This window comes from Anaerolinea thermophila (assembly GCF_020723905.1).
Classification (GTDB): domain Bacteria; phylum Chloroflexota; class Anaerolineae; order Anaerolineales; family Anaerolineaceae; genus Anaerolinea; species Anaerolinea thermophila_A.
Window position 1 is genome coordinate 230,686 of sequence record NZ_DYHZ01000005.1, and the last position, 57,671, is coordinate 288,356.

Sequence of the window (57,671 nt, forward strand, 5' to 3'; positions counted from 1 at the left end):
CTAATAGAAAAAGGTGCACAAGCATGGAAAATCACCGGTTTGTACTGGTTGGGGTTGGCGGCCAGGGGACGATTCTGGCGAGTAATCTACTCGCAGAAATTGGTTTGCTTCTGGGGCTGGATGTGAAAAAAGCAGAGATTCATGGTATGTCCCAACGAGGTGGAAGTGTGGTTTCCAATGTGGTTTGGGGTAATCCTGTTTATTCTCCTGTAATTGGACAGGGTGAAGCGGACACCTTAATTGCCTTTGAAAAACTGGAAGCCCTTCGATATTTGCCTTTGTTGAAACTATCTGGACGAGTGTTTATCAATTGTCATAAAATTGAACCAATAACAGTATCCTCCGGAAAACAGGTTTATCCGGGAGACACTGTCATTGAAAATGCTCTCAGACAGCGTGCGTCAATGATTCTCTGGATTCCAGCCAATGAAATTGCAGAAAAAATTGGCAATATCCGGGTTGCCAACAGTGTTATGATCGGGGCGGTATTAAAGACGTTAGAAATCGATTTTGAGTACGGAATTAAAGCCTTAGAAAAAGTGATTCAGCCCCAGTACCGGGAGCTGAATCTCCAGGCGTTAACAGCAGGTTTTGAGTGGCAACCAGAATAACAGGGATAAGGGTCAAAGTGGTTCAGCCATACATTTGTGTGTAATCTTCAATGGCTGCCTGGACGATTTGCATGGCTTTTTCGTTGTTGTAAACGTCTTCAATGTAAGTTAAGTTTTCTTTGCCGGGAACAAGTTTATACGTACTGAAATAATGTCTCAATCTTTCAACAAGGACCGGTGGTAATTGTGAAATGTCATTAACGTTTTCCCAATAACTGTCATTTGCAAGAATGGCAATGATTTTATCGTCGGCTTCATCATTATCAATCATGCGCAAGCCACCAACCACCCGAGCGTTCAAGACGACCTCTGATTTGGTAATAGGGCGTTCGCTGATGACGCAAATATCCAGAGGGTCACCATCGCCTTTATATTTATTGGGAAAAATAGATCCAACTGTAGTGCCACAGTAGGTTCGTGGAATAAACCCATATAGAGTAGGTGGCTGTGAGGAGGAACGTTGTGGGCGATCCACCCGAAGGTACCCTGTGACCTTATCAACCTCGTATTTAACCAGGTCAAAAGGGGTAATTTCAATATAAGCATGAACAATCTGGGGAGGGTTTGGCCCAATTTCAAGTCCATGCCAGGGATGAGGACGCCAGCGGTAAAATGGTTTTGGAAAAGTCACAATGTTCCTCCTTGCCAGTTTTCTATATTATAACTGTTCCAGGAGTTATGATGAAACCGGTTTTGATATGTGGTCAGTGTAAAACGAAATTTCCTCTTGACTTCCCTATTTGGAAATGTAATTGCGGTGGAATGCTCGATATTTCCATGGAACTGACTGACAAAAATCAATGGAAGACATCGAAATTGCCAGGTTTGTGGAGGTATCTGCCTTTGATACCCCTTCCTGATAACGAGTGCATTGTTACTCTTGGAGAAGGGTTAACACCGATTACCCACTTCTCTGATAAAAATTATGACATATTGATAAAACAAGAACAATTATTCCCTACAGGATCATATAAAGATCGGGGAGCGGCTGTGATGGTTTCTGCCATTAAAGCCCTGGGCATTGATTCTGTCGTAGAAGACTCTTCAGGAAATGCAGGTTGCGCCATTGCAGCGTATTGTGCAAGGGCAAAGGTAGAATGTTCAATTTACGTTCCCTCATCTACTTCTCCCGCAAAACTCATGCAAATTGCTTCTTATGGTGCCAGGATTGTCAAGGTTGATGGGACCAGGGAAGATACTGCTCGAGCGGCCTGGGAAGCGGCTCAAACCGCTTATTATGCCAGTCATTCATGGAATCCGTTCTTTTTCCAGGGGACAAAAACTTTTGCCTATGAAATTTGGGAACAAACGGAAGGAAATGTTCCCGATGTGATTATTTTACCGGTTGGAAATGGGACATTGTTCTTAGGAGCATATTTTGGATTTTGGGAATTATTAAGCATGGGGTTGATTCAAAAAATTCCTCGCCTGGTTGGGGTGCAAGCCAGTCGTTGTGCTCCACTATTTCACTGGGATGAACACATGGTTTCGGAAGAGATTATAAAAGGACCAACAATTGCAGAAGGGATAGCCATTGTAAAGCCAGTTCGAGGAAAGCAAATTCTTGAGGCAGTTCATGAAACCAATGGATTAATCATTACAGTCGAAGAGGAGGAGATCGTTGGGGCATTGCAGATAGCGGTGAATCATGGTTTCTTTGTAGAACCAACGGGCATAGTCGGGTTAGCAGGCGCTTTGAGGTACTTCAGAGAATACGGTCAATCCGAAACAGTCCTTACTGCATTCACCGGCCATGGGTTGAAATCTCCAGAGAAAATTCAGAGCCTGTTAGATCATGGATTGGTCTTGTAATACGTTTTTCTCGAAAATCTGACGGAAATGATACCCGTAAATTGAGAAAGTAATGGCGAGAGGGAATTTTCGGGGATATTTTAGCAATGTCCAGAAAAACAACTTCCAGAATTCTTTCCGCTCTTTTCCCATAATACCCAGTTCCCAAATAGATCGAAAGAATGCAAGGATTTCTTCTAGATGAATTTGAGTGGAACCTGCTTCGGGAAGACTATAGTTTTCCAGAAACGTTCGTACTCGCATATAAAACCCTTCAGGTTTATACAATTCTTCCAGAAGACTCCGGTATCCAGATTGAAGTGCATTCAGTCCCATTTTGGGAATAATATTCGTCGTGCCGTTAGTATTGTCACCGGAGAGATCCTTGACGATTCTGCCTTGCTTTTCCATGCGTTCATAAAGTTTTGTGCCATAAGGGGCCTGTAGTAATCCCACCATCGCTGTGACGATTCCGCTTTTCTGAATGAACTCAATTTGCTTTTGGAAAATATTAGGAGGGTCGTTATCAAATCCTACAATGAATCCTCCCATCACCTGAAGCCCGTTTTTCTGAAGCGTATGAATGGCTGTAAGCAAATCTCTCTTCAGGTTCTGTTTTTTATTACACTCGTTTAGACTATCTTCTACGGGTGTCTCGATACCAACGAAAACAGAAACAAATCCTGCCTCTCGCATTAAATTCATTAATTCCGGGTCGTCGGCAAGGTTTATGGATGCCTCGGTAATGAAATGGCAACCCTTTTTGTCCTTACGCCATTGAATCAATGCTGGAAGGATTTCTTCTTTAAGGTGTTTTCGATTTCCAATAAAATTGTCGTCCACAAAAAAAATGTTCCTTCGCCATCCCAGTTCGTACATTTTGTCCAGTTCTGCAAGTATTTGTGAGGCACTTTTTGTCCTGGGTTTGTGCCCCAGCATGGCTGTTACATTGCAAAATTCGCAATTGAATGGACATCCTCTCGAATACTGGATACTGAGAGAGTCGTACGCTTTGAGTTCAATTAATTCCCATTTGGGTACAGGAGATAATGCCATTTCTGCAAAGTCGGCTGTTTGATAAATTCGCCTGGCATTTCCGGAAAGAAAATCTTCCAAAAAAAGAGGCAGGGTAATTTCTCCTTCGTTTAAAACAAAATGATCTACCAGAGGAAATTGTTGCCATTCTCCGAGGAAGAGAGGTCCACCTGCAACAATGATTTTCCCGAGATTTTTACAACGTTGAATGACCTCGTGGGCAGATTTCTTTTGCACCACCATGGCGCTGACCATGACAATATCTGCCCATTGAATGTCCTGTATGGTTAGGGGGGAAATGTTTAAATCCAGTATTCGGATTTTCCAGTCTGAAGGCAATAAAGCCGCTATTGTGGCCAGACCTAAAGGAGGGGATGAGGCTTTTTTATGAATGAATTTCAATGCGTGTTTGAAACTCCAAAAAGTTTCAGGAAACTCTGGATACACCAGCAAGGCATTCATATAATCTTCTCCTTTTCTCCCTATCAGGTTAACTCTGTAACACCTTTTATACTGGTGAAAGAAGTAGCATTTGAGGTAATATATGCGGGTAGGTATGTCATATTACCTGTTTTCTGGAGGAATAATGCGGAAATTTCAACGATTTGCATGGGGGGTTCTTTTTTACAATGTGTTAGTCATTGTGTTTGGGGCTTTTGTGCGAGCAACAGGCTCAGGTGCTGGTTGTGGTTCGCATTGGCCTCTTTGCAATGGGGAAGTTGTCCCTCGCGCTCCTCAGGTTGAGACGTTAATTGAGTGGACCCACCGCTTGACTAGCGGAATTTCGGTAATTTTCATTTTGATGTTGGTGTTTTGGGTTTGGAGAAATGTCTGGCAAGAGAAAAACTTACGTTATGCTGTCCTTGCTTCTATGTTTTTCATTTTTACTGAGTCACTGATTGGGGCTGGCTTGGTTCTTTTTGGCTTGGTGGGAGATAATGCATCGGTTGGCAGAGCCATTTCTATGATGGCTCATCTGGTGAACACATTCTTATTGCTGGCAAGTCTGACATGTGTTGCCTGGTTTGCAACTTTTCATACCACAATGAGTGAGAAAAATTACAAAAAAAGGGGAGGATGGCTTGTTGGGGCACTGGGCATGCTGGCACTGGGAGCCTCTGGGGCAATTGCTGCACTTGGCGATACATTATTCCCTTCCAGTTCGTTAATGGAAGGAATTATGATGGATTTTGATCCTTTAGCCCATTTTTTGATCAGGTTAAGAGTTTTTCATCCTGCGATTGCCATAATCGTTGGAGGATATGTAATTATTTTGATTCGGTTTCTAATTAAATCTTTCCGAAGCGCTCAATTTACAAAGATCGGTTATGGTGTCATTGCTTTAATTATCGGGCAATGGCTCTTAGGGATTGTCAATGTGATTACCCTTGCTCCTGTAGGGATACAACTGATTCACTTGCTGTTAACCACTCTGATCTGGATTGGATACGTTATCGTGGGAATATTTTGCTGGGTTGGAAGCGACTTTTCTCTCCGCATCACGGAGCGTCCAATCCATAATTGGATAAACGGGACCCCAACCTAAAAAACCTGCCAGGAAGTGCAAAAGCGCAGTGTCTTTCCCTGGGGTGATGACATAGCGTTTCTTTCCAATACCTTGAATAATGGCTTTGGCAACCTCTTCTGGGCTTACCGGGGCTGCTGCCTCGGAAATTGCTTTGACCACCGGCGGCTTGATTTTATTTTCTTCTTCCAGCATGGGGGTCTCAGTATCTGGAGGATAAACAATCGAGATATTAACGCCGGTGTTCTTCAATTCGAGCCTTAGAGCATCCGATAAGCCTTTAATGGCGAATTTGCTGGCTCCATATGCCGTATATCCGGGTGTTCCAATGAAACCGGCAACAGATGAAATGTTTACAATATATCCCGATTTTCGTTTCAACATGTGAGGGAGTACTGCTTTAATAGTGGCTACAGTCCCCAAATAATTAACGCGAGCAATTTTTTCAAATTCCTCCATGCTGATGTCATTAAAAAACGCCGGCTTTGTAATTCCAGCCGAATTGACGACAATATCTGGAACTCCGAAAGACTCTATCGCTTGTTCAAGCAAAGGAATGTAAACCTCATACTGACTGACATCTGCCTGGATGGGGTTAATAGTTTGGCTGGTAGAAATACATTTTTTTGAAATTTCATTGACTGCCTGGTTTAATTTTTCTTGGTTTCTACCAACGATCACGAGGTTAGAACCCTGTTGGGCGAATGCCTTTGCCAACGCAAGCCCAATTCCACTTGATCCGCCTGTTATTAAAACAAAATGACTTTTATTTGTTTTTGTGTCCATACTGGAAACTTAATGGTGACCACAAGAAGAACACGAACCGCCACCGCAGTTACTGCATCCGGAAGACCCTGTAACCTGACGACCGTCCGATTGCGCAAAAAATACTGATAATACTCTGTTTGTGTTTTGACTTTGACAGTACTTACATGAAATGGGATTGTCTGCCTCCTTCAAAGATCGGAGAGCATCAAATCGTTTTCCACAATCTTTACATTGATATTCGTACAAAGGCATGGCTATTCTCTCCTTGAATACAAACAATCATTCCCCATTATAATAACCCGTGATGAAAACGGAAACCCCATTCGTCAGAACCGGGACAGGAGTAGACCTTGCATTTGCTGTGATGGTCCTGGCAGGATATTTTACTACATTCACCCTGGTTCGCGATTTGTCTTTTGAATGGCTTATCCTGATGATTTTATTGGGTATTGCCTATTTGACCATGGGGGTATATGGTTATGCCCGCGCCGCAAAAGACTCCCGACTTTTAGTGAGATTGGTTTACTTTGGTGTTCAGATTGTTCTTGGCTCTGCATCCATCATTTTTTCAAGGCAGGCAGGTTTTAACGCCATCATTTTGTTGCCCTTAGTTGGCCATAGTGTTTTTTTGCTTCCAGATTTGTGGAAATACGGCATTAATTTTCTGATTGCTATATCCTATGGATTAATTGTTCATATCATCACCTCCTCATGGGATGTAGTATGGTCCAGTCTTCCTGTTTTTGGAGCAGGGCAGGTTTTTATCCTCGTTTTTACTCAAATGATGTTGAATGAGGAGAATGCTCGTCGGGAAATTGAAACGCTGGTTGTACAACTCAAGGAAGCCAATGAGCGATTAAGAGAATTTGCTCTCCAGGCGGAAGAGTTAGCGGTTGTAAAAGAACGTAACCGCTTAGCGAGAGAAATCCATGATGGGTTAGGGCATTACCTGACAACGTTAAATATGCAAATTAAAGCCATAAAAGCAGTTATGGATACTGATCTTGAATCTGCCCATCAATTATTGTCAAAAGCAGAAGGTGTAACACACAAAGCCTTGCTGGATATTCGGCAATCTGTGAGGGCACTGAGGGATCCGGGTTTGCCAATAAAAAATATTGAAGAAGTTATCAGAGATTTGCTTCAAGAATGCGAGCATTCGGGGATTCAAACCAGGATGGAGGTTAAGGGGACATCTCGAAAAATTGATCAGGAATTAAAAGCAGCATTGATTCGCCTTGTTCAAGAAAGCATCAGTAACACTCTGAAACATTCCCGGGCGACTATCTATCAATTGGTTTTGGACTTTCAACCAGATTGTATTGTCCTGGAAATTTATGATAATGGAGTCGGAGTAGATGGAGAGTGTTTAAAGGGAGGATTTGGTATTATTGGAATGCAAGAACGTGTTGCTTTGCTAAAAGGTAAAATGGAAATCTCAACGGCCCCTGGGGCTGGCTTTTCCATAAAAATTGTCCTTCCGGGGTAAAAATGGCTATTCGAGTCTTGATTGTTGACGATCAATCCTTGTTTCGTGAAGGGTTGAGAACATTGCTTTCTGCCCAGAAAGATTTTGAGGTGACTGGAGAAGCCTCTAACGGGGAGGAAGCTTTACGGTTCATCGCCAGTCATCGTCCTCACGTTGTCTTGATGGACTTAAGGATGCCTGTACTGGATGGTGTCCAAGCCACCAGGAGAATTCGCGAGTTGTATCCTGATGTAAGGGTGATTATCCTTACTACTTTTGATGATGATGATCTGGTGTTTGACGGGCTGAGAGCAGGAGCCATTGGTTATTTACTGAAAGATGTTTCGTCCGAAAATTTGTTTGAGGCTGTTCGCGCGGCGTATCGGGGAGAGTATTTCCTTCAGCCTTCCATTACGGCAAAGGTGGTAGCAGAATTTGCTCGTTCCCCAAAATCCCCTGGTACAAAAGTGTCCGATCTGGCTGAACCATTATCGCCACGGGAAATTGAGGTGCTCTTTCTGGTGGCAGAAGGCAAAAGCAATCGAGAAATTGCTGAACAACTGGTCATTACTGAAGGCACTGTCAAGAATCATCTATCCAGTATTTTGAGCAAATTAGGGGCTAAAGATCGTCTGCAGGCAGTTATCCGTGCCAGAGAAGTGGGCATCTTACGATAAATGTGTCATAAAGTATTACTTCAGGCACATTTGAAATCGCTGAATATTCAATATGCTCTATTTATGAGTTTATGGTTTATGATGAGTGAATTTAAAGATCAGGTAAGAGCAGAAATTTCCAACCGTCCAGTTTGGGAAAAGATAAATGGCGCAGGATTCCTTGTGCTTGGATTGATGGCTTTGGTTGCGCAAATCTTTCATATCCCCGTTTTTTGGGGAATTGCTATACTGAGTATGGGGGTGATCTTTTTTACTGGAGGCTGGCGATTTGAGATACCTGTATATGTGTATTTAGGTAGTCTGATTGTAGCAACAGGAGTTGCGATCAGTATTTTGCTGGTTTCGGATCCTGCGTTTCTTCAAACATGGGGGATTAGTTCTGGTGTACTTTCGATCGGGTTTTTAATTTCACCGGTAATGGTTTTTGCCCGATTCAGACGTGTTTTCTGGTGGAGTCTTTTCCCTGCAGCGGTGTTAGGTGGTGGGACTATTGTTCTTTTATTTACATCCTTACAATGGACGGATTTCATTTTTTGGCTTGGTCTCTTTTTGGGCATTGCTTTTATTCTATCGGGTGGATATCTTCGGTTATTGGGGTTAATCATTCCAGGGTGTTTGTTGAGTTCGTTGGGAGTGGGCACTTATTTTGCCTTTGATATGGCTATAAAATCTCCTGTTGTGAGCAGAGTGGGGATATTGCTTGTTTGGTTTGCGGTGGGATGGGCGGTTATCTCGTTTCTTTCCCGTCTGTGGTGTAGCCGCCTGATCTGGTGGCCTCTCATCCCTGCAGGGGTCATTGGAATTGTGGGTTTAGGATTATTTATCGGGGGGGATCCTGACAACGCAGCGTTCTTTATTGGGAACACCAGTGCGGTACTATTCGTTGCTATTGGTTTGTATTTATTTTTAATACGAAAGGGAATGCATTCTTAAAATATTTTCCCTCTTGTAATACCGAAAATCTCTGGTAAGATTAGTGCGCCCCGGAAACAGTGCCGGGGTGTCTTGTGTGTACAGGAAGGTTGTATGTTGGTTAGTAGAGATGATATCAGAAATATTGCGATTATTGCTCATGTTGATCATGGGAAAACCACTTTAGTGGATGGATTGCTTCGCCAGGCAAGGGTTTTTCGAGAAAATCAGTTTGTTATGGAAAGGGTTCTCGATTCAAATGCTTTGGAGAGAGAACGAGGAATCACTATCTTAGCAAAGCATACCGCCGTAGAAATTCCAGACAAGAATGGCAAACTGGTAAAAATTAACATTGTAGATACCCCAGGTCATGCTGACTTTGGCGGTGAAGTTGAACGGGTGATGAACATGGTTGATGGGGTGCTGCTTCTGGTAGACGCCGCCGAGGGTCCCATGCCCCAGACAAGATTTGTTTTGAAAAAGGCTTTAGAAATGGGACACCGCGCCATTGTTGTAATCAATAAAATGGATCGGAAGGATGCTGAGCCGGATCGAGCACTTAATCAAACCTTTGATCTGTTTATCGAATTAGGGGCTTCGGAAGAACAGGCTGAATTTCCAGTCATTTATGCCAATGGATTAACGGGACAGGCGGGTTTAACACCGGAAATGAGTCCTGATCTCCGTCCACTTTTTGATGCAATTTTGGAACATATCCCGGGTCCAAAGGTGGATAATGAAGCCCCATTCCAGTTATTGGTGACAAATCTTTTCTATGATGAATATCGTGGGATGAGTGCGATTGGGAGAATAAACGCCGGCAATATCAATGCCGGGCAATCAATTGCTCGTATCAAACGAAATGGGGAAATTGTTCCTGAAAAGGCACGCTATTTATTTGTCTATCAAGGTTTGGAAAAACGTGAAGTTTCACGAGCAGAAGCAGGGGATATTGTTGTGATTTCCGGGTTGGAAAATATTGAAATTGGAGAAACCCTTGCCGATCCCAATAACCCCATTCCTCTTCCCCCGATTGAAGTAGAAGAGCCAACCGTTCGAATGACATTCGGAGTAAACACTTCACCTTTCGCTGGGAAGGAAGGAAAATGGGGGACTTCACGAAAGTTGAGAGAACGGTTGTTTGAAGAAGCCCGCAATAATGTTGCTCTTCGAGTAGAAGAAACAGATACTTCAGATGCTTTCCTGGTTTCGGGAAGAGGAGAGTTGCAACTGGCAATCTTAATCGAAACCATGCGTAGAGAAGGCTATGAATTTCAGGTGTCTCGTCCTGAAGTCATTTTCCGCCAGGGCCCAAATGGGGAAACGCTCGAACCTTATGAGGAATTGCACATTGATACCAGTCCGGAGACGGTAGGTACAGTAGTTGAGATGCTTGGGGCGCGGCGTGGAAAGATGATTGATATGTCGGATAACTCTGACAATTCAGTTCACCTTACCTATCTTATCCCAACAAGAGGACTCCTTGGCTTCAGATATCAATTTCTGACTGCCACAAAGGGAATGGGGGTGATGAACACGCTCTTCCATGGGTATGAAGAACTGGCTGGCCCTATTCCATCCCGCACGACAAATTCGATTGTGGCGTGGGAAACTGGAGTGACCACAAATTACGGACTAAAAAATGCCGAAGAACGAGGCACCTTATTCGTTGGGCCTGGCGTTCCGGTGTATGAAGGTATGGTGGTTGGAGAAACACAAAGAGGGTCTGAGGTTGTGGTGAATGTCTGTAAGAAAAAGCATCTGACCAATATGCGATCCTCAAATAAAGATATAGAAGTACGGCTTACTCCACCACGAGTTATGAGTCTGGATGAGGCGATTGAATTTCTGGCAGATGATGAATTGCTTGAAGTTACCCCGTTAAATTTTCGAATACGTAAGAAGATTTTGGATACTGAAGAACGCGGAAAACAAGCCAAGAGAGATAAAGAACTGTTTGATTGAGATGCAATCGGGAGGTTATTAACCTCCCGATGATTTTTTCTTTCGTTTTAAAATTTTTTGTTGTATTGCTCGCTTAATTTCAGCATAAAGCATAGAAATCAACAGGATTAGAAGGAATCCAGCAAGTGTCCAACCTAGCGGTGGGTGAATGCTGGTTTCTTCGCCGACAAAGGGGTTCTCAAATGTAGGGGTGGGTTTAAGAAATAAAAAATTCCCCAGAAAACTACGTATTGAATTCAGCAGGTGTTCAATAAGCGCCATGAATAAATTTTACCAGAATCTTGAAATCAACTTTTTGATGTCTGATAAAATGAGTGGGGAAAAAGATACCAGTGGAGGGTAAAAAATGCAACAGGACCCTTTGTTTCAAGAATACGAAAACTTAAAGAAACAAATTCATTATCATAACTACCGATATTTTGTCCTGGACGCCCCTGTTATCAGTGATGCTGAATATGATCGTTTGGTTTTGCGGTTGAAACAGATCGAGTTTTCCCATCCTGAATGGGTTACACCGGATTCTCCCAGCCAGAGAGTCGGGGGAATGCCCTTGGAAAAATTTAATAAAGTGCGCCACCCATCTCCCATTCTCAGCCTGGCAAACGGGTTTACAAAAGCCGATGTTCTGGCATGGATTGAACGGATTCGCAAATTGGATCCTCGTGTTGCAGATGCAGATTTTGTCCTTGAGCCGAAAATTGACGGTTTGACGGTGGTTCTTAATTATCAGAATGGAGTGTTTACTCAAGGTGCTACTCGTGGAGATGGTGAAGTTGGGGAAGATATCACCGCAAATTTGAGAACAATCAGAAGCCTTCCACTGGTGATTCCTGTTAATCCGGATAGCCCTGCTGTGCCTGATTGGCTGGTTGTGCGCGGTGAAGCCTTTATATTCCTAAAAGATTTTGAGGAATTGAATAAAAGACTGGCACAGAGTGGAGAGAAGCCATACTTAAATCCCCGGAATACAGCGGCTGGTTCTTTACGGCAACTGGACCCTTCTTTAACGGCATCTCGTCCAATCAATATTTATGTCTATTCTATTGTGGCTTCGAGTGCTCCTCTTCCTCAGACGCAATGGGACCTTTTACAGACCTTGAAATCCTGGGGCTTCCCAGTTGCCAGAGAAATCAAGTATTGCCGTTCCATAGAAGATGTGCTTAATGAACTGGATACCTGGCTGGAAAAGAGAGATGCCCTTCCTTATGAAGCCGATGGGGTGGTAATTAAGGTGAATAATCTTGAACTTGCTTCCTCGTTGGGGTATGTGGGGAAGGATCCCAGAGGTGCATTGGCGTTTAAATTCCCTGCCAGAGAAGTCACTACCAGACTTCTGGATATCGGGGTCAATGTAGGCAGAACAGGTGTGCTTACACCATACGCGATTTTGGAGCCAGTCGAAATTGGTGGGGTGGTGGTAAAACAGGCAACTCTTCACAACTTTGATTTCATACGCGAAAAAGATATACGGATTGGCGACCATGTAATGGTCAAGAGAGCAGGCGATGTTATTCCGTACGTGATCGGGCCAATCGTAGAAATGCGTACCGGAGAGGAAAAGGTATTTACGCCCCCTGAAGTATGTCCGGCCTGTGGTCAACCCGTTTCTCATGTTGAAGGAGAAGTGGCTTGGTATTGCGTCAATGTAACCTGTCCAGCACAAATTATTCGAAATCTGGAACATTTTGTTTCTCGTGGTGCCATGGATATTGTTGGACTGGGAATTAAGATTGTTGAACAACTGGTAGAAAGTGGTTTGGTGCATAGCCCGGCAGATCTGTATTTTTTGCGAAAAGAAGATCTTTTGAAACTGGAGGGTTTTGCAGACAAAAAGGCTGAAAATATTCTGCAATCAATCAGGGATTCGCGGTCTCGACCATTATCCAGATTGATTAATGCGCTGGGGATTCGAGGTGTGGGCGAGGTAATGGCTGAGGAACTTGCCCGTCATTTTGAGGATCTGGAGCATCTTTCTAATGCTACCGTTGAAGAGTTAATGGAAATTGAGGGTGTGGGACCCAACATTGCAAAATCTATTGTGGATTGGTTCCGTCGTCCGGTAAACCAGGAATTCCTGAAGAAGTTGCGGGAAGCGGGGGTTTGGCCCACAGAACAAAAGCCTTCAGAAATCAGAGAAGAACAACCACTTGCCGGATTGACGTTTGTGGTCACTGGTACTCTTAAGGAGTTCACTCGGGATGGAATAAAATCGTACCTGGAAAGCTTAGGTGCAAAAGTGACCGATAGCGTATCGAAAAACACCTCTTATTTATTGGTCGGAGAAAATCCAGGCTCAAAACTGGAAAAAGCCCGTCAACTGGGAGTGAAACTCATCTCTGAAGAGGAATTGAAGCAAATTATTCGAAAGAACAAATAAAGGTGCCATTGTGAAAAAAATCTTTCTTAAGCCAGGTCGAGAAAAGAGTCTCCTCCAGCGTCATCCCTGGGTATTTTCTGGGGCGATTGAGAAGGTTTCAGGTAATCCCGGGATGGGGGAGACGGTGGCGGTATGTGATCAAAATGGGAATTTCCTTGCATGGGGGGCATACAGCCCTGCTTCTCAAATCCGAGTTCGCCTGTGGTCCTTTAACGAAGAAGAAAAAATTAACGCTGAATTTTTTTATCATCGTATTAAGAATGCGATGTTGGTGAGAGAGAGAACGGTCCCCTTAAGTGAGACAAACGCATTTCGTTGTGTGCATGCTGAATCGGATGGTTTGCCGGGGTTAGTGGTGGATCGATATGCAGACTGGATGGTGGTTCAGTTATTATCAGCCGGGGCGAATTATTGGAAGCAGGAAATCATCTCCATACTATCAGAATTCAATGTAAAGGGAATCTATGAACGCTCGGATGTGGATGTTCGTAGATTGGAAGGTTTGATTGAAACAACGGGAGTACTATGGGGTGAAGATCCACCGTCAAAAGTCTTGATAAAAGAGAACAATTATCAATTTTTTGTGGATATTCAAAAAGGGCAAAAAACCGGTTTTTATCTGGATCAACGGGTGAATCGGGAAAAGGTGAAAAAATATTGCTCGGGAAAAGAAATTCTGAATTGTTTTTGTTATACAGGTGGCTTCACGGTCTATGCACTGGCAGGGGGAGCAAAGCATGTTATCTCGATAGACTCTTCTGAAACCGCTCTCTTATCGGTAACCGAAAATCTACAAATAAATGGACTTCCAACGGAAAAGAATCAATGCCTTGAAGCAGATGTCTTTCTTGCTTTACGTAAGTTTCGTGACGAGGGCCGTGCTTTTGATGTAATAATTCTGGATCCACCCAAATTTGCTTCCACGGCTTCTCAGGCACAGCGAGCAGCAAGAGGATACAAGGATATCAACTTATTAGCGATGAAGTTACTTAATCCCGGAGGAATTTTGGCAACTTTTTCCTGTTCGGGTGGAATATCTCCCGAACTTTTCCAAAAAATTGTTGCCGGCGCTGCAATCGATGCTAAAGCCGATATGCAAGTAATCGAAAGGCTTCATCAAAGTCCTGATCATCCGGTTTCTTTGACCTTCCCGGAAGGTGAGTATCTCAAAGGTTTGATTTGTATGAAAAATCCCACAAACTGATAAAGTCTGTGGGATAGTGGAGATGGCGGGAATTGAACCCGCGTCCGAAAGATTCGACCCTCGGACATCTACGAGCGTAGCTGGTCCTCTATTTCGTCGAGGCCTCAGGATCAGCAGGAAAGGCGCTCGACCAGTCACTAAGGCCCGAAAGCCCTCTTTCGTTCAGTCCGTGACCTTCCTGAACGGCACCCTGACTTTCTTACGCCTACTCAATCTCCGGTCAGGGAGCGGGATTGGTAGACGTCACCCCGTAGGGTGATGAGCCATCGCTGACTAAATTAGGCAGCCAGCGGGAGGGCAGAGTATGTGCGATTGGCACTTTTTTGTGTACTGATTTTACGAGTTCGGTACCTCTCGGCTCGCAGTCCGGGACCAGCCTCTTCCGTCGAAGCCGATCATCCCCAAGGCATTACTATTATAATGCATTTTCTTCCTAAACGGATTAAAATGTCCTTGTGTCATAATCTCTGCTCTGGAGGAACTATGCTGGTTATTTATAAAAATACTGAAGCAGGATTAGAAGAAATTTCTGAGGCTGTAACTGGCTGCTGGATCAATGTGGTTGATCCAGAGCAAGAGGAAATTGAACAATTGATTGAATTGGGTGTCCCACAGGATTTTATTACCTATGCTTTAGACCTGGACGAACAATCCAGAGCAGAAAAGGAAGATGATGGCACTTTACTGGTTTTATTGCGTATTCCTTATTTTCAAGGCTCAAAAATGGATGTACCATACCGTACAATCCCTTTAGGGATCGTTTTGACCTCTCGCTTTATAGTCACTATTTGCAAACTACAAAACGACATCCTGCAAGAATTTTCCTCAGGTCGAATTAAGGGGCTTTCCACAGCAAAGAGAAATAGATTTACATTGCGGGTTTTGCTTTCGACAGCAAGCAAGTTTTTACTCTACCTCAAGGAAATTAACCGGGTGGTGGATACACTGGAAGATTTAATCACCCTGTCTTCCAGAAATCGAGATATTTTGGAGTTGCTAAAATATCAGAAGAGTCTGGTGTATTTTACTACTGCCTTAAGAGCAAATGAATTAATGATGGAACGCCTTCAACGCTGGCAAATTTTCAAGGCCTATCCGGACGACGAGGATTTATTGGAAGACGTCATTACCGAAAATCGTCAGGCTCTTGAAATGGTCGAAATATCAAGCAACATCTTGAGTTCCATGATGGATGCTTTTGCATCTATGATCTCCAATAATTTGAATGAGGTGATGAAATTTTTAGCATCTATTACTATTGTTTTGAGCATTCCCACCATTGTAACCAGTTATTTTGGAATGAATGTTGCGCTGCCCTTTCAAGATCATCCGTTAGCAGCCTTGTTTATTATTCTGATTTTTATTACCATCTCTTTCATCGTTATTAATATCTTTAGAAAACGAGATTGGTTTTAAACGTTTGGTAGTGGAATGTAAATCATCTTAAGAACAAGTTTTAAGGAGAAAATTTACAGTTATGCCGAACGCATTGATTTCTGTGACAGATAAATCTGGATTGGTGAATTTTTCCCGTGCTCTTCTTGATCTCGGGTGGACGATTTGGGCTTCGGGGGGAACGGCAAGAGAGTTAAGCAGGAATGGTATTGAGGTAAAGGACCTATCAGCATATACAGGAATGCCGGAAATGCTCGGAGGAAGGGTGAAAACGCTTCACCCTGCTATTTTTGCAGGTATTCTTGCAAGGGATAACCCGGAAGACTGTGCTGTTCTTGCACAGAATCATTGGGTTCAATTTGATCTGGTTGTTGTAAATTTATATCCGTTTGAGAAAGTATCTCATGAAAAGGATGTGGATTTATCTATAGCGGTAGAAAACATTGATATTGGAGGAGTTTCTTTACTTCGAGCAGCAGCCAAAAATTTCAGCCGGGTACTTGTTGTAAGTGACCCAAAAGATTATCCACTGGTAATTGATGCTTTAAGAAACCATCAAAACACGGAAGAATTTCGCCGGACTATGGCGTGGAAGGCATTCTGGCGGACCAGTCAATATGATGCGGCTATCACAGGTTTTTTAAGTTCCAGTGAGATGCATATACTCACTCTGTATGTGTCTCAAGAACTTCGATATGGAGAGAATCCTCATCAAAAGGCATTACTTTATACATTTACCCCAGCAAGCAAGCCTTTTGGAGGAAACGTTCTTCAGGGAAAAGAGTTATCTTACAATAACTTGCTTGATATTGATGCAGCGTGGCGGACGGTTTCTTCTTTTGATGAACCTACAGTAGCCATTATCAAACATCTTTCTCCCTGTGGAATTGCCAGTGCAGATGCAATTTCTGAAGCGTATCAAATGGCTTTAGAATGTGATCCGGTTTCTGCGTTTGGGGGCATTGTTGCCAGCAACCGGGAAATTGATGAAGAAACAGCGTCTAGAATGAAGGACTTGTTTATTGAGTGTATTGCATGTCCGAAATTTACCGAAGAAGCAATAAAGATTCTATCCAGGAAAAAGAATTGCCGTCTGGTGGAAATCCCTGCTTTTCCAAAAGCAGCAGATCAGCATGGGGAGTATCGCTCCATTTTTCAGGGAATGCTATACCAGGATGTGGATTATGGTGACCCCGCAGGGACACAATGGAGTGTAGTGACTTCGATACACCCCACGCTTGAACAAATGGAATCACTTCGGTTTGCCTGGAAAGCCTGCCAGCACGTAAAATCAAATGCGATTGTATTGGTGAAGGGAAAATCAACGATTGGAATTGGAGGCGGTCAACCTAATCGAGTGCAAAGTGTTCGCGTAGCCATAGAAAATGCGGGTAAAAAGGCCGAAGGTTCCGTAATGGCTTCAGATGCCTTCTTTCCTTTTCCTGATTCAATTGAGATTGCCGCAAGAGCAGGGGTTAAAGCAATCATTCAACCGGGAGGTTCAGTAAGAGATCAAGAGGTGATTCGTGCTGCAGAAAGCGCGGGAATAGCCATGGTTTTTACTGGAATTAGACATTTCAGGCATTAAGTACTCCTCAAAAAGGAATTTTGCAATTTCCATCAACATATAATTTCGCGTAGCCATTAAGGAACAAAAAATGGAAAACTTTGACAGGCAAGCAGAGTCAATCGATGTGGGGCAAAGATTAAGGACCCTCCGCGAGGAAAGAGATATATCTATTCGAGCACTCGCCCGTATGAGTGGGTTATCAGCAAATGCTTTAAGTATGATTGAGAGGGGATTGACCTCACCATCGGTGAGCACTTTGAACAAACTGGCTGCAGCCCTCAAAGTTCCGGTTACTGCCTTTTTCCGTACACTCCCAGTGAAAGAAGAGATTGTTTTTCGGAAAGCAGGGGAAAGAACCAGGGTTCCTTTCTTGAGGGGAATCATGGAGGGTTTGGGCGGAGAGCATTTCATTGGAAAAGTAGAAGCCTTTTTATTAACCTTAGAAAACGGTGGGAATAGTGGTCCAAACTATATCGTTCACAGCGGACATGAACTGGTATTTTGCTTAAGAGGGAAACTTGAATACGATGTAGAAGGTAAATCATATTTACTTGAATCTGGAGATAGTCTGATCTTTTCTGCAAACTTGAAACACCGCTGGCGCAATTCTGGTACCTCTGTGGTAAACGCCTTAATTGTTATCAGTGGTTTTCATGAAGAAGAATCCCCAGCAGAGTATCATCTCTCAATCTTACCTGAAGAAAATCAACCCTGATAAAAATGAAAAATATATATTCTCTTTTACCTGATAGTGCATCCGTTTCTGAGAACGGAGATTTCATCATCTCCCGCTTTACAATAAAGGAACTTGCAGAAAAGTATGGCACACCTTTGTATATATATGATGCCGTGACTGTTCAAAGAAACATCCAGATTTTAAGGAATTGTTTGAGTAGATATTATCCTGGAGATAGTACTATAACCTACGCAGCAAAAGCCTATTTCTCTTACCCGTTTGCTCAGCATATTGCAAAAATGGGAATAGGAGTTGATATTGTCTCGGAAAATGAACTTCTATTCGCTTTAAAAGCGGGAATCTCACCCCATAAAATTCATCTCCACGGGAATAACAAAACCGATTCAGAACTTGATGGTGCGATTCAATCCAATATTCATGCAATTGTGCTGGATAATTTTGATGATTTAAACAGACTTACCCATTTGTCGACCAGGAATTATTCCGTACCAGTCTGGATCAGAATTAATCCGGAAATTGACGTTAATACACACCCGTATCGCCAGACCGGTCATGCCTTAAGCAAATTTGGATTTACTATCAGCGATGGGCAGGCAGAAAATGCTATTCGTGAACTTCTTTCCAATCCGAAATTTCAATTAAGAGGCATTCATACCCATATCGGGTCTCAGATATTTGATCCGCACACCTATTCAGAAGCAATTCACAAGATGCTTGCGGTAGCTAAGAAAAGCCAGTGGCTGCCAGTTGAAGTTTGTCCCGGGGGTGGGTGGGGTGTTCCATATCATCTTGAAGAAATTGATCTCGACACCGGGATTGAGCACTGGATAAAGGAAATTTCTAAGACTATTCAGGAAGAATATCAAGACACCTCTTTTATCCCACACTTATTTTTAGAACCAGGCAGATGGATTGTTGCGCGCGCAGGAATTGCTGTATACCGGGTGGGAGGTATAAAGTCACTTCCCAATGGAGAGAAATTGCTTGCCATTGATGGGGGGATGGGAGATAATATTCGTCCTTCCCTATATCAGGCAAAATATGAAGCCCTGTTAGCAGAAAATCCTTTAGGAAAACCCGTAACCCGGTATAAGGTAGTGGGAAGGTACTGTGAATCTGGGGATACTCTTTTAGAAGAAATTGATTTGCCGGAAGTTCAAGCGGGCAATCATTTGATTATTCCTGTTGCCGGCGCGTATCATCTCAGTATGGCATCCAACTATAATCTGGTTCCCCGTCCTGCCGTTCTATGGATTGAAAACGGAGAGGTAACTGTACTTCAAAAACGAGAAAATTTATGGGACAGTTGGTGGTGTTAGAGGTTCAACCATCGTTTAGCAATGGACGGCAGATCTTCAGCACTTCCTATTTTCAAAGTGCAGGTGGGTAAACTTTCAATAAATGCCCTTCCATATCTTTTAGTCAGAATCCTTTTATCCAAAACAGCCACAATTCCCCGATCCGATTGCGTACGTATCAATCTGCCAAATCCCTGACGAAATCGGAGAATGGCTTCAGGTAAATGGTATTCGTTAAAAGGGTCTTCGAAGGTTTCCGCACGTGCCGCGACGATTGGATCTGAAGGCACATCAAAAGGTAACTTGGCAATGACAAGAACAGACAAGGCTTCACCGGGAATATCGACGCCCTCCCAGAATGCCCGCGTTCCCAACAATACTGCTTTTTCTGCTTCTCGGAATGTGGCTAATAGAGTGTGAGTTGACGCTCCTTCTCCTTGCTCATAAACCAGGATTCCATGGTCTGCTAATAATGGCGTAATCGCTTGAGAGGTCCGTTTCAACTGGAGATAGGAAGTAAAGAGCACCAGCATTCGTCCCTCGGTTGCTTTAGCCAGACGCACAAGGACGCGTTCAAGTTCACGCTGGTACCCATTGGCATCCGAAGGTTCGGGAATATCATTGACAATATACAATAATGCAGAACTCTCATAGTCGAACGGGGAACCCAGTTGCAATTCATTGGCTTCGTCTGCATATAAACGATTTCGTATGTAATCAAAACCTTCATTGGCAGTAAGAGTAGCCGAGGTCAAAATCACACTGGACTTTTCATGCCAGATATATTGCTCCATCAAGGGTCCAATATGTAAAGGCGCTCCATTGATAGAAATAAAATTCCCATTAGGCTGGATTTCAATCCAATAAATCATATTCTGTTGAGGTTGGGAAATGCAGGCATGAATGTTCAAATCTGTTTCTGCTAATCGGCGATAAATAGATGCCAGCGCGTCTACAGTATCCTGGAGCCCTTCGTTCATCGATTCCCAAAATTCCGAACAGTTCTTATAAATTTCGCTTAAGAGGTTTAACAGGAGTGTAAATGTTTCGTGTGTATTGTCCCATTCAACTTCTACGCTTGTCCAGGATGGTAAAGTGCGTACACTTTCAATAATTCGGATTTCCTGTCCATATCCTCCAAGGGGATGTCCATCCCGTTGATCTTCTAAAAAATCATTTACAGCGTGGAAGAAGTTTTTAACAAAATTTTCCAGCCGAAAAGAGATATCTGTTGCCCGTTCAAACAATTGAGTAAATGCAGCCAAATCCGAAGGTCGAAGGCTTTGCCTGACTTCTGAGAATAACCTGCCCAGTAATCCTGTCGAGGTGCTTCCTAATTCTTTGAGAAGCCGTAAAATATCCGACTGGGAGACCCGGAAACTTAATGCGTTTGTGGTGGCACCTTCTAAATGATGCGCTTCATCTACAATCAGATATTGATAATCTGGTAAAAGCCGATTCCCGGTAGCAATATCGGATAATAAAAGTGCATGGTTGACAATGATCAGGTGAGCACTTTGTGCTGATTGTCTGGCGCGATAGAAAGGACAATTTCCTCCCGTCCTGGCAATACAAACCTCCGCTTTACAGCCTTCATCTTCTGCTGAAATGCGGTTCCAAATCTCTCGTTCAACGGGCCCGTTCAAATTGATTTCGTTTCGGTCTCCGGATTGACTGCTTAATAGCCAAACTAACACTTTGGCTAAAACTCTCATCTCATCAGCGTTGGATGGACCACGCTGACGCAGTGCCTCCAGTCTTCGAGGACATAAATAATTAGATCTGCCTTTTAGCACAACAGCCCGGAGATCAAGATTGAGTGCATTACGCAAATCGGGAATGTCTTTTTTTATTAATTGATCTTGTAGGGTTATCGTATTTGTTGAAATAACTACCCGGGTATTGTTTTGATAGGCAAATATTGCGGCTGGGATTAAATAGGCAAAAGATTTCCCGGTGCCAGTCCCTGCTTCGACCATCAAGTGATACGGAGTAGAAAGAGCCTGACATACTTCTCGAAGCATTTCAACTTGCTGTTGCCGATACTCATATTGCTCAAAGTAATGAGCAAAAGGACCGTGATGTTCGAGCAAACCAGCAATTTCATCAGGGTTAAGGGGGATGGGGCGGTCTACGGTTTCCGTTAGTGGATATACGGGTTCAGAAGCCATTTCAAAAGGCTGATAGCGCTGTCGCTTACTTTTACTTTTCAGTGCATTTGATGAAATTTTATGACTTAGAACATCTCGAAATACAATATGGGCATCCCAGTCCAGCGGTTCGCTCAATTGAACAATTTCAGAGAGAAGTTCTACCGGCAGGTCAGCCGCCATTTCCAGCAGTGAGATAAACAATGCATGAGTTACGCGTGCATCATCCAAAGCGCGATGGGTGGCGGGCAAGAGAATTCCTAAAGACTGAGCCAGAACACCTAAATTGTATCGGCTGGCAGTTGGAAGCAATACAGATGCCAGCTCATACGTATCAATAACGTGATTGTTCCATAAAATACGTTGTTTTTGAAGAAAGGAGAGATCAAAGCGAATGTTATGCCCTACTACCGGGCTGTTGCCAACAAATTGAGCCAAATCCCCAATAACTTCCTGGATAGTTGGGGCTTTGCGCACCATATCATTTGTAATTCCAGTCAATTGGGTGATAAAAGCAGGTATGGTTTTGGTTGGTTTAACCAGAGTAGACCACTCTTCTTCCACGCGCCGGTTCGAAAAACGTACAGCGCCAATCTCAATAATACAATCCTTTTCAGGGTCCAATCCGGTAGTCTCAATGTCAATGGCTACATACATACTCATGTCTGGCATTATACCTTATGAAGCATATCCTTTCTCTCATTTTTAATTTGCTCTATAATCAGAGGCAATGGCAAGTCACCACTGGGAGGAATTATGTACCAGCAAGGCTATGAAGATATTTTTGAAGGGCACCAAATGGGAATTGGCGCCTGGGCATGGGGAGATCGTCTGGTTTGGGGGTATGGAAAGGGATATTCCCTTGCCGATTTGAGAGAAGTATTTGAAATTTCCATTCGATCGGGGATTACTTTTTTTGATACTGCAGAAGTTTATGGTCAGGGAGAGTCTGAAAATATTTTGGGACAATTCCTGGAAACTACACAGCAAAAGATTTTCATTGCTACAAAATTTATGCCTTTTCCCTGGCGTCTCAACCGTCAAGCCCTGATCAATGCGCTTAAGGGTTCTCTCAAGCGTTTGCGAGTAGAGCAGGTTGACCTGTATCAAATTCATCAGCCTTTACCGCCCATAAATATTGAAACGTGGATGGAAGGTATGATTGAGGCAGTTCAGCGAGGGATGACCAGAGCAGTGGGTGTCTCGAACTATGACCTTGATCAAATGCAAAGAGCGTTTGATCGTTTGATTAGGGATGGAATCAGGCTGGCTTCGAATCAGGTTGAATATCACTTGCTGAACCGTAAAATTGAAAAAAGTGGCTTATTACAAAGAGCCAATGAATTAGGAATAAAAATAATTGCCTACAGCCCTCTGGCTATGGGGGTGTTAACAGGAAAATATACTCCTGATTCACCTCCATCCGGAATTCGGGGTGCGCGGTATAACAAAAGGGTATTGCTCAAAATACAGCCTCTACTCAATCTTTTGAAAGAAATTGGTGAGCAACACTACAAAACCCCTGCCAGGTTGCCTTGAATTGGGTAATTTGCAAAGGCGCTTTGCCAATTCCTGGTGCCAAAACACGATCGCAGGCAGAACAAAATGCGGGGGCCATTCATTGGAGGCTTTCTGAAAATGAAGTTGCTTTGTTGGATGAAATCAGCGATCAGGTTACACAAGAATAACCTTTTTATGATATGATTTTGCCTCTATATTTGAAAGAAAGGTGGCAGACTGCATGTCAGAACAAGAACACGTCCGTTACTTACCCTTTCACGCTATTAATGAGTTCATGGTAGATGAGTATCGAGAAAAAGTTATTCGATTTGTGTTCGAAAACCTTGGGGGGGTGAACGCCGCAAGAAAAAATGCGATTCTCTCAATTTTTAAGAAACAGGTAAAAATTCCAGGATTTCGGGACAGTTCACTGGCCCCTCTTCCTCTGAAAATCCGTCATGGAGAAACCTTGTTTGAACGAAATCCTGAATTTGTCGCCCAGGTTCTTCAGGCATGGGCAGAACTTCATGGCGATTTACGGGAAAAAGTTTTTCAAATGTTGACATCTCGTGGATGGAAGAACCTGCTCCCTCCAGAAACAGATCGCTCGAAATTGCCCGGATTTCAGGTGGAATGGCCCAAATCAGAAACTTACGAGGTTCTAGATCAAAGTTTCGCTGAACAAAATCCTGATCTGGAAATCCCCAATGACGATGTTCGGCTCATGGCAGTATGGTTGGTTAATGCCCTGCCTTACGAATTGTTTGAAGAAGATAAGCCTTAAAGAAAAGCCGGGGGTCTTAAAAAACCCTCGGCTTTCCCTTTTATTATTGTTCAGTAAAAACAAATTCTAAAGTAAGAGAAACACCATCTTTGACAATTAAAACTCCAGCAATATTTGGGGGTTCAATTCCCCAATCTGCCATGTAAATGAAGGTGGTGGCTTTGCCCGTTAATTCTTTTCCTCTTAACATGGCTGAGACATCCCATGTTACTGATCGAGTTACTTCCCGAATGGTTAAGTCGCCAACCAGTTGAAAATTTACCAGTTCATTTTCCTTCGGATTCTGGGGAAGTCCCTTAACATCCTTCACCATAAAACGAGCCAGGGGGAATTTTTCCGATTCCAGCCAGCGATTTTGAATTGCAGCGTCTCTTCTGCTGCTGTCGCTTTTTAATGTGCTGATATCCACAATAAATTCGCCAAAAGTGACATTAGATAAATTCTGCGTATCGATTTGGATCTCTCCACTGATTGCACTGGTTTTTCCCACGGCAGTTGCCAAACGATTATTCTGGTTTAAGAAAGTCTCATCCACCGAATAGGAAATAACCGATCTTTGTTTGTCCAGGATAAAATTCCTGGCGGTAACAATTTCCTCGGTATTTTTTATACCTTCAGTCATTTCTACAACAGGCGTTGATGTTGGTGTGGGCAAAGGGGTTTTCGTCGGAGACGCACTTACGCCACCAGCACACCCTGATAAAAAGCCGATAGAAAAGATCAGAAAGACTAAAATAAACTGAATTCTAAATTTGCTTTTCATAAATACTCCAAAAGTATACTAATAAGGTTCTTTATAAAGAGATATTTTACTGGATTTGTGTTTTTTATTGTGTGAGAGAATATTAATCAAGGATTTTGATGAGGACGAAATGATAAATTCACTCAGAAACACGTTTAATCTTCCCGAAAGCCCGATCCTGGCGATTGTAGGGAGCGGAGGTAAAACCTCATTGTTGTTCCGTTTAGCAAAGGAATATTCTCCTTTGGTCATTTTATCCAATACCGCTCATCTAGGAATGTCCCAGGGAGAAAATGCCGATAAAGTGTTTCAGGTCAGCACTTCACAGGAAATTGACAGAATAATCACTTCAGAATTCAAGGGAATTCTGCTAATTACGGGAATGCCGGATAAAAAGGATAGATATACAGGGCTAGACGAAATGATGATTTCTCATCTCATCAAAATCTGTAAAGAAAAAGGCATTCCGTTACTGATCGAAGCCGATGGCTGTCGGGGAAAACCACTTAAAGCACCTGCTCCGTGGGAGCCTCCCATTCCACAGGAAGTAGAACAGGTCATTGTATGCATTGGTGCAAATGGATTTGGGAAGGAGTTGAGTGAAGAATGGGTTTATCGTGTGGATGATTTTGCAAACCTTTCCCACACAGCCTTGGGAGACCCCATCTCTCCAGAAACCATTTTTCAAGTGATAGTTCATCCCTTTGGAGGACAAAAAAATATTCCTCAAAATGCCAGACGGTACCTGCTTATCAATCAGGCGGATCAACCCGATCAGCAGGAATTTGGTGGTGAGATAGCCATTCGGTCCTTAACTGCATATGAGAAATGTGTCATTGCAAGTTTAAATGGCATCGATTTTACAAAGCCAGTGCAAATTCACCGGGTGTATTCACCCGTTGCTGGTGTGATCCTTGCTGCAGGTGAAAGTCGCCGATTTGGTTCTCCAAAACTATTGTTGCAATTGGATGGCGAGCCGTTAATTCGCAGAATTACAAAAGTAGCCCTTCAGGGTTGCTTAAAACCCGTCTCGATAATTCTAGGAGCGTACCCGGAAGTTTCGAAAGTCGTTTCAGATTTAAATGTCAATGTAATTGAAAATCGGTTTTGGCGGCTTGGACAATCCAGTTCGGTTAAAATTGCGATGGAAACACTCTCCAATTCCGTTGATGCAGTAATTTTCTTACTGGGTGATCAACCCTTTATTACCCCGAACATTCTCCAGAAACTGGTGCATGCTTTTTCCATATCTCGGGCGCCAATCATTGCCCCTGTTGTAAATGGGCAGCGGACAAATCCTGTTCTTTTTAGCCGAGAAACATTTTCTTCCCTAAAAGGAATCACTGGAGATACAGGAGGAAGACAATTATTTCAGAAATTCCCTGTCGAATTAATTCCCTGGGATGATGAGAAATTGTTAATTGATATTGACACCATAGAAGACTTATCAAAGTTGGATAACTAACCGTTGAGGTGAATCTCTACATTGAATGATGAGGAGTCGTATCACATTGCTGGATAATGGCTTGTACTTTTTCGAAAAAAGTTTGTGGATGAATATGATGATACAAAGCTGCGTCTTTTATTGTGTCAAAAATACCCATAGGGCAGCCAATGCAAGCCATTCGATACTGAATAAAAAGGCTGGTAGTTTGGGGATATTGGCGGAGTAAATCGTAAATTCTTGTATCTAAACCAATCACAATTCAATTATATTGAAAAATATTCCGAGAGCGCTTTGTTGTAGATCAATCAACTTCCATGTTCTGGTAAATCCTCGGCGATGCACATGAGGAGGTGGCTATTTTTTATAATGATTTTTTCCCTGCTACTAAAAATTATCCCACGGCTTTCCCACTGGGAAAGGAATCGACTGACTGTGTAAAGGGTTGTCCCAACCATTTCTGCCAGATCTTGACGAGTTAATGGCAGATTGATCACAATACCTTCGCTGGTTTTTACACCACTCTGAGCGGCTAGTCGAATCAACATTCTTGCAAGCCGGCGTTCTACCCTTTGAGTAGCGATCTCTTTAAATCTTTGCTGATATTCCTGTAACCGTTCAGCCATGAGGCGCATGGCTTGGAGGGAAATAGCGGGCACAATTTTTAGAATTTCTTCTATAGCATCTCTGTTCCATTTCAATAAGATACTTTCCTGAGTGACTTCGGCGCTTACAGGATATGCAGAAGAAGGAACAAGTGCAACAATGGCAAAGAAATTACCGGGTGTGACCACATGCATTAATACCTGTTGGCCTTCAGGTGTAAGAGAAAATAACCGAATGTGTCCCTTAACAAGAAAGAACAGATTTTCCGCCGGATCTCCTTGAAAAAACAAGAAACTCCCGGCTTCTGCTTTAATAGAAAATGCTTTCTTGTATATAAAAGTGAGATCTTTCTCATTCATGTCCACAAGGAGTGGATTGCTTTTAAGCGTGAGAAATGCATCCATAGTCCGTATAGTTTAACATAAAGGTATCGTTTAGATCTAATCTTGCAGAAATCATTTCCGAAGATTACAATGCCAATGGGAGTGAATTGAACAAATGAGCGAGTATGAAATTTTATACCAAGAAGCCCTGGATTATTTATACAGTTTTGTCGATTACAGCCTCACCAGAAATTTTCGGTACACGCCGGAAAAATTCAATCTTGACCGTATTTTTAAGTTTTTAGAACTGCTTGGAAATCCGCAAGAAAAATACGCCATCTATCATGTGGCTGGCACGAAAGGGAAAGGATCCACATCTGCGTTAATCGCCAGTGCTCTTCAAGCGGAAGGATATCGGGTCGGTTTTTACACCAGCCCACATCTACAAGATTACACCGAAAGGATACAGGTAGATGGTGAACAGATTTCCCATAAGGATTTTGTAGAACTTGTGGGAGAAATTAAGTCCTATGTTGATCAGGTACCACAATTAACCACCTTCGAGATTACCACTGCAATGGCATTCTTATACTTCGCCCGTCAGGAATGTCAGGTAGCCGTTATTGAAGTGGGGTTAGGTGGCAGATTGGATGCAACCAACGTGGTAACCCCTACTGTTTCGGTCATCACCTCACTTTCTATGGATCATATGAATGTACTGGGGGATACTCTTGCAAAGATTGCATTTGAGAAAGCCGGCATCATCAAACCAGGAAAACCTGTTGTGACATCACCGCAACTCCCTGAAGCGATGGCGGTGCTTGAGGAGGTTGCCCGCGAAAGGGGGTCCGAATTGTTTAAAGTGGGGCAGGATTTTCATTTTGCGCCGTGGTCTCACGATCTTGAAGGTCAGACTTTATTTGTATGGAAGGATGATGAACAAGAATCGGTAAATTCCTTTATTGAATCAGGCGGGCATACGGATTGGGAACCTTTACGATTGCGTATTCCGTTGCTTGGTTATCACCAGGTACAAAATGCGGCTACAGCGTATGGCGCTCTGCAAATTGGAAAGCAAAGAGGAGTTTATATTTCAGATTCTTCTATTCAAAAAGGGTTCAGCAACGTTAAATGGCCTGCACGATTTGAAATCTTGAATAAAAACCCCATGCTGATTGTAGACTCAGCGCATAACCGGGATTCTGCATTAAAACTCAGATTAACCCTCGACGATTATTTACCGGGGAAACCTGTAATTCTGATTTTTGGCGTTTCAGAAGATAAAGATATTTCAGGCATGCTTGAAGAACTGCTTCCCAGAGTGAAGCGGGTGATTGCCACACAGTCTGTTCACCCCCGAGCCATGGATGCAACTGCTCTGGTAAAATTGATCCGTCAACATGGCATGCGTGCAGATGCTATTGTTCCGGTTGAAAAAGCCCTATTGACGGCATTGGAAATTGCAGAAACCTCAGAAGCCGTCGTTCTTGCGGCCGGTAGTTTGTTCATTGCTGCGGCTGTAAGGTATGCCTGGCAGCAATACGTGCAACCCCAATTACAAACTTCACATCCATAATGGAATGAGGCTCTTTTATGAAAGAAAATTGGTCTGATTCAGACGCAGAAGAATTTGCAAACCATTTACATCAGCGGACCGAGGAATTGTATAACATCCCTGACGCAGAGCCTGACGATGAGGGACTGATTGAGTGCTCTGCTTTTATCATGCAGGACATGGTAATTTTTCCTCGCATGATTTCGCCTGTATTCATTCTACCTGGTCCCAATCTGGTTGCCGTTTTGGATGCTCAGGCGAATGACGAGACGATGATTGCCATGTTCCTGCAAGACCCTGATGCAGAAGAACCAGCACTAGAGGATTTTCTCCCTATCGGAGTAGAAATTGCTGTCGGACGGTTGCTTTCCCTCTCAGATGGCAAAAGTTCTGCCCTGATTCAGGGACGGCGGCGGGTTGAAATAGTCGAAATTGTTCAGGAAGACCCATACTTAAGGGTTCGGGCTCGTCCAATTCACGAGTCAGTTGAAGTCAATCGGGAAATTGACGCGTTGATGCGCACTTCGCGAGACTTGTTTGAAAAATGCGTACAACTTGATCGCAGTATCCCGGATGAAGCCCATATTTACTCCCTCAATATTCCAGAGCCGGGATGGCTGGCAGATATGATTGCCACCGCAATATCTTTCCCTCTCAAGGAAAGGCAAACTTTGCTCTTGCTGGCAGATCCAAAAGAGCGACTGAAACGGCTTAACTGGTTGCTGGCACAAGAGTTGGATGTTCTGCAACTGGAAGATGAAATTCAAAGCAGGGTACAAAATGAGGTTGATAAAAGCCAGCGAGAGTTTTATCTTCGCGAGCAAATGAAAGCCATCCAGACTGAACTTGGAGAAGGGGATATCTGGATGCGGGATATCGCAGAGCTTCGCGAGCGGATCGAAAAAGCCGGTTTACCCGATGAAGCCCGTAAGGTTGCTGAAAAAGAAGTGGAACGTCTTGCTCAAATGCCTGCAATGGCTCCTGAAGTGGGGATCATCCGAACGTATCTTGAATGGATTCTGGAATTACCCTGGTACCAGGAAACAGAAGATAACCTTGATGTGGAACACGCCGCAAAGGTTCTGGATCAATATCATTTCGGCTTGAAAGATGCCAAAGATCGCATTCTGGAATATATTGCCGTTCGAAGTCTGAAACCCAAACGATCTCGTCAGCCCATTTTGTGTTTTTCAGGTCCTCCAGGCACCGGTAAAACTTCCCTGGGACGTTCCATTGCCGAAGCACTTGGTAGAAATTTTGTCAGAGTTTCACTCGGAGGAGTCAGAGACGAGGCTGAAATTCGTGGACACCGCAGAACATATATTGGTGCTCTTCCTGGAAGAATTTTACAAACCATGCGCCGGGCAGGGACCATTAATCCACTCTTCATGCTGGATGAAATTGACAAACTGGGCGCTGACTTCCGTGGTGATCCTGCAGCCGCCCTTTTAGAAGTACTGGATCCTGAGCAAAACCACGCCTTTTCGGATCATTATCTCGAGATCCCGTATGATTTATCTAAAGTAATGTTCATTACAACTGCTAACTCTTTGGCTTCCATACCGCCAGCACTTCTGGATCGCATGGAAGTGATTGAGTTCCCGGGTTACATTGAAGAGGAAAAACTGGAGATTGCCAGAAGATTCCTGATTCCTCGCCAGATTGAAGAAAGCGGTTTGCAAGATAAAGAGGTTGTCTTCAGAGATAGCGCTATCCGAAGAATTATTCGTGAGTACACTTATGAAGCGGGGGTGCGGAATTTAGAGCGGGAAATCGGGAGAATGTGCCGAAAGATAGCCCGGTTGAAGTCTCAAAAGAAACGCTATCCAACACAATTGACCCCTCAACTGGTTGAAAAATTTTTGGGTCCTCCGCAGTTCTTTGTTACTGAGGCAGAAAGACAGGACGAAGTAGGTGTTGCTACAGCCATGGCGTGGACAGAGACGGGTGGTGAAATTATGCCCGTTGAAGTTCTTATCATGGAAGGTAAAGGAAATCTTCAGATAACAGGGCAAGTTGGCGACATCATGCAAGAGTCTGCCCAGGCAGCTTTGTCTTATCTCAAAGCCCATTGTGCTGACTTTGATTTAGAGCCCTCCATTTTTGAGGGGTTGGATATTCACATCCACGTTCCTGAAGGTGCGGTTCCTAAAGATGGTCCCAGTGCGGGGATTACCATTGCAACTGCGCTGGCATCGGCTTTGACAGAACGAAAGGTTTACCGTGATGTGGGAATGACCGGAGAAATTACATTACGGGGAAGAGTTCTGCCAATTGGGGGAGTACGCGAAAAAATCCTCGCAGCTCATCGGGCAGGATTAAAAACAGTCATTCTCCCTGAGAAAAACAAGAAAGACCTTGTGGATGTCCCTAAAAAAGTGTTATCAGACTTAAAAATTGTGTTTGTCACCCATATTGACGAGGTCTTTCGGGTGGCTCTTCATCCTGCCAGTGAGAATGCCTCACCACCTCGATGGAAGATAAAAAAAGAGGAGAAAAACGAGGAAGAAGAGGAATAAAAAACACGGGACTGTCCTATTTTTCTAAGACAGTCCCGTGTTGCACACAAACATTTTTTTTATCCTTCTGGGGATCTTCTTTCACTTTGTAAAGTTCGGACCCCATTCCGTACCTGGGTCAAAATTCTTTCCAGTTCGGCTTCCAGACGGGTCAGAGACTCTAAAACGTAATCATCGGCTTCTTTCCGTATGGCTGCAGCATCGATATGGGCTTGTTCAATAATCTGTTCCGCTCTGGCTTGTGCTTCTGCTACAATTGAATCTCTCGCAACTAACTGCTCACTTTTCTCTCGTGCCAATGCAATGGTTCGATTTGCTTCTTCCTGCGCCTGTGCCAGAATACGATCTCTTTGAGCCAGAATTTGCTGTGCTTTCTTGATTTCCTCTGGAATAGAGACACGCATCTGATCAATAATGTCCAGCATCCGATCCTCGTTCACCAGTACGCTATGCGTTAAAGGGAACGGTCGGCTTTCATTAAAGAGTTCTTCGAGTCGATCTACCAGGTGCAGGATATCCATTTATTTCCTCCGTGACCTTTTACGATCTTTCCGTTGCAATTTTTATACCGATATTATATGGCAAATTCTTAACTAGTCTCGTATGGGAACCGGTAATAACATGGAAGGGGTCTGTTTGAGTTTGGTTTTCAGAGCAATTTCCACATGTGGGGGAACCATACTGGAAATATCTCCGCCTAACGCTGCAATTTCCCTCACTGTTGTCGAGGAAAGAAATGTATGCTCCTCGTTGGTAATAAGCGCGATCACTTCAATGTCGGGTGCAAGGCGATGGTTTGCAAGAGCCATGCGAAACTCATATTCAAAATCAGAAAAAACCCGCAAGCCTCTGACAATCACTTGAGCCCCATTTTCACGACAGGCATCCACAGTTAATCCGCGATACCCGATCACACGGATTTTTTCCTGTCCGGCGAAGGATTGTTGTACCAGTTCCATTCGCTCTTCAGGGCTAAACAGTAAGTTCTTCAGGGGGCGATCATACACTGCCACAATTAATTCATCGAAGATGCAGGAGGCGCGCAGTGCAATATTGATATGCCCATAATGAATGGGGTCAAAGGTTCCTGGAAAGAAGGCTCGTACCATGATTAACTGATATCTCCTTTGCCATTCTGCCAGAATTCCTCTAACCGTTTTGCTAGTAGAGCATGCTCTGGCAACTGAAGTTCCGGGTCTTTTTGAAAGATGAATTGAGCTTGTTGACGCGCTTTTTCAATAATATGCACATCTGTTAAATTCGCCATTTTCAACTCGGTGAAACCAGCCTGGCGTGTTCCCAAAAACTCTCCGGGTCCCCGTTGCTGCAGGTCACGCTCTGCCAGCACAAAGCCATCATTTGTTTCTACCATGACAGAAAGGCGTTCATTTTCCAGAGCATCATCAGATTCAGGAATCAGCAAACAATACGATTTGGCTGCGCCGCGTCCGACTCTTCCTCTGAACTGATGTAATTGTGCTAATCCGAAACGGTTTGCTCCCTCGATAACCATCACGGTAGCGTTCGGGACATCTACACCAACCTCAATGACGGAGGTGGAAACCAGGATGTGATATTGACCATCTCTAAATCGAGCCATCACTTCATCTTTTTCTTCCGGTTTTAATCTTCCGTGCATCATCCCAATGTTTAGATCGGGGAAGACCTCTTTTTGTAACCGGGAAAATTCCTGTACTACGGACAAACCATCTCCGTTTTCGTTTTGTTCCACCATTGGATAAATAATATATGCCTGATGTCCATTGCTGATCTCATGGCGAATCAGTTGATAGGCTCGTTCTCTTTCCAGTGGATGAAGAACATGTGTTTCCACGGGTTGACGTCCGGGTGGCATTTCATCCATGACCGTCAAATCAAGGTCACCATAAATCGTCAATGCCAGTGAACGTGGGATTGGCGTGGCTGTCATTACCAGGAGGTGAGGATTATTCCCTTTCTTCCTGAGCGCCGCACGTTGTGACACACCAAATCTGTGTTGTTCATCAATAACAACTAACTGTAAATCTTGAAATTGTACTGGATCTTCAATGAGTGCGTGGGTTCCAATTAATAATTTTACTGATCCGTTTTGCAATCCATTCAAAATATCTTCTCTCTCTGCGCCTCGGACATCGCTGGTGAGGAGCCGGATTTGCTCGGGCTGGAGAATAGCAGGCAAATCATCTCCAGATTGGGTCAACACGCGGCTTAAATTTCGATAATGTTGTTCTGCAAGGATACTGGTGGGAGCCATCACAGCAGCCTGGGCTCCATGGTAGGTTACCATGCCAATTGCCATTGCGGCTACAATCGTTTTTCCCGATCCAACATCTCCCTGTAAAAGGCGATCCATGGGTTTTCCAGATGCAAGATCTATTCGGATTTCCTGAATGGCTCTTTTTTGGGCATTGGTTAATTCGTAGGGCAACAGGGCAAGTCTCTGCTCAATCCAGGAGTCTGGTACTTCAAATACCCTTGCTGGGAGAGATTTCCACGAGAGTTTTTGACGTAAAACACCCAGTTGAAGCAGAAAGATTTCGTCAAAAGCCAGGCGCCAACGGGCCTGGTCTAAAGAGTCCTGACTATCCGGAAAATGAGTTTGTGAAATGGCAATTCCCAGCTCAAGCAACTTGAGCGAGGTGCGCACTGAAGTTGGGAGAAAATCCTGAACCTTCGGTGCCCATTGCATGATGGTTTTATACATCAGCCGGCGCAATGTTTTTTGGTTCAACTCGCTGGTCAGGGGATAAACGGGGACAATTCGACTGGTATGCAATTGCTCCCGATCAATTTCCTCGATTTCCGGATCTTTCATCACCAGTTTTCCCAAATACATATCCAGTTTCCCGGAAACCGCTACTTGGGTTCCTTTTGGAAAACGATTGACATACCATAACTTATTGAACCAGGAAAGACGGAGAGTACCGGTTCCATCTGTAATGATGGCTTCAATCAATTGCATTTTTCCATCACGAACCGGTCGCGATGCAATTGCCTGAATCACTCCTAATACAGTTACTTCATCGCCATATTTCAATTTATTGATGGGTTTCAGCCGGCTGTAATCATCATACCGTCTTGGGAAAAAATACAACAAATCTTGAAGCGTCCTGACACCAAATTTTTCGAGAGCATCGGCTGTTTTCTTGCCAACACCGCTCACGCGTTCAAGCGGCGTCTGAAGAATTTTAGAGATTTGAGTATTATCTTCTTCACGGGTTTCTTTCTTCACCGAAGGTTGTTGTGAGCCTTTGGATGAATGTCTGGAAGGATGTTCTACTAGTTGAGCAGGTGCTTTATTAGACGCGCCACAGGTTTCAATTTGAGCGAAAATCTGTTGAATAATTTCTTTACGTTGTTCTGGTTGCAAACGGGGATATTCCTGAAGTTTTTCCACGATGAAAGAAATTAATTCTTCAGGTAACTGATACGCACGGGCTTCTCTTTCCCAATATGGGACAGCCTTATCTAAACCACCCACAACAGCGCGATTCTCATAGTTTTGTTCGCGCTCAAGTTCTAAAAATTTGTTTAATTTTTCCAGTGGAGACTGCATAACTGTATTTTACCGCACTTTAATCCCCCTCAAGAATGACCATTCCTATCGTGCGGGGACCAAATAAAATTGCTGTTGGCAGATTCAAACTGTGTTCGCTAAATGGAACATCCGGAAACATTTCGTGTACATAGTTCCGTAAGATTTGAGTTTCGTGATTGAACGGAGAAATGCCCTGAAGAACCGCAATATGTCTTAATTCCTCAAATTCTTCCAGAAATTCCTGAAAGAAATCCAACGCGCCTCGGACATTTCTCGCTTTTTCAATTGGACTGATTTTCCCCTCTTCAAAGGACAACACCGGCAGCATGTTGAGCATTTCCCCGGCTATCGCTTGAGGTTTCTCCAAAAAACCGGCTTCGTGAAGATAGGAAAGCCCTGCGGTACAAATAAGGGTATAAAGTTTCGGGATGGTTCTCCGTATCTTCTGCTCAATAGTCAATGGATCTTTCCCATGAGCAGCTTCCTGTGCTGCCATTTGTACGAGCAATCCCACTCCTACCGAAATGGTTTGTGAATCGATCAGCGTTATAGGCACCAGGTTTTTTGCGGCTTGCGCGGCTTCTTCTGCCGCTTTGTAAATTGGGGTTAATTCCGACGAGGAAAAAATAGCAATGACATGGGAATATTCAGCGGCATGTTTTTGAAATAATGCATAAAAGGTTTCGGGATCTGGTGCTTTGAGGCGGGGTTTAATTCCGTTCAATGTAGATGAGGGAAGATAATTCCATCGAATTCCTTCCCCTTCCGGATACACTAATCCCCGTAAAGAAACATCATATGGGACAATCCAAACATGTTGATACCCCGGAAATCCAGGGTGGGTGAATTGAGTGGCAGCATCAGTGAGAATGCAAAGGTTGCCCATTCTTCTGTTTTATTCAATTCCGATGATAAACTGGTAGTGGGGTTGCCCCCCTTCCTTCAGTTCCAGCTCCTGTTGAGGATATTTCTCCCGTACCAGGTCTGCAATTCGATTGGCTTCGGTGTGACTGATGTTTTCACCATAAAACATGGTAATCAAATCGTATTCACCAGCCTGAGCCTTCTCAAGAAGTTGTAAGCAGGCATCTTCAATGGTATTGCTGGAGACTACAAGGGTTCCATCCAGCAAACCAATCACAGCCCCTTCCTGCACGTCAACGCCATTCAGATTGACAGAACGGGTAGCCGTAGTAATTTCACCTGTTCGCACTTCTGTGATGGCTTCTTTCATTTCCTCGACCAGTTCACTTAAGTCTCCCTCAGGGTTATATCGGAACATTGCTGCCAATCCCTGGGGGACACTTCGGCTGGGGATGACTTCTACTTTTTTCACGGTTACACTGGCAGCGTTTTGGGCAGCCAGAATGATGTTTTTGTTGTTGGGTAAAATGATGATCTTATCTGTGGGCAAATTTTCAAACGCATTAAGGATTTGTTCTGTACTTGGATTCATAGTTTGCCCGCCCTCAACAATGGCAGAAACGCCAAGGCTGGCAAACACTCGGGAAATTCCTGGGCCGGGGGATACAGCAACCACGGCAACTTGATCCGGTTGAACGGTAGCCAGTTCTAAGCGGGGCGCTTCCACTGTAGCGGGGGTTCTACCTCCCATTTGCTCCAGAAGGTTTTCCATGGCGATTTTACTCCATACGCCAATCTTTGAAATATATTGAATGGGATCATACTGGCGTTCCTGGCTTACATGAATATGCATGCGGTACATTCCATCGCCCTCACCAACCTGTATGGAAGTTCCCATTTCACTGAGGTCGGCGTAAAATCGTTCCAGGTTTAATGGTTGATGAGGTCTGAAGTCAATGACCACCTCAACTTCTTGCCCGGGCTCAATTTCCTCCACTGTCTGTTCAATCTGCATCATGGATAGGGGTTGTACTATATTTAAATTGGTGTCCAAAGGTTGCCCGTTGATGTAACGCAACATTCCCTCCAGAATATAAAACAGACCTTTCCCCCCTGAGTCGACAACGCCGGCCTGTTTGAGAATTGGGAGCAATTCTGGAGTCTTTTTAACTGATTCGTTGGCGGCTTCGACAACTGCTTCAAGGATTTCTTTCAAGTCGCTGGTCCGTTCCCTGGCTTTTCGAGCCGCTTCTGCAGCATCTTTCGCCACGGTTAAAATTGTGCCTTCGACTGGGCGCACCACCCCTTTATAAGCGGTATTCTGCCCCTCAAGCATCGCGGCAACAAACAGATCCGCGTTCATCGTCTCATAGTTATCCAGAGCACGGGCAAAGCCGCGCCAGATTTGAGAAAGGATCACGCCGGAATTCCCTCTTGCTCCCATCAGAGCGCCTTGAGCAATGGCTTTAGCCATTTTTCCAATATTGGTTTCGCCCGACGTTGCTACCTCACTGTAAGCGGCTTGCATTGTCAACAACATATTGGTACCAGTATCACCATCAGGCACAGGAAACACATTTAAGGCATTTACTACCTGCTGGTTAGTTTTCAACCAGGTCATCCCTGCGATCAGTAATTCCTTCAACTTTTGCCCATCAATCCGGCTATCTGAGGACTTTTCCTGAAGATTCGAATCGCTATGATGAGGATGAGTCGTATTTAATTCATCTATGGACATAAAACACTCAATATCTTCCCTTCGCCTGAAACTCAATCCGGATTGCTTACTCGTAAACCACGGACGTGTACATTCACTTGACTCACCGGAATACCAATTGCTTTTTCAACTTGATAGCGAACATTATCCGCTACACTCGAAGCCACCATTTTAATACGAGTTCCGTATTCTACAATGATATAAAGGTCAATCTGAATAGAATTGTTAACATAACGAACGTCAACGCCAAGGGTAGGGTCTTTTACCAAGACTTGAGCCAGACCTTCTGCAAGGTTTTTTGCGGCAAATCCAACCACTCCGTAAGAGGACAAAGCAGCCTGGTATGCGACCGTGGCAATTGCCCGATAACTGACATAAATATTTCCTAATGGATTACTGTCCTTCATATGTGACCCTTTTGAGTTAATAACCCGATTCTTGTATTTCGATACGAGGTGTGGTAAAATTTTCGCTCGTTGAGTTTTGAAACACTCCAGGCAACCTGGCGCAAGGAAGAAAGGAATTGACTATGGCTAAATGTGAAAATTGCGGCAAGAAAACTGTATTTGGACATCGTCGGAGCTTCTCGATGCGTGCGACTAACCGGGCTTTTCGTCCCAATTTGCAGAAAGTTCTGGTGATTGAAAATGGTCGAAAGGTCCATAAAGTCCTGTGCACAAAATGCATCCGTACAATGGTCAAAGCAGCCTGATTTTACCTTCTTTTTCTTTGTTTGTGCAAAAATCGCGGCAATGGCGCCGTGATTTTTGTTTAACTTACACTTTCCCGTAATGCCTTTACTCCAGCGGAAATGCCGTTCGGGTGCTTAAAAATGGCTGTAGCCGAAACAATGACCCTCGCTCCCGCCGAATACACCAGCGGCAGAGTGTTCTGGTCAATTCCACCATCTACCTGAATAGCGGCTTTGCTACGGGCATGTTCTACCATCGAATGCACTTTGCTGATTTTGGGAAGTACCTCTGGCAAAAAAGTCTGTCCAGAAAAGCCTGGATTTACTGTCATCACCAGAATCAAATCGACATGACTGACTACTTCTTCCAGCCAGGATGCAGGCGTTCCCGGGTTCAACACGACACCTGCTTCACAACCTGAAGCATGAATGGTTTGAATCGTGCGGTGAATGTGAGGACAGGTTTCAATCTGGACGGAAAGACGATGCGCTCCAGCCTCTGCATACCAGGGGATCATTCGGTCCGGATTCTCAACCATAAGATGAACATCAAGGGGCAGGTGGGTAATCTTCTTCAACGTAGATACAATAAATGGCCCCATGGTCAGATTGGGGACAAAATGACCATCCATGACATCTACATGAATCTCATCGACGCCCGCGTCTTCAAGTTGTTTTATCTGATCCGCCAGATAGCGGAAATCTGCCGAAAGTACTGAAGCGCACAACCGGAAAACGTTCACTTGACCCACCCAAGCACATTAAGGATATATGAATAAAATGGTAACAACCCAACTCCAAGAACGAGAGCAATAATGGCGAGCACAATAATATCTGGTGTGAATAAGGTGGATGAAGAGGAGCGTAAAGCCTCAGATGGGGAAGGTTTTGATTTTGGTGGGGTATATTCTGCAGGGATGCTGGCTGATGATGGAGAAGCCTGTGGAGGGGTAGTATTGCTCCGTGGGGTTGTGCTTACAACCCGGTTTTGGGGGGCAGCAAATTCAAGCCCTTCAAGCATGCGTGCAAGAATATCTGCATTCCTAAACCTTTGCCGGGGGTCTTTAGACAGGAGTACGAGCAGAATTTCTTCCAATTTTTCAGGAATATCCCTATTCAGGTGCCTTGGTGGAATTGGACGAATATTTGGATCACGGTGCTGTCGGGCTAAATCGGCTGGGGTTTTTCCGGTGTATGGTAATTGCCCTGTAAGCATTTCATAAAAAACAACCCCTAACGAATACACATCACTGTATGGCATGGGGGGCTGCCCTGATGCCTGCTCTGGAGAGAAATATTGAGGAGAACCCCAAATTTCATCCGCCGTTTCATCTGGATGAATACTGGCGATGGCACGCGCAATACCAAAGTCTGTCACTTTCAGATGACCATCTTTAGTAACAAGCATGTTGTGGGGTTTTACATCACAGTGAACTACTCTTGCACGGTGAGCATACCCCACACCTTTGGCAGCCTGGATCATTAATGGCAATGCTTCATGGAGTTCAAAGACACCTTTTTGTCGAATCAGATCTTTAAGGTTCTGCCCTTCAATGTATTCCATTACAATAAACAGGCGCCCGGAATCGTAACCAATATCATAAATGGTGACGATGTTTGGGTGTGAAAGGTTTGCCGCAGCGCGGGCTTCTCTGCGGAATTGCTCTTGAAAGGCTTGATTTCCTGAATATTTTGGGCGTAATAGTTTGATGGCAACCGTTCGTTCCAGCATGCGATCCCTGGCACGATAGACGACAGCCATACCGCCAGAGCCAATTGTCTCTTCAAGCACATAACGGTTTTGGAGCATTGGCGTGGTTGTTGAGTTTGCAGTTCCCATTTAGAGGTGATTATATCACAATCAAGATTCCCACTTTTTAGTTAAGGCATTCCAAAAATATTGGTGCGCAATCAGATATAATAACCAAAATGACTGCATGGGATGGCTCGATGGTATGAGAAAAATCCTTGTTCTTTTTCAAAAACCAATTAACTGGCTCATCGTTGCTTTACCTTTTGCGTTGTTTGCAGAAATATTTCATTGGGGAGATTTCTGGATTTTTATTCTCTCCTGTATTGGGATAGTGCCTCTGGCAGGTTTGATTGGCGAAGCAACTGAGTCTCTGGCAGTCTATACCGGTCCTAAAATTGGTGGGTTGTTGAACGCCACACTCGGCAACGCAGCGGAATTGATTATTACCCTGGTAGCCATCCAGGCGGGTCTTATTGAACTGGTCAAAGCCTCCATTACAGGATCAATTCTGGGAAACCTGCTCCTTGTACTGGGCGCTTCAATTTTTCTGGGTGGACTCAGACACGGAGTACAATCCTTTGACCGTCGCCAAGCCTCAAACCATGCCATTCTTCTCATCATCGTTGTGATTGGGTTGGCAATCCCTTCTTTGTTCAGCCATTCGATTGGTCCTGATGACAGCATTCAGGTAGAGGCATTGAGTATAGGCGTTGCCATTGTTTTGATGATTCTGTATGCTCTGGGACTGGTTTATACTCTGAAAACCGCAAAAAGCCCAATTTCATATCCGCCAACCGAAACTCATACTCAAAACCATGGTTTCACAAAAGTCGAAGCACTGGTATTGCTGACAATTTCTACACTCGGGGTTGTTTGGCTCTCCGAGATGCTGGTAGGAGCCGTTGAACATGTCGTGAGCAATATAGGAGTCTCAGAATTTTTCCTGGGAATTATTCTTATCCCGTTAGTTGGAAATGTGGCGGAGCACCTTGTCGCCGTTCAGGTCGCCCTTAAAAATCAGATGGAGTTGAGTGTGGAAATTGCAGTCTCCTCCAGTTTGCAAATCGCTCTTTTTGTGGCACCTGTACTGGTTTTTGTCAGTCTCTTAATGGGAAATCCACTCACATTGATATTCAATCAGTTTGAGTTGATTGCTCTTATTGCAGCGGTTGTTGTTGCCGCTCTCGTGTCTTCTGATGGAGAATCGAACTGGCTGGAAGGCGTGGCATTGATTGGCGTTTATCTCATTTTGGGTGTTGGATTCTTCTTGTTGCCTTCATAACACCATGAAACGGTTTTCAGGTTTTTCTGTTACTCCCTGGATGCTCATTGGCGCAATTGGTGTTGCCGGAATCCTGTCACTTTTCCTGGTTGCAGGGTTAAGTTTTCTTGCTCAACGATGGGCATCACATCAAAATACTTCACAGAAAGCCATATTGACGGTCATTCCTGCTCCAACAGTGACTCCAACTCCACTATTTATAATTACAGAGACGCCAGAAATTGCCAGCGTAGAGATCAATGGAATCAGTATTGGGGTATATGTTCAAATCTCCGGTACCGGGGGAGACGGGTTAAGATTGCGCTCAGGACCAGGCAAGGAGTTTCCTCCCCTTTTCCTGGGTTATGAATCTGAAGTATTTGAGGTGAAAGACGGTCCGAAATTTTCGGACGGTATTACATGGTGGTATCTGGTTGCCCCATACGATCAAACTCGAAGTGGTTGGGCGGCATCAGATTATCTAAAACTGGTGACGGTAGAATTGGAGAAACCTTCCCAATGAATCAAACAGAATTTCCCCAAAGAATTACTCTTAACAAGAAAGAAAATTTCCTTGAAATTCTCTGGCAAGACGGGCATCTCAGTCAATACCCTCTTCCACTCTTGCGCGCGGCATGTCCCTGTGCTACCTGTCGGGGAGGTCACGAGAACATGCGTTCCGAACCAGACCCTATGGTTTTTGCAGTAAAACTTTCTGATTCCCCTGCTACCAGGATTGATCAGATTGAAGCAACCGGACAATATGCAATAACCATCCACTGGCAGGATGGTCATCATTACGGGATTTACACCTGGCATTATTTGCGTGCCTTATGTCCATGTTCTGAATGCCGGGGAATTATTCACGGGGAAGACACGCCTTCTTCTTGAAGGTATTTTTCAATCGTTTCCGCCAGTTGTCTGGCTCGCACTGGAGCAATGCCAGTGTAACTCTCAATATTTTGACACGCCAGAATTTCTTCCGGGCTAAGGAATTTTATCAGTCTTTCATCGGAAATAAAAAGATTGAAAAGAGGGTTAGGGGCTCCCGAAAGCACTGCAGACCACGCCTTCATGGAGTGTTCCCGGATAATTTCATGCATTTCCTGGCGGTTTGCCCCTTTCTGGACCAGTTTCATCAGCAGTTGCTCGCTTGCAGAAAAGGGAGCAAATGTCTGAAGGTTTCGCTGGATAACATTGAAATTAACTTTCAGCCCTTTGAGAATCCTTATAGAAGTCAATAAAATCTCATCGGTGATGAGAAAGGCTTCTGGAAGGATGGAGCGACGATTGGCACTATCATCCAAGGTCCGTTCCAGTAGTGAATGAGAGGCATTCTCCCACGCAACTTGTGGCAGCGATGCCAGTAAACGAGCCAATGAATCAATTTTTTCAGCCTGGATGGGGTTGCGTTTGAAGGGCATGGCAGAAGACCCAACCTGTTTTTCACTGAATGGTTCGCTCCATTCCCCAAACAATGGAGATTGAAGAATTCGGAGATCAAAAGCAAATTTGTACAACGTAGATCCCAATCCAGCCAGAGAAGAGAGAACCTGATAGTCCTGGATTCGAGGGTAGGTCTGGGTGGTTACTGAAAAGAAAGGTACCCCTAATTCGGTACTCATGCGCTGTTCAAAACGATCAAATTTGTCTATCCCGAAAAGTTCAACGTATGAAGAAGCAGAACCAACGGCACCTTTAAATCCTTTTCCGCGAATCTCATTTTTGAGTTTGTTCAGAATCTGGCTGTGAAACAACAGGTCTTGGGCAAAACCTGCCAGACGATATCCCAGTGTAGTGGGTTCTGCTGGTTGTAAATGGGTGAAGGCAAGGGTTGGGGTATCTGCATAAAGACGTATATTCTGTGCACTTAGGGCGAGTAATTCATTAACCTTCCTGATAAGAATATCGAAAGATTCTTTAAGTCGAATGGCTTCGGCATTATCCTCAATATCCATTGAGGTTGCACCAACATGGAGATATCCTCCTGCGTTAGGACATTGCTCGGCAAAACACTGAAGTTCTGCCATCAGATCGTGGTGGATTTGTCTCTCGATTTCCAGGGAACGTTCGATATTGATTTGATTTTGCTTTTCTTCCAATTCCGCAAGAATTTCCGGGGAAAATAATCCACACTCTGCTTGAACTCTGGCAAGGCATACCCAAATTTTTCGCCAGAGCATTCTTTTGTGTTCTTCACTCCAAATAGCGCGCATTTCGGGGCTGGCGTATCGCCAGCTGAAGGGGGATTGGTAAAGTGTATAATTAGTTAACATCGTAAACCCATCCAATGGTTAGGAAATTGAAAGGTCAAAAGGTAGCATTCTGACAATCTAAAATATATAATTGCTTAACAACACAGAGCATCAGGGTGGCGATTTCTCGGATTTATTGTAACGTTAAATTGGGTAAAGAATGGGAGAGGGATTCTGTGGAAACCCATCGAATAACACAAAGTTTTACACCAGGTTCAGAAGGACAGGATAAACAGCTTCAACCAGGAAGCATGTTAGCCAACCGATACCTCATTCAGGAAGTCGTAGGTATTGGTGGTATGGGGTCAGTTTATCGCGCTCGGGACCTTCACTTTCCAAATGTAGTGAAATTGGTCGCGGTCAAAGAGATGATTAACCAGGCAAGGGATAGCCAGATCCGCCAGACCATTGTACAAAACTTTGAACGAGAAGCAAATATTCTGGCTACCCTGAATCACCCTTCCATCCCAAGGATTTTTGATTACTTTACCCATGATGAACGTTCGTACCTTGTTCTGGAATATATTAATGGGAAAGACCTGGAAGAAATCCTTTCTGAGTCCCCAGGACCTTTGCCGGAAGATCAGGTAGTTGCCTGGGCGATTGAATTGTGTGACGTACTGGCTTACCTGCACAACCACAAACCAGAGCCGATCATCTTCCGGGATATGAAACCCTCCAATGTGATGGTCAACCAGGATGGGCATATTGTACTGATCGACTTTGGTATTGCGAAGATGTTCCGTGCAGGTCAGAAAGGCACCATGATCGGTACAGAGGGTTATTCGCCACCTGAACAGTATCGTGGGGAAGCCACACCCCTGGCAGATATTTATGCTTTGGGAGCAACGCTTCATCACCTGCTCACCAAACGAGATCCGCGCATTGAAACACCATTCACATTCAACGAACGTCCTGTGCGGAAATTCAATCCTTCTGTCTCTCCGGAACTGGAAGCCATTATCAACACAGCCGTTCAATATAACCCTCAGGATCGTTTCCAGAGCGCTGAAGAGATGAAAGAAGCCCTGCTCAATGCTGCCCGAAAGACGGGTGTGCTTTCGCGTATTGCTACAAAGTCATTACTGATCTCAAGCGAGGAAAACACCAAACCTCTGTGGACATTTGAATGCGAGGATGAAATCCGGGGCGGTCCGGCATTTGAAAACGGTCTTATCTATGTGGGCTCGTATGATAATAACCTGTATGCGGTAAATGCTACCGATGGAAAATTCGTGTGGAAATTTCCAACTGAGGGTGGAATTGTTACTCGCCCGGCTTTTGGGGAAGGGTTGGTTATTTTTGGTTCAGAAGATCATCGGATTTATGCATTGAACTCCAGAAGCGGTAAAATCGCCTGGACATATCCTACAGAAGGACCGGTCCGAGGATCTCCGAAGGTTGCAGAAGGACATGCGTTTGTGGGTTCTGATGATGGTTTTCTTTATGCCATCAATCTTACTTCCAGCAGGTTGGTCTGGAAATATGATACCGGTGGACCAGTACGCTCTACCCCGTTTATTGCGAATGATTTGATTTTCTTCGGGTCTGAAACCGGAGATTTATTCTGCATGGATTTCCGTGGCGCTGTGAAGTGGCGCTTTAAAGCCAAGCGGGCCATTTATTCTTCTCCGCTTGTGGTTAAAGGCTCGCTCTTCTTCACATCTCTGGATTCGATTTTGTACTCGATTGATGCTCGCACGGGGTGGGCAATCTGGCGTTTCCGCATGGGAAAAGGGTCGGTATCTTCCCCGTGCAATGTGGAAAGTTACATCATTGTAGGTTCCGCAGATGGATTTATTTACTGCGTAGATGGTGGCACGTCAAAAGAGATCTGGCGATTTAAGACCGATCATCAGGTCAGCGGTTCTCCATTAGTTTATCGAGACTCTATTTATTGCGGTGCCGCAGATGGAAATCTTTATTGTCTGGAGTATCGCACAGGAAGGTTGCGTTGGAAATTCAGCACAGGAGGGGCAATCACCAGTGCGCCAATTGTGTATAATGATATCTTGTACGTGGGTTCTGCCGATCATATTCTATATGCGCTCATTCCATAAAGCGACCAACGGGGAGGAATTGTGCTGGAATTTTTGAAGAAATTTATTGGCAAGAAACCCCAACCAGCGACATCAACGCCTGTGATTGGGATCGAAACGGCTCCATTATCCGAAGAGCAATTGCAATCTGTATTACCTGAAACGGTACACGTTTCGCCTCCACAATATCAGATTGGAATGGGCTTATCGGTAGGCAGACAACGTGAGGTCAACGAAGATACCATATTTGCTCTGTCTGCAACCATTGCTGATGGTGTAAGGGATCTTCCTTTTGGTATTTTTGTATTGGCTGATGGAATGGGGGGGCATGCCAGCGGAGAGGTTGCCAGTGCCGCCGCTGCAAAAACGATGGCGCAGTTTGTTTTGGATAAAATTTCGTCCTGGATGCTATCGGTTGAGCAGGAAGGTGCGGGGGAAAGCATTCAGGAAATTATGGAAAGCGGCGTCCGTGAGGCACATCGCGCGGTATTAAAAGCCGCGCCCGGGGGAGGGACTACCTTGACCGCCGTACTTGCTCTGGGAGAACAAATTACGATTGCCCATGTGGGTGATAGCCGGGTGTACTTTATTTACCCTGATGGGCGCGTACAGATAAAAACTCAAGATCATTCTCTGGTACACAGATTGAAAGAATTGGGGCAAATCACTGACAAAGAAGCCTCCACCCATCCACAAAGAAATATCCTTTATCGGGCATTAGGTCAAACCGAACCCTTCCGCCCTGATATTATTACCTGTGAATTTCCTCATCCGGGGACACTTTTACTTTGCAGTGATGGTCTCTGGGGTGTTTTGCCAGAAGAAAGCATTGCTCATATTGTCAATACTGCTAAAAGTCCTTCTCAAGCCTGTCAAACCCTGGTTGAATCGGCGAATCTTGCAGGAGGACCAGACAACATAAGCGTGATTCTTGCACAGTATCTCTCTTAGCGGAGTAAAGCCTTGAGAGATTATTATTCTATTTTGGGGGTCTCAATTGATGCAACGCCGGAAGAAATCCGGGCGGCTTATTTTGATTTAGCCAAAAGGAATCATCCAGATGTTACGGATGATCCCAAGGCACATGATCGGTTTGTAGAAATTCAGGAAGCCTACGAAGTGCTTTCGAATCCCTCTCGGAAAGCAAAGTACGATGCTTCGTTGCCAGAGGAGATAAAAAAAGGTCCGGCTGTAACCTTAAACGTCCGCACCAGTCGTATGGTCATTCCGAAAATCCAGGAACCTCAATTGTTTTACGCGCTGGTGGATTTAATCTGCACTGCTGAATATGATGTAAAAGAAGCGCCTCCCTTCCATATTTGCCTTGTTCTGGATCGTTCTACTTCAATGCAAGGCGCAAGAATGGACATGGTAAAGTCCAGTGCCATTAATTTGCTTAAACAATTCCGTAAGCAGGATCTGATTTCTGTTGTAGCGTTTAGCGACAGGGCTGAAGTCATCATTCCACCCACTCGTGTGACCGACCTTGCAAAAGATGACCACCGAATCAGCATGTTACAGGTGGGGGGAGGAACGGAAATTTATCAGGGTTTGCAACTGGGTATTGAACAGCTCCGCTCTATTGATCCTCGTTTTATGCGCCAGTTGATTTTGCTGACGGATGGGCACACTTATGGTGATGATGAAGCCTGCATTCAACTGGCTGAAGAAGCCGCACAGGACGGCATTCAAATTAACACCATGGGAATAGGCCATGAGTGGAATGACGATTTGCTGGATAAAATAGCCACCATCAGTGGAGCCAATTCGATTTATGTGACTTCTCCCAAGGATCTCAATAAATTCTTTGAGCAAAAATTGCAGTTGTTGAGCGATACCTATGCCCGGGGATTGTCTCTGGAGTTCACGCTAGGAGAAGGGGTGGAACTGAAATACGCTTTTCGTCTCCATCCAGAGACAACTCCTTTACCGGCCGCCAATCCCCTTCCGTTAGGCTCGCTGATGTATCATAAGAGTATGAGTTTACTCTTTGAATTTGTCATTCACCCAATTACTGCGGAAACTTCCTCCCTCTCAGTTATGACCGGAAAAATTAAAATGGAACTTCCATCCGTCCAATCACTACGCGCTCGTTTGCCCATTCAGATCAAGCGTGTGGTGAGCGAAAATCCGGACCCGGAATCACCTCCTCCTGCTTTAATCGAAGCCCTGGGAAAATTAACCCTTTATCGCATGCAGGAAAAAATTCAAAAAGAGGTAGAGGAAGGACAAATTGATAAAGCCACAAGGAGACTTCATTACCTGGCAACTCAATTGCTTTCTCAAGGAGACCGCGAACTGGCACATGCTGTCCTTTTAGAAGCGGAACACTTACAACAAAGTCGAACTTTTAGCCGCGAGGGGGATAAAAGAATCAAATATGGAACGCGAGCACTCCTTTTACCTTCAGGGATGGAGCATTAGTCTATGATCAAGTGTCCAAATTGCCACCACGAAGAACTTCCAGGCTCTCTCTATTGCAGTGAGTGTGGTACTCAACTGGTTGTTTCTCAAACGACCACAACCCAGCATATTCAACGAAATCCCTCCGATGTTCTGGTGGTTACTCCTCCTTCACAAATGCCACCCAAACCGGGCATTCATCCAGATACTGAAGCGGAATTCAAGGTTTTTCTCAGTTTTGTTGACAGTGGGAAGGTGATTGAGTTGTCTGGACAAACAGAATATACCCTCGGGAGAACATCAGAAGGTCAACCTATTCTTCCTGATATTGATCTTTCCCCTTTTGACGCTTATTCGAAAGGAGTATCGCGTCTTCATGCTGCTTTGAAAATACAAAGCCATCGTGTGGTGATTACCGATCTGGGATCTTCAAATGGTACCAGAGTAAATGGTCAAAAGATCGTTCCTCATGTGGATTATCCGCTAAACCATGGGGATATGATATCTCTGGGGAAATTCGCTTTGCAAATTTTGATCAAAAAATAGAGGTGTGCTATGCCAACGGTATTAATCCACATTATGAACGAAGATCCTGTAGCGGGTGAGGTGGAGCATCTCCCTTCTCCTACTGATAATCTGATTATTCTTAAAAACCCCCGTAAACGAGATGGTAAAGACCTTCATTACCTGGAACCGAATGTTTCTACGGTGATATGGCCCATTTCTCGCATCAATTTCATTGAAGTCCTACCCACAGGCGAAGAAGAAGAAATCATTACTTTCATTCGTGAATAGGTGGTGCATCTGTGCCAGACCAATTTAAAAATCGAAGCATTCTTGTCGTAGATGATGAAGAAAGAATGGTGCGGTTTATCCGCCTGAATCTGGAGCATGATGGCTTTCAGGTCATTTCTGCATACCGTGGATATGAGGCATTAGAAAAAGTTCGAACCGAAATGCCCGATCTGGTATTACTGGATGTCATGCTCCCTGATTTAGATGGTTTTGAGGTTCTCCGGCTGATTCGGGAAAGCAGTAATACCCCTGTGATCATGCTGACCGCAAAAGGAGAAGAAGATGATCGTGTCCGCGGACTTGAACTGGGAGCGGATGATTATGTTACCAAACCTTTTAGTCCACGCGAACTGGTCAGCAGGGTCAGAGCAGTATTACGTAGAGTAGAAGCGGCCAGCCTGACAGCAAAAAATGAAATCATAGAGGTGGATGATCGTTTGAAAATAGACTTCGGCCGTCGTGAAGTATGGGTTGAAGGAAAAACGGTGAAACTCAGACCAACAGAATATCGCCTTCTTTACCATCTGGTGCAAAATGCCGGCTGGGTGATGACCTATGAACAGTTATTGACCAAGGTTTGGGGGTATGAATACCGCGATGAAGAACATTATGTGCGGCTATATATCAACTACCTGAGACAAAAAATTGAGAAAGACCCCTCTAATCCAAAATACATTCTGACCGAAAGAGGGGTAGGGTATCGCTTTGTGGATTTCCGTAAAAATACCGAAGCCGCACAAGGTTAAGTCAGCACTGGACGTCCCATTCTTTTTCTGATATATTGCAGTAAGAAATTGAACCTGTGGAGTGTTTTTTATGATCAATGAACCTATTCATGTAACCGATGCCGCCTTTGAAAAAACGGTACTGCAGTCTTCCTTACCTGTAATTGTAGATTTCTGGGCGCCCTGGTGTGGTCCCTGTAAAATGATCGCCCCTGTGCTGGAAAAAATTGCCAAAGAGTACGCGGGAAAGGTAATCGTGGCAAAAGTGAATACGGATGAAAATCCAGAATGGGCAATGAAATACGGGATTCAGGGTATTCCAACTTTGTTGTTTTTCTCAAATGGGAAGATTGTCCATCGCCAGGTGGGAGCGTTGCCTGAACGAGCCCTCAGGGATATTGTGACTCAGTTCTTAGAGGTGGTTAATTCCACTCAAACCCACTAACTTGAGGTTTTATAAGAAGGCTCCGCCGACAAGGCGGAGTTTTTTTATTGCTGTTGGAGTATAGAAGATATGAGAAAACCAGCAATTTGATCAGCCCCATTGGTTTTCTGTTTTCTACGGGGTAATTGGAGTAACTGGTTTACACTTTCCAGGAGGGATTCTTCCCAGAATAAGTCTTCAGGAATTTCTATACCTCCCATTTCTTCTCTAACAAAACGAGCCAGGGGGGGAGATTCCCGAAATTTAAGGCGAGGAATGTAGCCGTAAGGAACGCCTGTCCAGCAGGCTTCAGCCAGTGTGCTGTAACCAAGTTTTCCGATTACCGCATCGCAAGCATTCATTAGATCGGTATGGTAATAACCGGAACGGTGAGGCAACAAAATTAAGTTTTTTTGTTTTGAAGCAAAACTTGCTCCCCCAGGAACGATGAAATAGGTATCTGGCATTTTCTGAAGCATTTCAACGGGAAACCGGTTACTTTCAATACCCCCCATAGTAATGAGTACAACCGGGGCATTTTGAGGAATCTCAAGGGAAGTACGTATCGCCTCTCTTGAGGTGTAAATAGGCCTGCTTATCGGATCAACAATCAGATGACATGGTTCAGGTTTACAAAAGGGTATTGCCTGGACGTGAAAGGAACACTGGGCGTACAATTCTTTCAAATATTCGATAAAGGGTATAAAACCCGGTTCTTCCGAAAGATATCCTTCGTAAATCCAATCCCAGGTAAAATTTTCAATTAGCACAGAAGGTACATGAATGCGTTTAGCAACCGAAATACCTAAAGGGGAGATGTCACAAAGTATTGCTTTGATTTCTTTTTCCTTTGCCTCTTCAGATAGCTTTACTACCACAGGCTCAGAAATCGGGTAAAAACTTTCCAACGCTCTGAGGGTGGCAGGGAGATCTTCCTGCAAAGAATTGATTTGCACCAACCCAATGTCGCAAGCCAGCGGATGAATTGTATAATTAGTTAGTCGAGAGTCATCGAAAAACCATTGAGGAACAGTTGTGTATACCTCAAACCATAGATCACGTCGTTTTTGTAAGCAAGCCAGCATTACAGCCGTAGCCCTTGCGGCATGTCCAAAGCCATGAGGTGTGATAAAGTAAGCAAGATGGATCATAATAATTAAGCCAGAAGTATAACACTGCATTTCCGTAAGCCAAGGTATTGGATGTGTCTTCAAACCGGGAGGATTGACGATGAAACACAAAACCCACAAATTACTTCCTTTGATTTTTATCTTTTTACTTTCGGGTTGTAATTTACTGGCAACTCCGCAAGTAGATGAAAATCAAATTGCCACTCAAAGTGCTCTAATCATCCAGCAAGCCGCACAAGCCACTGCAACGGCCTATGCAATGGAAACGGAAATGGCAAATATAGCCACCAAAGCGGCGCTATTGGGTGCAACGTTTACACCGACATTTACAGCGGTTCCACCCAGTAGCACTCCATTGCCCACGTCAACATTACCACCAACCCAAACACCCTTGCCTTCTTTTACGCCATTTCCTACATTCACTCCAATTCCTACGGCAACTCCTGTTCCATGCAACCGTGCTGGCTTTGTTGCTGATGTGACCATTCCAGATGGTACAATCATTCCACCCGGAGCAACTTTTACAAAAGTTTGGCGGCTGAAAAATAATGGCACTTGCACCTGGAATACGAATTACTCTGTGGTGTTTTCTGGTGGAGATCGAATGGGTGGGGCTTCTCCAACTCCGCTTACAGCAAACGTCGTGCCAGGAGAAACCATTGACATTTCAATTACCTTTACGGCTCCTACTACTGAAGGGAAATACCGCAGTAACTGGAAACTCCGCGCTGCCGATGGAACAGAATTTGGTTTAGGTTCCAGGAATTCAGCATTCTATGTTGATATTGAGGTAAAAAGCGGTACCTCCGCTTATCCCTTTGACTTTGTCTTAATGGTTTGTTCTGCAGAGTGGAGTAGTGGCGCCGGCACGTTACCTTGTCCCGGAACAGATGGTGATGCAAAAGGTTTTGTGTTAGTTCAGCAAAAACCTCAACTGGAAAGTGGTGTTGTGGATGATGAACCGGCTCTCATTACACAACCTCAGGCAATCACCGATGGCACCCTGAGAGGAAAATTCCCGGGATATAAGGTACAAACCGGGGACAAATTCAAAGCCATCATTGGCTGCAGTTACAACTACAAATCCTGTGATATGCGTTTTCAACTTGATTACCAGATTGGCTCTGACCCTATTCAAACTCTTGCCTACTGGAATGAGGTTTACGATGAAACTTTTCACAGTGTTGAGGTGGATCTCAGTCCGCTCAATGGAAAGACTGTGCGTTTCATCCTCACTGTGTTAGCCAATGGAGAAATGAAGCAAGATCGAGGGATTTGGTTAGCCCCTCGAATCGTTCGATAATGCTCTTGACCAAATTGAAAGTGGAGGATTGAACCGTGAAACCTCAGCCCCAGGTCAGCATCATATTCCTGTATTCAGATCATCTGAATAAGCCCGCTTTTGAAAGCATTCGTCAAGAATTAGAGACTGACCGGCGTGCAATTCTTGAAAAACTTTCAGAGAAGTATTCCATCTGTTCTTATTGGGTTGTGTCTACCAATCAAGATCTTGCCCGTTTTGTGAGTTCATTCCAGTCTGAAGAAAGTGACATTGTCATCTTGCTATACCAGACACAGGTTGAAGAACTGCATGTGCAAGAACTCGTAGATGCTGTAGGTAATAAACCGCTTGTGGCATGGTGTTATCTTCCGTGGAAACGGGCGCCTAAACCGCTCTCTTACGAGGAATACCTCCGTGCTTCTGGAGCGGCTTCGATGTTTGTGGCATTTCATGAATTTCGTAAGCGATTTGTTCCTTATCTTCCCGTCTTTGGTGCAATTCAGGATACAGATTTATTACGAAAATTAGACTCTTTTGTACAGTCGGCAAGAGTCAGAAGCCAGTTACGCCATGCAAAAATCGCTGTCTTAGAACACGCTGGCATCCATACTGAAGAAATTTTCCAAACCATTCAATCTCTTGGAGTCAACCTGCAACGGATCCCTCTTTCTGAATACCAGGATGAAGTGGTAAAGGTTTCGAGTAAGGACATTGCTGAGTATATTCAGCAATTGAAAGAATATGTCCCAGATTTCATGGTGACAATTCCTACGTTACAACATGGAGCCAAATTATCCGTTGCATTAAACCGTCTGGCTTTGCAAAAGAACCTGGATGTTTTTGCCTTACCAGCGCATTCACCGGAAATTCGCCGGGTATTGAAAATTTGCCCGGGGCTTCCACCAGAATGGGGAGATAATCCTCACACCATTTACTTAACCACACTGGATCCTGGTGCAATCCTGGCGAGTTTATTGCTTCGTCTTGTGACCGGGCAAGTTGGTTTTTTGTTCAAAGCATGGTTTTGGGATAAAGCCAGAAACATCCTTGTGGGTGGACATACCGGACTTCAATACCCCAACATCAGCGCTCCTAAACTTTCTCTGGTCTGTGGAGATTATTACTGTAACCGCGCTGATCCTGATGGGGGAGTTCAGTTAGAATTTATTGCAAGATCAGGAAGAGTAACCTTACTTCAGATGGAGCACCGTCCTGAGGGGTGGAAAGCCTTAATCACGTCTGGAATGTGTTTGGAAAGTGAGTTATGGGTAGAGGGACTACCACAGGCAGTAATCCGTCCTGACTGCACTATTGACCATTATCTGGAAGTGGTTTCTGCGAAGGGGAGTGGAAGGAACTGGGTTATGGTTTATGGAAGCATCATGGAGGATTTGATTGCCCTCTTTGAACTGATGCAAATGCCGTTTGATATTATCCAGCAATAAATCGTGGGGTGATTCTGATTAAGTAATATACTAAACCTCTCTTACAGATACAAAAGAGAGGTTTTTTCTTTTTTGGGTGATTGGGTTATAATCAGTCAGCGTATTCTGAAGCGACTAAAGGGATACCGTTTTGTCCTATGCAAATTTTAAACATTGGTCCATTAGAACTGATCATTATCTTCTTGATCATGTTTATATTACTTGGTCCTGAAGGGATGATCAAAACAGCAAGGCAAATTGGCACATGGATTCGCAAAGTCATCCAATCGCCCATTTGGCGAGACATCATGGGGTATTCTCAAGAAATTCGAGAGTTGCCTACCAAAATTGTTCGGGAAACTGGACTGGAAGAAGATCTGGAAGAGATACGGAAATCAACTGAATTAACCGCCAAAGAACTGGAAAAAACAGTTAACGAAACTAACCGCGAGATAAATGAAACCATCAGAGAAACCGGAAAAGTAGAAGTAAACCTTGACTTAAATCCCCCGGCAAAATCAGTGCCACTGGAACCATCGAGTACTCCGCAAAATATTCGTAAAGATGGCTCTGCTACTTCCTCTATTCCTGCAGTCCAGACCTATGATAAGTACAATCAAACGGACGATGATGAGGAAGAAGAGTAATCAAGCAAACTTGGCAAAGAGCACACTCAATAAATATAAAGCAAAAAGGGGAGCCATCAACAACCCCATATTAACCGGGTCAACGGTTGGGGTAATCATTGCAGCAATGACGGCAATGATTACCACTGCATAACGCCACTGCGCTAATAACATTTTTGAATTTACGATTTTGAATTTTGCCAGTACAAATACGATCAGAGGCGTTTCAAAACTCACCCCAATCCAGAACATTAAATTCGTTACAAAGTTAATGTAGTTTGATAGCCGAATAAATGACTGTACCCCTAAAAAAGAAACTAAAAATGGAATTGCAGCAGGAAGCATTACGAAGTAAGCAAATGCTACTCCGGAGAGAAACAAAAACGAAGCAACCGGAATAACAGTGAACAGGATGCGTTTCTCACGGGGCAATAAACCCGGAACAATAAAAGCAAAAATCTGGTATAAGATATAAGGAAGTGCCAGAATGAAACCGCTGAGCAAAGAAACCCGCATGAAGACACCGACATTCTCGGTCACTTCGATAGATACAACGTTTTTAATGCCACCAATTGGACGTGCGAGAATCTCAATGGCGTATTGGGAAAACATGAAACTCAGAAACGTAGTGACGATCAGGGAAAAAAGGGCTTTGAGCAATCGACTACGGAGTTCGTTTACATGTTCCCAGATATCCATTTCTTTGCCAACGGTCATATACGCCCATCCTCTCTACTCAAAGTGGTTGTATTTTATCCCAAGATGAGGGCTTTGGTGAAGGAAATACCGGGAAGGTGGACATGGAAATTACAAGAGATGTTCTCACAAAACTTGCAGAAATAAATGCCGAATTTGTGATTGCCACAATCGTAGCCCATCAGGGATCAACTCCACGTTCCACTGGAACGAAAATGTTGGTCTTCCCAGATGGCAAGATTATGGGAACCATTGGTGGGGGAATGCTGGAAGCCAATGTGATTAAACAAAGTCTCATCGCGTTGAAAGAAAGAAGAGGTGCTCTCCATGCCTACCAATTTACCGGAAAAGATGCCGCGTCAATGGATATGATCTGTGGGGGAGAAGTCACTGTAATGGTGACGTTTATCCCTTCACAGGCGAAAGATTTTATGGAAATCCAGCAAAAACTCAAAAATTGGGAAGAGAAAGGGGAAACTTTTCTGGAAATAACTGGATTCCAGGAAAATGGAAATTGTCTGTTTGGGGGGATCAATCTTACGACAGGGGAGGAAATTGGATGGATTCCGGAAAAAGATGTCTGGAGAGCAGAAGCCAGGACAACATTCATGCAGTTGGAGTGGGGCTACGTTTTTTCAGAATATCACCAGCCGGGGTTCACGGTTTATATTTTTGGTGCCGGGCATGTCGGTCAGTCTGTGGCTTTATTTGCCAAACCCGTCGGATTCCGTGTTGTAGTTGTTGACGATCGGGAAGAGTTTGCCAATCCTGACCGCTTCCCCCAGGCGGATGAAATTCTTGTTCTGCCTTCAATAACCGATGTTTTTCAAAACAGGACATTTAAAGCATCTGATTATATTGTGATTGTTACACGGGGACATTTGCAAGATTATCAGGTGCTGGAGCAGGCTTTACAAACTCACGCTGGTTATATTGGAATGATTGGTAGTCGCAGGAAAAATCAATTGATTTTTCAGACGCTTCGTGAAAAAGGTTTCCCGGAAGAAAAAATCCAGCGGGTACACGCTCCAATTGGATTGGCTATTGGGGCAGAGACCCCCGAAGAAATTGGAATCTCAATTCTTGCAGAGTTGATCCAATTTCGAGCAAACCAGCGGAACCGCTAAGAAACACGCCCGTTTGACTGAATGAGGTCATAATAACGATACAATTGCTGCAATTGAGGGGGCGTGATAAAAATAAATGGACGTACTGCCCTAATTGTAGCAATGGCTTCTTCTACATGCATGCCCTGGTGAATTAAGTACGCCGCTGCCATGGTTGGGGCTCTGCCAACACCAGCACCGCAGTGGATATATACTTTGCCGCCTTTTTGAATTATTCTCTGGATAAATTCAACACCCTGCCTTAATTGCTCTATAGAAGGGGCTTCATCATCAGGTGTGGGTAAATAGCAGTATTCTTCTGGAGCCAATCCAAGGGCTTGATCGTCCTTTTCTTCCCGCATATTGACAACTGCATGAATTCCCTCGGTTTGAAGAAGACGCAAGCCCTGTTTTCGATATTGAGGTCCTACGTAAAGATTAGGGGTAATTTTTGAAAATTGTAAAAGGGGTACTCCCGTCAGGGCAGGTAATCCACGCCCGTAGAGCCATAAAAAAGTTACCCTTACCCCTTGCTCAGTTATTCTGCGGTAAATGATTTGTAGCGCTTTTCCAATCATTTCTTTATTAATTGTCTGACAATTCATAAAAGGTGTTTCATATCAAGTAGGGTGGGGGATACCCCTGGAAATCTTTTGAGCATATGCCCGAACGGAATAAATGCATGAATTAATTATATCTTATGAGAATGGTTTGGCTAACCAAAAACAAGTAATGTCACTAAAATTTCGTGTAGATGATATTCTGTAGTCAGACGAATTATCGGCTATAAGAAAGTTTTGGCTTTTACACAACTTCCAGAGAATGCTCACAAACAAATCGGTGGTTAAGACATTTTTCCCAGGACACACAATAATAAAGAGAATCCAGTTTTTATTTGAATGCGAAGATAGTTACTCTGTCCACTCTATAGAATATCATCCACGGATACGCAAATGATAAATATAAATGACCTTTAATAAACGGAAAGATTTCGCATATGATCGACTTTCTCGCTTCTTCATTCTGTTTATGGTTTTTATGAGATTGTTAGAGACCTGTTTATAGTTTGTGATAATAATACTTATCGAAAACATTATTTTGACAAATGAAAAACCTACCCCCTCTCTTATCCTGACGGTCAGTCAAATAACGATAACTTATAAAATAATGATCCAAAGTCTTTTTTAGATTTACCGCTGAAAAAGAGCAAGGTCGTATTAAACAGATTATTTCCAGTTCTCCCCTACCCTCTTGTAACCATGTTATTTTCTTCAAAATTTTAGGAAGAATATTCACTGGACAGATTACTTAATCCCCCTAAAATTATTTTCAGTTCTTTTTGTGAGGAGACTTTATGGGAAAACACAAACATTCTGGACGAACCCTGTTTGCCCTGGGTTTAGGCTACCTGGTTGATCAAGGCGAAGGGCAATCTATGGGAGTTCTTTCCCCGATCATTCAAAGTATCTGGGGTATTTCTTTCCAGCAAATTGGCATTATGGAAACGCTGCGCAGTATAGCGCAAACGGTGAGCGCGCCTTTCTGGGGGTATGTATCTGATAAATTCTCTCGCAAGAAGGTTCTCATATTTGGAACAGGCGTCTGGGGAATCTGGACAGTTCTTGTTGGGCTGGTGCCCAATTTTTACAGCATGTTGATCATCAGAGCCATTTCAGGCCTGGGGTTGGGTTGTCTGATGCCTGCAACCTTCTCCTTGTTAGGTGATCACTACCCTCAGAATCAACGGGGACGCGCTTTAGGTGTGATCGGCCTGGTGGGTTTGATGGGTACCGTGCTGGGAGTGCTGGCATTGGGGTTTGTTGCTTCTCCTGAACTCTGGAGGTGGGGTTTCATTGGTTTAGGACTGGCAAGTATTCTTTCAGGGATCCTGATCTGGTTGCTGGTGGAAGAGCCACCTCGCGGTTCTGCAGAACCTGAACTGGCAGGTCTGATCACACATGAAGACGAAAAACAATATTCGATTAACTGGAAAGATATGTTCAACACCCTGCGTATTCCTACCATC

Annotated in this window: 54 protein-coding genes, 1 other RNA gene and 2 pseudogenes (2 of these 57 only partly in view); 35 read left to right on the plus strand and 22 right to left on the minus strand. The window is 44.1% G+C overall.

What is annotated here, in order from left to right; genetic code table 11:
• On the plus strand, positions 1 to 4 hold the 3' portion of the coding sequence (gene iorA, locus LHF31_RS09520) for an indolepyruvate ferredoxin oxidoreductase subunit alpha (RefSeq protein WP_298003433.1). 1,823 nt of this gene lie to the left of the window's left edge; 4 of the gene's 1,827 nt are visible here — the last part of the coding sequence; its start codon lies beyond the left edge, outside the window; the stop codon is at positions 2 to 4.
• A gap of 19 nt (positions 5 to 23) precedes the next feature.
• Complete coding sequence (locus tag LHF31_RS09525; RefSeq protein ID WP_298003431.1) at positions 24 to 611, plus strand: indolepyruvate oxidoreductase subunit beta; 588 nt, start codon at positions 24 to 26, stop codon at positions 609 to 611.
• A 22-nt stretch (positions 612 to 633) separates the two neighbouring features.
• Here the strand turns inward: LHF31_RS09525 and LHF31_RS09530 are convergent, their stop codons facing one another.
• Positions 634 to 1,242, minus strand: coding sequence for an inorganic pyrophosphatase (locus LHF31_RS09530; RefSeq protein ID WP_298003428.1), 609 nt, complete (start codon positions 1,240 to 1,242; stop codon positions 634 to 636).
• A 47-nt stretch (positions 1,243 to 1,289) separates the two neighbouring features.
• Between LHF31_RS09530 and LHF31_RS09535 the strand changes: the two genes are divergently transcribed.
• A complete protein-coding gene (locus LHF31_RS09535; protein WP_298003425.1) occupies positions 1,290 to 2,423 on the plus strand; it encodes a threonine synthase in 1,134 nt (377 codons plus the stop codon).
• Here LHF31_RS09535 and LHF31_RS09540 read toward each other — a convergent pair.
• Positions 2,400 to 3,899, minus strand: coding sequence for a B12-binding domain-containing radical SAM protein (locus LHF31_RS09540; RefSeq protein ID WP_298003422.1), 1,500 nt, complete (start codon positions 3,897 to 3,899; stop codon positions 2,400 to 2,402). The two genes, LHF31_RS09535 and LHF31_RS09540, sit on opposite strands and share 24 nt — an antisense overlap.
• A gap of 124 nt (positions 3,900 to 4,023) precedes the next feature.
• Here LHF31_RS09540 and LHF31_RS09545 point away from each other — a divergent pair, with 124 nt between their 5' ends.
• Positions 4,024 to 4,983, plus strand: a complete 960-nt coding sequence (locus LHF31_RS09545; RefSeq protein ID WP_303774163.1) for a COX15/CtaA family protein — start codon at positions 4,024 to 4,026, stop codon at positions 4,981 to 4,983.
• A 90-nt stretch (positions 4,984 to 5,073) separates the two neighbouring features.
• Here LHF31_RS09545 and LHF31_RS09550 read toward each other — a convergent pair.
• Together LHF31_RS09550 and LHF31_RS14665 are read right to left on the minus strand one after the other, a co-directional pair.
• Positions 5,074 to 5,748 (minus strand): annotated as a pseudogene (locus tag LHF31_RS09550) (SDR family oxidoreductase); the annotation flags it as partial.
• A 9-nt stretch (positions 5,749 to 5,757) separates the two neighbouring features.
• On the minus strand, positions 5,758 to 5,982 hold the full coding sequence (locus tag LHF31_RS14665; protein WP_363324748.1) for a zinc ribbon domain-containing protein: 225 nt from the start codon (positions 5,980 to 5,982) through the stop codon (positions 5,758 to 5,760).
• Positions 5,983 to 6,034: 52 nt separating this feature from the next.
• On the opposite strand from LHF31_RS14665, the gene LHF31_RS09555 reads away from it, so the two are divergent.
• From LHF31_RS09555 to typA, 4 genes are all read left to right on the plus strand, one after another.
• Positions 6,035 to 7,219 (plus strand): sensor histidine kinase, encoded by a 1,185-nt coding sequence (locus LHF31_RS09555; RefSeq protein WP_298003417.1) that lies wholly within the window; start codon positions 6,035 to 6,037, stop codon positions 7,217 to 7,219.
• A gap of 2 nt (positions 7,220 to 7,221) precedes the next feature.
• Positions 7,222 to 7,875, plus strand: a complete 654-nt coding sequence (locus tag LHF31_RS09560) for a response regulator transcription factor (protein WP_298003414.1) — start codon at positions 7,222 to 7,224, stop codon at positions 7,873 to 7,875.
• Positions 7,876 to 8,808: a hypothetical protein gene (locus LHF31_RS09565; protein ID WP_303774164.1), complete on the plus strand. Its 933-nt coding sequence runs from the start codon at positions 7,876 to 7,878 to the stop codon at positions 8,806 to 8,808.
• Positions 8,809 to 8,901: 93 nt separating this feature from the next.
• Positions 8,902 to 10,752, plus strand: a complete 1,851-nt coding sequence (gene typA, locus LHF31_RS09570) for a translational GTPase TypA (RefSeq protein ID WP_298006338.1) — start codon at positions 8,902 to 8,904, stop codon at positions 10,750 to 10,752.
• A gap of 18 nt (positions 10,753 to 10,770) precedes the next feature.
• Here the strand turns inward: typA and LHF31_RS09575 are convergent, their stop codons facing one another.
• Positions 10,771 to 11,013, minus strand: coding sequence for a hypothetical protein (locus LHF31_RS09575; RefSeq protein ID WP_298006335.1), 243 nt, complete (start codon positions 11,011 to 11,013; stop codon positions 10,771 to 10,773).
• Between the two features lie 85 nt (positions 11,014 to 11,098).
• Between LHF31_RS09575 and ligA the strand changes: the two genes are divergently transcribed.
• A complete protein-coding gene (gene ligA, locus LHF31_RS09580) occupies positions 11,099 to 13,129 on the plus strand; it encodes an NAD-dependent DNA ligase LigA (protein ID WP_298006334.1) in 2,031 nt (676 codons plus the stop codon).
• Between the two features lie 7 nt (positions 13,130 to 13,136).
• Positions 13,137 to 14,333 (plus strand): class I SAM-dependent methyltransferase, encoded by a 1,197-nt coding sequence (locus LHF31_RS09585; protein ID WP_363324766.1) that lies wholly within the window; start codon positions 13,137 to 13,139, stop codon positions 14,331 to 14,333.
• A 14-nt stretch (positions 14,334 to 14,347) separates the two neighbouring features.
• Here the strand turns inward: LHF31_RS09585 and ssrA are convergent.
• Positions 14,348 to 14,736, minus strand: a transfer-messenger RNA (tmRNA) gene (ssrA, locus tag LHF31_RS09590).
• An 80-nt stretch (positions 14,737 to 14,816) separates the two neighbouring features.
• Here ssrA and LHF31_RS09595 point away from each other — a divergent pair.
• From LHF31_RS09595 to lysA, 4 genes are all read left to right on the plus strand, one after another.
• Positions 14,817 to 15,749: a magnesium transporter CorA family protein gene (locus tag LHF31_RS09595; RefSeq protein ID WP_298006330.1), complete on the plus strand. Its 933-nt coding sequence runs from the start codon at positions 14,817 to 14,819 to the stop codon at positions 15,747 to 15,749.
• Positions 15,750 to 15,810: 61 nt separating this feature from the next.
• Positions 15,811 to 17,316 carry a bifunctional phosphoribosylaminoimidazolecarboxamide formyltransferase/IMP cyclohydrolase gene (gene purH / locus LHF31_RS09600; protein ID WP_298006326.1) on the plus strand — a complete coding sequence of 502 codons (1,506 nt, stop codon included), beginning with the start codon at positions 15,811 to 15,813 and terminating at the stop codon, positions 17,314 to 17,316.
• Positions 17,317 to 17,386: 70 nt separating this feature from the next.
• Positions 17,387 to 18,013, plus strand: coding sequence for a helix-turn-helix domain-containing protein (locus tag LHF31_RS09605; protein WP_303774165.1), 627 nt, complete (start codon positions 17,387 to 17,389; stop codon positions 18,011 to 18,013).
• A gap of 5 nt (positions 18,014 to 18,018) precedes the next feature.
• Complete coding sequence (gene lysA / locus LHF31_RS09610) at positions 18,019 to 19,314, plus strand: diaminopimelate decarboxylase (protein WP_298006322.1); 1,296 nt, start codon at positions 18,019 to 18,021, stop codon at positions 19,312 to 19,314.
• Here lysA and LHF31_RS09615 read toward each other — a convergent pair.
• Positions 19,311 to 22,115 (minus strand): helicase C-terminal domain-containing protein, encoded by a 2,805-nt coding sequence (locus LHF31_RS09615; protein WP_298006319.1) that lies wholly within the window; start codon positions 22,113 to 22,115, stop codon positions 19,311 to 19,313. The two genes, lysA and LHF31_RS09615, sit on opposite strands and share 4 nt — an antisense overlap.
• Positions 22,116 to 22,241: 126 nt before the next feature.
• Here LHF31_RS09615 and LHF31_RS09620 point away from each other — a divergent pair.
• Together LHF31_RS09620 and LHF31_RS09625 are read left to right on the plus strand one after the other, a co-directional pair.
• Positions 22,242 to 23,131 (plus strand): annotated as a pseudogene (locus tag LHF31_RS09620) (aldo/keto reductase).
• 281 nt (positions 23,132 to 23,412) lie between these two features.
• Positions 23,413 to 23,727, plus strand: a complete 315-nt coding sequence (locus LHF31_RS09625) for a hypothetical protein (RefSeq protein ID WP_298006315.1) — start codon at positions 23,413 to 23,415, stop codon at positions 23,725 to 23,727.
• Positions 23,728 to 23,770: 43 nt separating this feature from the next.
• Here the strand turns inward: LHF31_RS09625 and LHF31_RS09630 are convergent, their stop codons facing one another.
• Positions 23,771 to 24,490 carry a YceI family protein gene (locus tag LHF31_RS09630; protein WP_298002822.1) on the minus strand — a complete coding sequence of 240 codons (720 nt, stop codon included), beginning with the start codon at positions 24,488 to 24,490 and terminating at the stop codon, positions 23,771 to 23,773.
• A 109-nt stretch (positions 24,491 to 24,599) separates the two neighbouring features.
• Here LHF31_RS09630 and yqeC point away from each other — a divergent pair, with 109 nt between their 5' ends.
• Positions 24,600 to 25,934, plus strand: a complete 1,335-nt coding sequence (gene yqeC, locus LHF31_RS09635; RefSeq protein ID WP_298002820.1) for a selenium cofactor biosynthesis protein YqeC — start codon at positions 24,600 to 24,602, stop codon at positions 25,932 to 25,934.
• Positions 25,935 to 25,950: 16 nt separating this feature from the next.
• Here yqeC and LHF31_RS14670 read toward each other — a convergent pair whose 3' ends face one another.
• Both LHF31_RS14670 and LHF31_RS09640 read right to left on the minus strand, forming a co-directional pair.
• The gene (locus LHF31_RS14670; RefSeq protein WP_363324743.1) at positions 25,951 to 26,172 is read right to left on the minus strand and encodes a DUF1858 domain-containing protein; all 222 of its coding nucleotides are present in this window, start codon (positions 26,170 to 26,172) and stop codon (positions 25,951 to 25,953) included.
• A 49-nt stretch (positions 26,173 to 26,221) separates the two neighbouring features.
• Positions 26,222 to 26,878 (minus strand): Crp/Fnr family transcriptional regulator, encoded by a 657-nt coding sequence (locus LHF31_RS09640; RefSeq protein ID WP_298002818.1) that lies wholly within the window; start codon positions 26,876 to 26,878, stop codon positions 26,222 to 26,224.
• Between the two features lie 139 nt (positions 26,879 to 27,017).
• Here LHF31_RS09640 and LHF31_RS09645 point away from each other — a divergent pair, with 139 nt between their 5' ends.
• Together LHF31_RS09645 and lon are read left to right on the plus strand one after the other, a co-directional pair.
• The gene (locus LHF31_RS09645) at positions 27,018 to 28,418 is read left to right on the plus strand and encodes a folylpolyglutamate synthase/dihydrofolate synthase family protein (protein ID WP_298002815.1); all 1,401 of its coding nucleotides are present in this window, start codon (positions 27,018 to 27,020) and stop codon (positions 28,416 to 28,418) included.
• Between the two features lie 17 nt (positions 28,419 to 28,435).
• Entirely contained in the window at positions 28,436 to 30,916 is a 2,481-nt protein-coding gene (lon, locus tag LHF31_RS09650) for an endopeptidase La (protein ID WP_333657445.1), read from the plus strand.
• 59 nt (positions 30,917 to 30,975) lie between these two features.
• Here the strand turns inward: lon and LHF31_RS09655 are convergent, their stop codons facing one another.
• From LHF31_RS09655 to LHF31_RS09680, 6 genes are all read right to left on the minus strand, one after another.
• The gene (locus LHF31_RS09655; RefSeq protein WP_298002812.1) at positions 30,976 to 31,437 is read right to left on the minus strand and encodes an ATP synthase F0 subunit B; all 462 of its coding nucleotides are present in this window, start codon (positions 31,435 to 31,437) and stop codon (positions 30,976 to 30,978) included.
• Between the two features lie 72 nt (positions 31,438 to 31,509).
• A complete protein-coding gene (coaD, locus tag LHF31_RS09660) occupies positions 31,510 to 32,025 on the minus strand; it encodes a pantetheine-phosphate adenylyltransferase (protein WP_298002810.1) in 516 nt (171 codons plus the stop codon).
• A 2-nt stretch (positions 32,026 to 32,027) separates the two neighbouring features.
• Positions 32,028 to 34,472, minus strand: coding sequence for an ATP-dependent DNA helicase RecG (gene recG, locus LHF31_RS09665; RefSeq protein WP_303774166.1), 2,445 nt, complete (start codon positions 34,470 to 34,472; stop codon positions 32,028 to 32,030).
• 19 nt (positions 34,473 to 34,491) lie between these two features.
• Positions 34,492 to 35,340 carry a DegV family protein gene (locus tag LHF31_RS09670; RefSeq protein WP_298010580.1) on the minus strand — a complete coding sequence of 283 codons (849 nt, stop codon included), beginning with the start codon at positions 35,338 to 35,340 and terminating at the stop codon, positions 34,492 to 34,494.
• A 9-nt stretch (positions 35,341 to 35,349) separates the two neighbouring features.
• Positions 35,350 to 37,056 (minus strand): DAK2 domain-containing protein, encoded by a 1,707-nt coding sequence (locus tag LHF31_RS09675; protein WP_298010582.1) that lies wholly within the window; start codon positions 37,054 to 37,056, stop codon positions 35,350 to 35,352.
• A gap of 32 nt (positions 37,057 to 37,088) precedes the next feature.
• Positions 37,089 to 37,442 carry an Asp23/Gls24 family envelope stress response protein gene (locus LHF31_RS09680; protein ID WP_298010584.1) on the minus strand — a complete coding sequence of 118 codons (354 nt, stop codon included), beginning with the start codon at positions 37,440 to 37,442 and terminating at the stop codon, positions 37,089 to 37,091.
• Between the two features lie 122 nt (positions 37,443 to 37,564).
• On the opposite strand from LHF31_RS09680, the gene rpmB reads away from it, so the two are divergent.
• A complete protein-coding gene (rpmB, locus tag LHF31_RS14675) occupies positions 37,565 to 37,747 on the plus strand; it encodes a 50S ribosomal protein L28 (RefSeq protein ID WP_013559933.1) in 183 nt (60 codons plus the stop codon).
• Between the two features lie 59 nt (positions 37,748 to 37,806).
• On the opposite strand, the gene rpe is transcribed toward rpmB, so the two are convergent.
• On the minus strand, positions 37,807 to 38,469 hold the full coding sequence (gene rpe, locus LHF31_RS09685) for a ribulose-phosphate 3-epimerase (protein WP_298010586.1): 663 nt from the start codon (positions 38,467 to 38,469) through the stop codon (positions 37,807 to 37,809).
• On the minus strand, positions 38,466 to 39,566 hold the full coding sequence (locus LHF31_RS09690; RefSeq protein ID WP_298010587.1) for a protein kinase: 1,101 nt from the start codon (positions 39,564 to 39,566) through the stop codon (positions 38,466 to 38,468). Before LHF31_RS09690 ends, rpe begins: the two co-directional genes overlap by 4 nt.
• 115 nt (positions 39,567 to 39,681) lie before the next feature.
• On the opposite strand from LHF31_RS09690, the gene cax reads away from it, so the two are divergent.
• Genes cax through LHF31_RS09705 form a run of 3 tightly spaced genes read left to right on the plus strand, consistent with a single transcriptional unit; the run spans position 39,682 to position 41,631 of the window.
• The gene (gene cax, locus LHF31_RS09695) at positions 39,682 to 40,761 is read left to right on the plus strand and encodes a calcium/proton exchanger (protein ID WP_298010589.1); all 1,080 of its coding nucleotides are present in this window, start codon (positions 39,682 to 39,684) and stop codon (positions 40,759 to 40,761) included.
• Between the two features lie 4 nt (positions 40,762 to 40,765).
• A complete protein-coding gene (locus tag LHF31_RS09700) occupies positions 40,766 to 41,263 on the plus strand; it encodes an SH3 domain-containing protein (RefSeq protein WP_298010590.1) in 498 nt (165 codons plus the stop codon).
• Positions 41,260 to 41,631 carry a DUF971 domain-containing protein gene (locus tag LHF31_RS09705; protein ID WP_298010592.1) on the plus strand — a complete coding sequence of 124 codons (372 nt, stop codon included), beginning with the start codon at positions 41,260 to 41,262 and terminating at the stop codon, positions 41,629 to 41,631. The genes LHF31_RS09700 and LHF31_RS09705 overlap by 4 nt, the downstream gene beginning before the upstream one ends.
• Here the strand turns inward: LHF31_RS09705 and purB are convergent.
• Positions 41,604 to 43,016, minus strand: coding sequence for an adenylosuccinate lyase (gene purB, locus LHF31_RS09710; RefSeq protein WP_298010594.1), 1,413 nt, complete (start codon positions 43,014 to 43,016; stop codon positions 41,604 to 41,606). The genes LHF31_RS09705 and purB overlap by 28 nt on opposite strands.
• A gap of 230 nt (positions 43,017 to 43,246) precedes the next feature.
• Here purB and LHF31_RS09715 point away from each other — a divergent pair, with 230 nt between their 5' ends.
• The 7 genes from LHF31_RS09715 (at position 43,247) to trxA (ending at position 49,402) form a co-directional block, all read left to right on the plus strand.
• Positions 43,247 to 45,055: a PQQ-binding-like beta-propeller repeat protein gene (locus LHF31_RS09715; RefSeq protein WP_298010596.1), complete on the plus strand. Its 1,809-nt coding sequence runs from the start codon at positions 43,247 to 43,249 to the stop codon at positions 45,053 to 45,055.
• A gap of 21 nt (positions 45,056 to 45,076) precedes the next feature.
• Positions 45,077 to 45,985, plus strand: coding sequence for a PP2C family serine/threonine-protein phosphatase (locus LHF31_RS09720; RefSeq protein ID WP_298010598.1), 909 nt, complete (start codon positions 45,077 to 45,079; stop codon positions 45,983 to 45,985).
• A 12-nt stretch (positions 45,986 to 45,997) separates the two neighbouring features.
• Entirely contained in the window at positions 45,998 to 47,458 is a 1,461-nt protein-coding gene (locus LHF31_RS09725; protein ID WP_298010601.1) for a DnaJ domain-containing protein, read from the plus strand.
• 3 nt (positions 47,459 to 47,461) lie between these two features.
• Positions 47,462 to 47,983 carry an FHA domain-containing protein gene (locus tag LHF31_RS09730; protein ID WP_298010604.1) on the plus strand — a complete coding sequence of 174 codons (522 nt, stop codon included), beginning with the start codon at positions 47,462 to 47,464 and terminating at the stop codon, positions 47,981 to 47,983.
• 9 nt (positions 47,984 to 47,992) lie between these two features.
• Complete coding sequence (locus tag LHF31_RS09735) at positions 47,993 to 48,232, plus strand: hypothetical protein (protein WP_298010607.1); 240 nt, start codon at positions 47,993 to 47,995, stop codon at positions 48,230 to 48,232.
• Positions 48,233 to 48,243: 11 nt separating this feature from the next.
• Complete coding sequence (locus LHF31_RS09740; RefSeq protein ID WP_298010610.1) at positions 48,244 to 48,978, plus strand: response regulator transcription factor; 735 nt, start codon at positions 48,244 to 48,246, stop codon at positions 48,976 to 48,978.
• A 70-nt stretch (positions 48,979 to 49,048) separates the two neighbouring features.
• The gene (gene trxA, locus LHF31_RS09745) at positions 49,049 to 49,402 is read left to right on the plus strand and encodes a thioredoxin (RefSeq protein WP_298010612.1); all 354 of its coding nucleotides are present in this window, start codon (positions 49,049 to 49,051) and stop codon (positions 49,400 to 49,402) included.
• Positions 49,403 to 49,446: 44 nt separating this feature from the next.
• Here the strand turns inward: trxA and LHF31_RS09750 are convergent, their stop codons facing one another.
• Positions 49,447 to 50,532: a hypothetical protein gene (locus LHF31_RS09750; protein ID WP_303774167.1), complete on the minus strand. Its 1,086-nt coding sequence runs from the start codon at positions 50,530 to 50,532 to the stop codon at positions 49,447 to 49,449.
• Positions 50,533 to 50,611: 79 nt separating this feature from the next.
• On the opposite strand from LHF31_RS09750, the gene LHF31_RS09755 reads away from it, so the two are divergent.
• The 3 genes from LHF31_RS09755 to LHF31_RS09765 all read left to right on the plus strand — a co-directional run bounded on the left by LHF31_RS09755 (position 50,612) and on the right by LHF31_RS09765 (position 53,864).
• Complete coding sequence (locus tag LHF31_RS09755; RefSeq protein ID WP_298010616.1) at positions 50,612 to 51,814, plus strand: NBR1-Ig-like domain-containing protein; 1,203 nt, start codon at positions 50,612 to 50,614, stop codon at positions 51,812 to 51,814.
• 35 nt (positions 51,815 to 51,849) lie between these two features.
• Positions 51,850 to 53,238 (plus strand): hypothetical protein, encoded by a 1,389-nt coding sequence (locus tag LHF31_RS09760; protein ID WP_303774168.1) that lies wholly within the window; start codon positions 51,850 to 51,852, stop codon positions 53,236 to 53,238.
• A 137-nt stretch (positions 53,239 to 53,375) separates the two neighbouring features.
• Positions 53,376 to 53,864, plus strand: a complete 489-nt coding sequence (locus tag LHF31_RS09765; protein WP_298010622.1) for a hypothetical protein — start codon at positions 53,376 to 53,378, stop codon at positions 53,862 to 53,864.
• On the opposite strand, the gene tatC is transcribed toward LHF31_RS09765, so the two are convergent.
• On the minus strand, positions 53,865 to 54,560 hold the full coding sequence (tatC, locus tag LHF31_RS09770; RefSeq protein ID WP_298010624.1) for a twin-arginine translocase subunit TatC: 696 nt from the start codon (positions 54,558 to 54,560) through the stop codon (positions 53,865 to 53,867).
• 83 nt (positions 54,561 to 54,643) lie between these two features.
• Between tatC and LHF31_RS09775 the strand changes: the two genes are divergently transcribed.
• Positions 54,644 to 55,666 (plus strand): XdhC family aldehyde oxidoreductase maturation factor, encoded by a 1,023-nt coding sequence (locus LHF31_RS09775; RefSeq protein WP_303774169.1) that lies wholly within the window; start codon positions 54,644 to 54,646, stop codon positions 55,664 to 55,666.
• Here the strand turns inward: LHF31_RS09775 and LHF31_RS09780 are convergent.
• Entirely contained in the window at positions 55,663 to 56,250 is a 588-nt protein-coding gene (locus tag LHF31_RS09780) for a dual specificity protein phosphatase family protein (RefSeq protein WP_298010630.1), read from the minus strand. The two genes, LHF31_RS09775 and LHF31_RS09780, sit on opposite strands and share 4 nt — an antisense overlap.
• 749 nt (positions 56,251 to 56,999) lie before the next feature.
• Between LHF31_RS09780 and LHF31_RS09785 the strand changes: the two genes are divergently transcribed.
• A protein-coding gene (locus LHF31_RS09785) for an MFS transporter (RefSeq protein WP_303774170.1) crosses the window boundary here: on the plus strand, positions 57,000 to 57,671 show its beginning. Its footprint extends 678 nt past the window's final position; 672 of the gene's 1,350 nt are visible here — the first part of the coding sequence; it begins with the start codon at positions 57,000 to 57,002; the stop codon falls past the right edge of the window.

Coding starts and splice junctions, on each gene's coding strand:
- LHF31_RS09640 (WP_298002818.1), bottom strand. CDS start 26,878: ATGAATGAGAAAGATCTCACTTTTATATACAAGAAAGCATTTTCTATT.
- LHF31_RS09705 (WP_298010592.1), top strand. CDS start 41,260: ATGAATCAAACAGAATTTCCCCAAAGAATTACTCTTAACAAGAAAGAA.
- recG (WP_303774166.1), bottom strand. CDS start 34,472: ATGCAGTCTCCACTGGAAAAATTAAACAAATTTTTAGAACTTGAGCGC.
- trxA (WP_298010612.1), top strand. CDS start 49,049: ATGATCAATGAACCTATTCATGTAACCGATGCCGCCTTTGAAAAAACG.
- LHF31_RS09700 (WP_298010590.1), top strand. CDS start 40,766: ATGAAACGGTTTTCAGGTTTTTCTGTTACTCCCTGGATGCTCATTGGC.
- LHF31_RS09735 (WP_298010607.1), top strand. CDS start 47,993: ATGCCAACGGTATTAATCCACATTATGAACGAAGATCCTGTAGCGGGT.
- LHF31_RS09675 (WP_298010582.1), bottom strand. CDS start 37,056: ATGTCCATAGATGAATTAAATACGACTCATCCTCATCATAGCGATTCG.
- purH (WP_298006326.1), top strand. CDS start 15,811: ATGCCGAACGCATTGATTTCTGTGACAGATAAATCTGGATTGGTGAAT.
- LHF31_RS09655 (WP_298002812.1), bottom strand. CDS start 31,437: ATGGATATCCTGCACCTGGTAGATCGACTCGAAGAACTCTTTAATGAA.
- LHF31_RS09575 (WP_298006335.1), bottom strand. CDS start 11,013: ATGGCGCTTATTGAACACCTGCTGAATTCAATACGTAGTTTTCTGGGG.
- lysA (WP_298006322.1), top strand. CDS start 18,019: ATGAAAAATATATATTCTCTTTTACCTGATAGTGCATCCGTTTCTGAG.
- LHF31_RS09670 (WP_298010580.1), bottom strand. CDS start 35,340: ATGGGCAACCTTTGCATTCTCACTGATGCTGCCACTCAATTCACCCAC.
- LHF31_RS09540 (WP_298003422.1), bottom strand. CDS start 3,899: ATGAATGCCTTGCTGGTGTATCCAGAGTTTCCTGAAACTTTTTGGAGT.
- LHF31_RS09545 (WP_303774163.1), top strand. CDS start 4,024: ATGCGGAAATTTCAACGATTTGCATGGGGGGTTCTTTTTTACAATGTG.
- cax (WP_298010589.1), top strand. CDS start 39,682: ATGAGAAAAATCCTTGTTCTTTTTCAAAAACCAATTAACTGGCTCATC.
- LHF31_RS09630 (WP_298002822.1), bottom strand. CDS start 24,490: ATGAAAAGCAAATTTAGAATTCAGTTTATTTTAGTCTTTCTGATCTTT.
- purB (WP_298010594.1), bottom strand. CDS start 43,016: ATGTTAACTAATTATACACTTTACCAATCCCCCTTCAGCTGGCGATAC.
- LHF31_RS09645 (WP_298002815.1), top strand. CDS start 27,018: ATGAGCGAGTATGAAATTTTATACCAAGAAGCCCTGGATTATTTATAC.
- coaD (WP_298002810.1), bottom strand. CDS start 32,025: ATGGTACGAGCCTTCTTTCCAGGAACCTTTGACCCCATTCATTATGGG.
- LHF31_RS09765 (WP_298010622.1), top strand. CDS start 53,376: ATGCAAATTTTAAACATTGGTCCATTAGAACTGATCATTATCTTCTTG.
- LHF31_RS09525 (WP_298003431.1), top strand. CDS start 24: ATGGAAAATCACCGGTTTGTACTGGTTGGGGTTGGCGGCCAGGGGACG.
- LHF31_RS09775 (WP_303774169.1), top strand. CDS start 54,644: ATGGAAATTACAAGAGATGTTCTCACAAAACTTGCAGAAATAAATGCC.
- LHF31_RS09780 (WP_298010630.1), bottom strand. CDS start 56,250: ATGAATTGTCAGACAATTAATAAAGAAATGATTGGAAAAGCGCTACAA.
- LHF31_RS09690 (WP_298010587.1), bottom strand. CDS start 39,566: ATGGGAACTGCAAACTCAACAACCACGCCAATGCTCCAAAACCGTTAT.
- LHF31_RS09755 (WP_298010616.1), top strand. CDS start 50,612: ATGAAACACAAAACCCACAAATTACTTCCTTTGATTTTTATCTTTTTA.
- LHF31_RS09750 (WP_303774167.1), bottom strand. CDS start 50,532: ATGATCCATCTTGCTTACTTTATCACACCTCATGGCTTTGGACATGCC.
- typA (WP_298006338.1), top strand. CDS start 8,902: ATGTTGGTTAGTAGAGATGATATCAGAAATATTGCGATTATTGCTCAT.
- LHF31_RS09680 (WP_298010584.1), bottom strand. CDS start 37,442: ATGAAGGACAGTAATCCATTAGGAAATATTTATGTCAGTTATCGGGCA.
- LHF31_RS09615 (WP_298006319.1), bottom strand. CDS start 22,115: ATGCCAGACATGAGTATGTATGTAGCCATTGACATTGAGACTACCGGA.
- rpmB (WP_013559933.1), top strand. CDS start 37,565: ATGGCTAAATGTGAAAATTGCGGCAAGAAAACTGTATTTGGACATCGT.
- LHF31_RS09595 (WP_298006330.1), top strand. CDS start 14,817: ATGCTGGTTATTTATAAAAATACTGAAGCAGGATTAGAAGAAATTTCT.
- LHF31_RS09560 (WP_298003414.1), top strand. CDS start 7,222: ATGGCTATTCGAGTCTTGATTGTTGACGATCAATCCTTGTTTCGTGAA.
- LHF31_RS09715 (WP_298010596.1), top strand. CDS start 43,247: ATGTTAGCCAACCGATACCTCATTCAGGAAGTCGTAGGTATTGGTGGT.
- LHF31_RS09565 (WP_303774164.1), top strand. CDS start 7,876: ATGTGTCATAAAGTATTACTTCAGGCACATTTGAAATCGCTGAATATT.
- LHF31_RS09730 (WP_298010604.1), top strand. CDS start 47,462: ATGATCAAGTGTCCAAATTGCCACCACGAAGAACTTCCAGGCTCTCTC.
- LHF31_RS14665 (WP_363324748.1), bottom strand. CDS start 5,982: ATGCCTTTGTACGAATATCAATGTAAAGATTGTGGAAAACGATTTGAT.
- LHF31_RS09605 (WP_303774165.1), top strand. CDS start 17,387: ATGGAAAACTTTGACAGGCAAGCAGAGTCAATCGATGTGGGGCAAAGA.
- LHF31_RS09555 (WP_298003417.1), top strand. CDS start 6,035: ATGAAAACGGAAACCCCATTCGTCAGAACCGGGACAGGAGTAGACCTT.
- ligA (WP_298006334.1), top strand. CDS start 11,099: ATGCAACAGGACCCTTTGTTTCAAGAATACGAAAACTTAAAGAAACAA.
- lon (WP_333657445.1), top strand. CDS start 28,436: ATGAAAGAAAATTGGTCTGATTCAGACGCAGAAGAATTTGCAAACCAT.
- LHF31_RS09535 (WP_298003425.1), top strand. CDS start 1,290: ATGATGAAACCGGTTTTGATATGTGGTCAGTGTAAAACGAAATTTCCT.
- yqeC (WP_298002820.1), top strand. CDS start 24,600: ATGATAAATTCACTCAGAAACACGTTTAATCTTCCCGAAAGCCCGATC.
- tatC (WP_298010624.1), bottom strand. CDS start 54,560: ATGACCGTTGGCAAAGAAATGGATATCTGGGAACATGTAAACGAACTC.